At 50.8% G+C, this 57,671-nt stretch carries 54 protein-coding genes (1 of these 54 only partly in view); 34 read left to right on the forward strand and 20 right to left on the reverse strand.

The annotated features are described in order from the left end of the window. Positions 1–63 carry the 5' end (the start) of a chloride channel protein gene (locus ACFOE0_RS05535; protein WP_248935101.1) on the reverse strand. 1,647 nt of this gene lie to the left of the window's left edge, so only the first 63 of its 1,710 coding nucleotides appear in the window; the start codon lies at positions 61–63; its stop codon lies beyond the left edge, outside the window. 38 nt (positions 64–101) lie between these two features. Between ACFOE0_RS05535 and ACFOE0_RS05540 the strand changes: the two genes are divergently transcribed. Continuing rightward, on the forward strand, positions 102–905 hold the full coding sequence (locus ACFOE0_RS05540) for a DUF6776 family protein (protein WP_248935100.1): 804 nt from the start codon (positions 102–104) through the stop codon (positions 903–905). Then, positions 898–1,248: an iron-sulfur cluster insertion protein ErpA gene (gene erpA / locus ACFOE0_RS05545; protein WP_115135815.1), complete on the forward strand. Its 351-nt coding sequence runs from the start codon at positions 898–900 to the stop codon at positions 1,246–1,248. The genes ACFOE0_RS05540 and erpA overlap by 8 nt, the downstream gene beginning before the upstream one ends. 55 nt (positions 1,249–1,303) lie before the next feature. Here erpA and ACFOE0_RS05550 read toward each other — a convergent pair whose 3' ends face one another. From ACFOE0_RS05550 to ACFOE0_RS05565, 4 genes are all read right to left on the reverse strand, one after another. Beyond that, the gene (locus ACFOE0_RS05550; RefSeq protein WP_248935099.1) at positions 1,304–1,726 is read right to left on the reverse strand and encodes a hypothetical protein; all 423 of its coding nucleotides are present in this window, start codon (positions 1,724–1,726) and stop codon (positions 1,304–1,306) included. Between the two features lie 13 nt (positions 1,727–1,739). Continuing rightward, complete coding sequence (locus tag ACFOE0_RS05555; RefSeq protein WP_115135813.1) at positions 1,740–2,120, reverse strand: DUF2750 domain-containing protein; 381 nt, start codon at positions 2,118–2,120, stop codon at positions 1,740–1,742. Between the two features lie 77 nt (positions 2,121–2,197). Then, positions 2,198–3,514, reverse strand: a complete 1,317-nt coding sequence (locus tag ACFOE0_RS05560) for an alkaline phosphatase (RefSeq protein WP_248935098.1) — start codon at positions 3,512–3,514, stop codon at positions 2,198–2,200. Continuing rightward, on the reverse strand, positions 3,511–5,940 hold the full coding sequence (locus tag ACFOE0_RS05565; RefSeq protein ID WP_248935097.1) for an alpha/beta hydrolase family protein: 2,430 nt from the start codon (positions 5,938–5,940) through the stop codon (positions 3,511–3,513). Before ACFOE0_RS05565 ends, ACFOE0_RS05560 begins: the two co-directional genes overlap by 4 nt. 217 nt (positions 5,941–6,157) lie before the next feature. Here ACFOE0_RS05565 and ACFOE0_RS05570 point away from each other — a divergent pair, with 217 nt between their 5' ends. Beyond that, on the forward strand, positions 6,158–8,332 hold the full coding sequence (locus ACFOE0_RS05570) for a winged helix-turn-helix domain-containing protein (protein WP_248935096.1): 2,175 nt from the start codon (positions 6,158–6,160) through the stop codon (positions 8,330–8,332). Between the two features lie 43 nt (positions 8,333–8,375). On the opposite strand, the gene ACFOE0_RS05575 is transcribed toward ACFOE0_RS05570, so the two are convergent. Together ACFOE0_RS05575 and ACFOE0_RS05580 are read right to left on the reverse strand one after the other, a co-directional pair. After that, positions 8,376–9,482, reverse strand: coding sequence for an anhydro-N-acetylmuramic acid kinase (locus tag ACFOE0_RS05575; RefSeq protein ID WP_248935095.1), 1,107 nt, complete (start codon positions 9,480–9,482; stop codon positions 8,376–8,378). Continuing rightward, positions 9,479–10,876: a peptidoglycan DD-metalloendopeptidase family protein gene (locus ACFOE0_RS05580; protein ID WP_248935094.1), complete on the reverse strand. Its 1,398-nt coding sequence runs from the start codon at positions 10,874–10,876 to the stop codon at positions 9,479–9,481. The genes ACFOE0_RS05575 and ACFOE0_RS05580 overlap by 4 nt, the downstream gene beginning before the upstream one ends. A gap of 125 nt (positions 10,877–11,001) precedes the next feature. Between ACFOE0_RS05580 and tyrS the strand changes: the two genes are divergently transcribed. Next, positions 11,002–12,198 carry a tyrosine--tRNA ligase gene (tyrS, locus tag ACFOE0_RS05585; RefSeq protein ID WP_248935093.1) on the forward strand — a complete coding sequence of 399 codons (1,197 nt, stop codon included), beginning with the start codon at positions 11,002–11,004 and terminating at the stop codon, positions 12,196–12,198. Positions 12,199–12,234: 36 nt separating this feature from the next. Here tyrS and ACFOE0_RS05590 read toward each other — a convergent pair whose 3' ends face one another. The 7 genes from ACFOE0_RS05590 to gltB all read right to left on the reverse strand — a co-directional run bounded on the left by ACFOE0_RS05590 (position 12,235) and on the right by gltB (position 21,459). Beyond that, positions 12,235–12,645: a hypothetical protein gene (locus ACFOE0_RS05590; protein ID WP_248935092.1), complete on the reverse strand. Its 411-nt coding sequence runs from the start codon at positions 12,643–12,645 to the stop codon at positions 12,235–12,237. Positions 12,646–12,752: 107 nt separating this feature from the next. Then, on the reverse strand, positions 12,753–13,163 hold the full coding sequence (locus tag ACFOE0_RS05595; RefSeq protein ID WP_248935534.1) for a nuclear transport factor 2 family protein: 411 nt from the start codon (positions 13,161–13,163) through the stop codon (positions 12,753–12,755). A 153-nt stretch (positions 13,164–13,316) separates the two neighbouring features. Then, positions 13,317–13,721 carry a DUF2721 domain-containing protein gene (locus tag ACFOE0_RS05600; RefSeq protein ID WP_283106369.1) on the reverse strand — a complete coding sequence of 135 codons (405 nt, stop codon included), beginning with the start codon at positions 13,719–13,721 and terminating at the stop codon, positions 13,317–13,319. A 66-nt stretch (positions 13,722–13,787) separates the two neighbouring features. Then, complete coding sequence (locus ACFOE0_RS05605) at positions 13,788–14,744, reverse strand: cobalamin biosynthesis protein (RefSeq protein ID WP_248935091.1); 957 nt, start codon at positions 14,742–14,744, stop codon at positions 13,788–13,790. An 18-nt stretch (positions 14,745–14,762) separates the two neighbouring features. Further along, the gene (mtnN, locus tag ACFOE0_RS05610) at positions 14,763–15,455 is read right to left on the reverse strand and encodes a 5'-methylthioadenosine/S-adenosylhomocysteine nucleosidase (RefSeq protein ID WP_115135803.1); all 693 of its coding nucleotides are present in this window, start codon (positions 15,453–15,455) and stop codon (positions 14,763–14,765) included. A gap of 143 nt (positions 15,456–15,598) precedes the next feature. Beyond that, positions 15,599–17,005 (reverse strand): FAD-dependent oxidoreductase, encoded by a 1,407-nt coding sequence (locus ACFOE0_RS05615; RefSeq protein WP_248935090.1) that lies wholly within the window; start codon positions 17,003–17,005, stop codon positions 15,599–15,601. 5 nt (positions 17,006–17,010) lie between these two features. Further along, a complete protein-coding gene (gltB, locus tag ACFOE0_RS05620; RefSeq protein ID WP_248935089.1) occupies positions 17,011–21,459 on the reverse strand; it encodes a glutamate synthase large subunit in 4,449 nt (1,482 codons plus the stop codon). A gap of 438 nt (positions 21,460–21,897) precedes the next feature. Between gltB and ACFOE0_RS05625 the strand changes: the two genes are divergently transcribed. The 3 genes from ACFOE0_RS05625 to oxyR all read left to right on the forward strand — a co-directional run bounded on the left by ACFOE0_RS05625 (position 21,898) and on the right by oxyR (position 24,597). Further along, complete coding sequence (locus ACFOE0_RS05625) at positions 21,898–22,860, forward strand: TIGR01212 family radical SAM protein (RefSeq protein WP_248935088.1); 963 nt, start codon at positions 21,898–21,900, stop codon at positions 22,858–22,860. A 263-nt stretch (positions 22,861–23,123) separates the two neighbouring features. Continuing rightward, positions 23,124–23,489 carry an Hpt domain-containing protein gene (locus ACFOE0_RS05630; protein ID WP_115135799.1) on the forward strand — a complete coding sequence of 122 codons (366 nt, stop codon included), beginning with the start codon at positions 23,124–23,126 and terminating at the stop codon, positions 23,487–23,489. 187 nt (positions 23,490–23,676) lie between these two features. After that, positions 23,677–24,597, forward strand: a complete 921-nt coding sequence (gene oxyR / locus ACFOE0_RS05635) for a hydrogen peroxide-inducible genes transcriptional activator OxyR (protein ID WP_115135798.1) — start codon at positions 23,677–23,679, stop codon at positions 24,595–24,597. 42 nt (positions 24,598–24,639) lie between these two features. Here the strand turns inward: oxyR and ACFOE0_RS05640 are convergent, their stop codons facing one another. Further along, entirely contained in the window at positions 24,640–25,713 is a 1,074-nt protein-coding gene (locus tag ACFOE0_RS05640; protein ID WP_248935087.1) for an adenylate/guanylate cyclase domain-containing protein, read from the reverse strand. A 226-nt stretch (positions 25,714–25,939) separates the two neighbouring features. After that, on the reverse strand, positions 25,940–26,608 hold the full coding sequence (mutH, locus tag ACFOE0_RS05645; protein ID WP_283106367.1) for a DNA mismatch repair endonuclease MutH: 669 nt from the start codon (positions 26,606–26,608) through the stop codon (positions 25,940–25,942). A gap of 744 nt (positions 26,609–27,352) precedes the next feature. Here mutH and rppH point away from each other — a divergent pair. The 10 genes from rppH (at position 27,353) to ACFOE0_RS05695 (ending at position 36,071) form a co-directional block, all read left to right on the forward strand. Then, on the forward strand, positions 27,353–27,871 hold the full coding sequence (gene rppH, locus ACFOE0_RS05650; protein WP_248935086.1) for an RNA pyrophosphohydrolase: 519 nt from the start codon (positions 27,353–27,355) through the stop codon (positions 27,869–27,871). A 20-nt stretch (positions 27,872–27,891) separates the two neighbouring features. Continuing rightward, positions 27,892–30,132: a phosphoenolpyruvate--protein phosphotransferase gene (ptsP, locus tag ACFOE0_RS05655; RefSeq protein WP_248935085.1), complete on the forward strand. Its 2,241-nt coding sequence runs from the start codon at positions 27,892–27,894 to the stop codon at positions 30,130–30,132. Positions 30,133–30,196: 64 nt separating this feature from the next. Next, positions 30,197–30,997, forward strand: a complete 801-nt coding sequence (locus ACFOE0_RS05660; protein WP_248935084.1) for a sulfite exporter TauE/SafE family protein — start codon at positions 30,197–30,199, stop codon at positions 30,995–30,997. Positions 30,998–31,041: 44 nt separating this feature from the next. Beyond that, a complete protein-coding gene (lgt, locus tag ACFOE0_RS05665) occupies positions 31,042–31,848 on the forward strand; it encodes a prolipoprotein diacylglyceryl transferase (RefSeq protein ID WP_248935083.1) in 807 nt (268 codons plus the stop codon). Beyond that, complete coding sequence (gene thyA / locus ACFOE0_RS05670; protein ID WP_248935082.1) at positions 31,848–32,642, forward strand: thymidylate synthase; 795 nt, start codon at positions 31,848–31,850, stop codon at positions 32,640–32,642. The genes lgt and thyA overlap by 1 nt, the downstream gene beginning before the upstream one ends. 121 nt (positions 32,643–32,763) lie before the next feature. After that, the gene (gene nhaA, locus ACFOE0_RS05675) at positions 32,764–33,939 is read left to right on the forward strand and encodes a Na+/H+ antiporter NhaA (RefSeq protein WP_248935081.1); all 1,176 of its coding nucleotides are present in this window, start codon (positions 32,764–32,766) and stop codon (positions 33,937–33,939) included. Then, a complete protein-coding gene (locus ACFOE0_RS05680) occupies positions 33,936–34,319 on the forward strand; it encodes a hypothetical protein (RefSeq protein WP_115135790.1) in 384 nt (127 codons plus the stop codon). The genes nhaA and ACFOE0_RS05680 overlap by 4 nt, the downstream gene beginning before the upstream one ends. A gap of 84 nt (positions 34,320–34,403) precedes the next feature. Next, positions 34,404–35,318 (forward strand): transcriptional activator NhaR, encoded by a 915-nt coding sequence (gene nhaR, locus ACFOE0_RS05685; RefSeq protein ID WP_248935080.1) that lies wholly within the window; start codon positions 34,404–34,406, stop codon positions 35,316–35,318. Positions 35,319–35,422: 104 nt separating this feature from the next. Further along, on the forward strand, positions 35,423–35,662 hold the full coding sequence (locus ACFOE0_RS05690; RefSeq protein WP_248935531.1) for an FAD assembly factor SdhE: 240 nt from the start codon (positions 35,423–35,425) through the stop codon (positions 35,660–35,662). Next, positions 35,643–36,071, forward strand: a complete 429-nt coding sequence (locus ACFOE0_RS05695; RefSeq protein WP_248935079.1) for a protein YgfX — start codon at positions 35,643–35,645, stop codon at positions 36,069–36,071. The genes ACFOE0_RS05690 and ACFOE0_RS05695 overlap by 20 nt, the downstream gene beginning before the upstream one ends. Before the next feature lie 17 nt (positions 36,072–36,088). Here the strand turns inward: ACFOE0_RS05695 and nadB are convergent, their stop codons facing one another. After that, positions 36,089–37,699, reverse strand: coding sequence for an L-aspartate oxidase (gene nadB / locus ACFOE0_RS05700; protein ID WP_248935078.1), 1,611 nt, complete (start codon positions 37,697–37,699; stop codon positions 36,089–36,091). 171 nt (positions 37,700–37,870) lie between these two features. Between nadB and rpoE the strand changes: the two genes are divergently transcribed. The 11 genes from rpoE (at position 37,871) to acpS (ending at position 47,321) form a co-directional block, all read left to right on the forward strand. Further along, a complete protein-coding gene (gene rpoE / locus ACFOE0_RS05705; RefSeq protein ID WP_115135785.1) occupies positions 37,871–38,449 on the forward strand; it encodes an RNA polymerase sigma factor RpoE in 579 nt (192 codons plus the stop codon). Positions 38,450–38,470: 21 nt separating this feature from the next. Next, a complete protein-coding gene (locus ACFOE0_RS05710) occupies positions 38,471–39,073 on the forward strand; it encodes a sigma-E factor negative regulatory protein (RefSeq protein WP_248935077.1) in 603 nt (200 codons plus the stop codon). A gap of 13 nt (positions 39,074–39,086) precedes the next feature. Further along, positions 39,087–40,031 (forward strand): MucB/RseB C-terminal domain-containing protein, encoded by a 945-nt coding sequence (locus tag ACFOE0_RS05715; protein WP_248935076.1) that lies wholly within the window; start codon positions 39,087–39,089, stop codon positions 40,029–40,031. Continuing rightward, positions 40,028–40,495 carry a SoxR reducing system RseC family protein gene (locus tag ACFOE0_RS05720; protein WP_248935075.1) on the forward strand — a complete coding sequence of 156 codons (468 nt, stop codon included), beginning with the start codon at positions 40,028–40,030 and terminating at the stop codon, positions 40,493–40,495. The genes ACFOE0_RS05715 and ACFOE0_RS05720 overlap by 4 nt, the downstream gene beginning before the upstream one ends. A 264-nt stretch (positions 40,496–40,759) precedes the next feature. Then, positions 40,760–42,556 carry a translation elongation factor 4 gene (gene lepA, locus ACFOE0_RS05725; protein WP_248935074.1) on the forward strand — a complete coding sequence of 599 codons (1,797 nt, stop codon included), beginning with the start codon at positions 40,760–40,762 and terminating at the stop codon, positions 42,554–42,556. A gap of 207 nt (positions 42,557–42,763) precedes the next feature. Continuing rightward, entirely contained in the window at positions 42,764–43,675 is a 912-nt protein-coding gene (gene lepB, locus ACFOE0_RS05730; RefSeq protein WP_248935073.1) for a signal peptidase I, read from the forward strand. A 5-nt stretch (positions 43,676–43,680) separates the two neighbouring features. Then, entirely contained in the window at positions 43,681–44,361 is a 681-nt protein-coding gene (rnc, locus tag ACFOE0_RS05735) for a ribonuclease III (RefSeq protein WP_248935072.1), read from the forward strand. Beyond that, positions 44,358–45,374 carry a GTPase Era gene (gene era, locus ACFOE0_RS05740; RefSeq protein ID WP_248935071.1) on the forward strand — a complete coding sequence of 339 codons (1,017 nt, stop codon included), beginning with the start codon at positions 44,358–44,360 and terminating at the stop codon, positions 45,372–45,374. The genes rnc and era overlap by 4 nt, the downstream gene beginning before the upstream one ends. 21 nt (positions 45,375–45,395) lie before the next feature. Beyond that, a complete protein-coding gene (gene recO / locus ACFOE0_RS05745; protein WP_248935070.1) occupies positions 45,396–46,094 on the forward strand; it encodes a DNA repair protein RecO in 699 nt (232 codons plus the stop codon). Positions 46,095–46,170: 76 nt separating this feature from the next. After that, positions 46,171–46,908: a pyridoxine 5'-phosphate synthase gene (gene pdxJ, locus ACFOE0_RS05750; protein WP_248935069.1), complete on the forward strand. Its 738-nt coding sequence runs from the start codon at positions 46,171–46,173 to the stop codon at positions 46,906–46,908. 35 nt (positions 46,909–46,943) lie between these two features. After that, positions 46,944–47,321: a holo-ACP synthase gene (acpS, locus tag ACFOE0_RS05755; protein ID WP_248935068.1), complete on the forward strand. Its 378-nt coding sequence runs from the start codon at positions 46,944–46,946 to the stop codon at positions 47,319–47,321. Positions 47,322–47,411: 90 nt separating this feature from the next. Here the strand turns inward: acpS and ACFOE0_RS05760 are convergent, their stop codons facing one another. Beyond that, positions 47,412–50,447, reverse strand: a complete 3,036-nt coding sequence (locus ACFOE0_RS05760; protein ID WP_248935067.1) for a TonB-dependent receptor domain-containing protein — start codon at positions 50,445–50,447, stop codon at positions 47,412–47,414. A 406-nt stretch (positions 50,448–50,853) separates the two neighbouring features. Here ACFOE0_RS05760 and ACFOE0_RS05765 point away from each other — a divergent pair, with 406 nt between their 5' ends. Next, positions 50,854–51,375 carry an Mpo1 family 2-hydroxy fatty acid dioxygenase gene (locus ACFOE0_RS05765; RefSeq protein WP_248935066.1) on the forward strand — a complete coding sequence of 174 codons (522 nt, stop codon included), beginning with the start codon at positions 50,854–50,856 and terminating at the stop codon, positions 51,373–51,375. An 87-nt stretch (positions 51,376–51,462) separates the two neighbouring features. Here the strand turns inward: ACFOE0_RS05765 and ACFOE0_RS05770 are convergent, their stop codons facing one another. After that, positions 51,463–52,743, reverse strand: a complete 1,281-nt coding sequence (locus ACFOE0_RS05770) for an HlyC/CorC family transporter (RefSeq protein ID WP_248935065.1) — start codon at positions 52,741–52,743, stop codon at positions 51,463–51,465. Positions 52,744–52,872: 129 nt separating this feature from the next. Further along, positions 52,873–53,661: a cytochrome C assembly family protein gene (locus ACFOE0_RS05775; RefSeq protein ID WP_115135960.1), complete on the reverse strand. Its 789-nt coding sequence runs from the start codon at positions 53,659–53,661 to the stop codon at positions 52,873–52,875. A gap of 257 nt (positions 53,662–53,918) precedes the next feature. Between ACFOE0_RS05775 and ffh the strand changes: the two genes are divergently transcribed. The 5 genes from ffh (at position 53,919) to rplS (ending at position 57,478) form a co-directional block, all read left to right on the forward strand. Further along, positions 53,919–55,292: a signal recognition particle protein gene (ffh, locus tag ACFOE0_RS05780; RefSeq protein WP_248935064.1), complete on the forward strand. Its 1,374-nt coding sequence runs from the start codon at positions 53,919–53,921 to the stop codon at positions 55,290–55,292. A 236-nt stretch (positions 55,293–55,528) separates the two neighbouring features. After that, positions 55,529–55,780, forward strand: a complete 252-nt coding sequence (gene rpsP, locus ACFOE0_RS05785) for a 30S ribosomal protein S16 (RefSeq protein WP_248935063.1) — start codon at positions 55,529–55,531, stop codon at positions 55,778–55,780. Between the two features lie 19 nt (positions 55,781–55,799). After that, positions 55,800–56,333 carry a ribosome maturation factor RimM gene (gene rimM / locus ACFOE0_RS05790; RefSeq protein ID WP_248935062.1) on the forward strand — a complete coding sequence of 178 codons (534 nt, stop codon included), beginning with the start codon at positions 55,800–55,802 and terminating at the stop codon, positions 56,331–56,333. A gap of 15 nt (positions 56,334–56,348) precedes the next feature. After that, positions 56,349–57,089, forward strand: coding sequence for a tRNA (guanosine(37)-N1)-methyltransferase TrmD (gene trmD, locus ACFOE0_RS05795; protein ID WP_248935061.1), 741 nt, complete (start codon positions 56,349–56,351; stop codon positions 57,087–57,089). A gap of 38 nt (positions 57,090–57,127) precedes the next feature. Next, positions 57,128–57,478: a 50S ribosomal protein L19 gene (gene rplS / locus ACFOE0_RS05800; protein ID WP_248935060.1), complete on the forward strand. Its 351-nt coding sequence runs from the start codon at positions 57,128–57,130 to the stop codon at positions 57,476–57,478. Positions 57,479–57,671: the final 193 nt, after the last annotated feature.

Consider the following 57,671-nt stretch of genomic DNA (forward strand, 5'->3'; position numbering starts at 1 on the left):
CCGCAGGCCATAGCGCAGATACTGATGTGATTTTTCTTTGAGTTTTTCGAAGCTTATTTGCACTTTACAAGTGAGCCGTTTGCAGTTTTAAGGTTATTTTAATGTCAAATTATCATCGCTGGGCTGACCGCCTGCAAGGGGCGGAACGAAGATACCGGGCATCTTCCCTGTATCTCCTGCTACTGGTGCTGGTTGCTTTTGTCCTGGGAGGGCTGAGTCATTACTTCTGGAGTGCTGAGCATACGCGGCCCGTGGTCTCTCAGGATGGGGAGATTGCCCGTCTGGAAACCGAGTTGCAGGCCAGGGCAAGCGAGCTCGCCAGCCGTAATCTGGAGTTGGTGGTGGCCAAAGAGGCCAACGACAATATGCAAAAGATGTTCAACGATCAGTTGGTCCGGGAAAAGCAACTGCAGCGTGAACTGAACTTCTATCGCAGCGTAATGGCGCCTGAGAATAATGCAGAAGGTGTAGCCATCTACAGCGCAGAGCTACTGCCGGGAGTCGAGACCGGCAAACAGCGCCTTGAGCTGACTCTGATGCAGCTTGAAAAACGTAAGCAGCTGGTCAAAGGCCGGGTAGAAGTGAGTCTTATCGGCACTGAGGATGGCGTGGCCAGAACCATTCCACTCAAGACGCTGACCGGTAATACTCCAGCATTTAACTTCCGCTATTTTCAGATGTTGGAAAGCGAGTTTGCCTTGCCTGAAGGCTTTAATCTGGCACGGGTTAATGTGAAGGTGGTGGTTCCGGCAAGCCGCTGGACCAAAGGGGCTGAGTCTGAACAAACCTTCAGCGTACCTGAGTTAACCTCGGGTGAAAAAGAGCCGCGGGTAATACTTGAACAAAACAGTCAGGTAACGGATAATCCCGCACAGCAAACTGATGTAAGAGGTAGCAATGACTGAACAAGCTGATGCAGCTCTGCCTATCCGCTTTACCGATGCGGCGGCTGCGAAAGTGAAAAGCCTGCTGGAAGAAGAGCAGAATGATGCCCTGAAGTTAAGGGTTTATGTGACCGGCGGTGGCTGTTCAGGCTTCCAATATGGTTTCACCTTTGACGAGAAAGTAAACGAAGGTGACTTCACAGTGGAAAAACAGGGTGTGCAGCTGGTGGTTGATCCCATGAGCCTGCAGTATCTGGTTGGCGGTGAAGTTGATTACACTTCAGGTCTGGAAGGTTCGCGCTTCTTTGTTAAGAATCCGAATGCGACCACTACCTGTGGTTGTGGTGCCAGCTTCTCTGTTTAACAGCAAAGATTTGATAAAAAAGCCGTCCACTGGGACGGCTTTTTTGTTTTGAGTGTCAGCCCAGAATATTAAAACGCATCGGGCTGCTGAAAAAGCGGCTGACCCTGTCACTGAATGCGACCCAGAGTGTCAGCCCGCTGAACAGAGTACCGGCTGCGGCCAGGGCATAAACTGCAGAGTCCGGCAGCGCCATCACGGCATCGATAGCTGGGTTGATGCCGGTTGGATTGTCAGGTAACTGCAGCATGATAACAGGACCTGTGATAAACAGAGTCAATCCGGTCATCCCCAGCAGTCGGAGCATCATAAGACCGGCTTTTTGCTTGCCCAGGCAGCCCAATACCAGCAGCAGGAGCAGGATATTGAACATGGGCAGCCAGCCCTGTATTAATCCGAGGACAGCCAGCAGTGACAGGCATACCAGAGTCGCGAGCAGCCGTTTGGGCATGCCAGTGGCTTCAGATTGGGCGTAATCCATCACGCTTATCCTGTTAGTGACGCTTGGTTGAAGTCAGGCGGGATTCCAGCTCGTGAGGAGGGATTACCACACCCAGATCGCCCTCTACCGGGAAGGCTGCAACCAGCAATTCGTCATCTTCCATGCCAGGCACCCAACGCTCCAGAAAGTCTTTCACCGGTACAGACAGAGGCTCGCAACCTTTCCAGTCATCCACTGCCCATGCTTCGGCGGCTTCTTCACTTGGCCACATTGGAATGCAGTCTTCGTCGTCTGTGGTCAACATGACACAGCCATCAGCATCTTGCAGGGTCCAGATCTCTTCATGGGCTTTGATTTCATCAACCATAAAGTCGTAACGGGCTTCCGGAGTCATCATGGACAACTCATTCAGGGATTTGGTTCTCTTGCTCATTGGATCGATTCTCATACCGGCAGGGCCCAACCTTTGGGGCCCGAATTAAGGCGAGAGGATATCCTATCCGCTACCCTTTAGCTACCTGCCGGAATCGGTTGCAGCAGTGAGATCAGCTTTTTGCCAATTTGGGTATTATCCATAAATCCCCGGAACTGTTCGGCCTGAGGGCCGTGGGCAAAGATCTGCACATCGATGGCATCGTGGCCCGATGTCGTCCAGCCTGTATAGGTTGCCTCGTCTATCAGGTGTTTTACCAGTTGCGCCAACTGTTCAACATTGGTGTCATCGGGGTCTTTCAGAGCCTGTAAAAATATCGGACGCTGGACGGCTGTGAGGGTCAGGCCTGTGTGTGTCTGCACTATATTTTCCAAATCTTCCGGAGACTCTTTCAGTAACTGAGCTATTTGTTCCGGCATGACACTGACTTTTTTGAGTGCAGATCCCTTCCACTGGTAAACGCCATGCTTACCCAGTGTCAGGCCACCTGTGGAGTGATCAGCGGTAGCGACCATCAGGGTGTCTTCTCTGGTGTCCACATACTCTTTTACCAGTTTCATGGTATGGGCAAAGTCATCCATTTCAGCCATGGCACAGGCGATATCGTTGGCATGACCGCACCAGTCGATTTGGCTGGCTTCTATCATCAGCACATAGGGCTTGGCTTGCTGGTCCAGTGCCTTTAGGGCCGCGGCAGTCATGTTGGCCAACCTGTGGGGATGGTCACTGCCCAGTGCCGGAGCCAGTCCTTTGGGAGCAAACAGGCCCAATGCAGGTATGGTGAGCTGCTTCAGTCCCTGATATTGATTCAGATATTGATAGCCCTGCTGCTGAAAGACTTTGACCAGATTATTGTCTGGACGGATAAAGTAGCTGGTACCGCCTCCCAGCAGCAGATCTGCCACGGGTGAGCGGCCATCTTCTCCCAGGTAATCATCTGCGATGGCATCATAATTTCTGCGACTCTCGTTATGAGCCAGGAAGCTGGCCGGAGTGGCATGATTGATTTGTGAGGTGACGACTATCCCTGTGGTGTAACCTCTGGATTTGGCTTCGCTGAGCAGGCTGGGTAAATGCCTGTGGTCCCTGTCTATACCGATGGCGCCGTTATAGGTTTTACGGCCTGTGGCCAGTGCTGTAGCTGATGCTGCTGAATCCGTGACCCGGGTATCATCGTCCGGATAGGTGCCAGCCATGCCAGTGAGCAAGTCGTCAAAAATAGTGGGGCTGACATCGCCGGTTTCTTCCGCCATATAGTAGCGATATGCGGTGGTGTAGGCCGGGCCCATACCGTCACCTATCAGGAAGATAATATTTTGGGGTTGCCTGGCCGATGCGGTTGCAGCAATGCCACAGCAGGCCAGTAACAGGGCCTGAATCACTGATTTTTTCATAGTGGGGTTTCCTCTGCTGTGTCTGCCACGGACGTTGGTTTAAGGTAAGTGTCCAGCCAGTTAAGCTGTTCCCACAACAGGTGGTTAAGTGACTCTTTGGCTTTATAGCTGTGACTTTCCCAGGGCAAGATCACCAGCTTGGCTGTGCCACCAAGACCTGCGATGGCATTGAACAGGCGATCGGACTGCATGGGGTAAGTACCTGAGTTGGAATCCATCTCACCGTGGATAAGCAGGATCGGCTCGTCGATTTTGTCGGCATGGGTGAAGGGAGACATCTCTTTGTACAGACTGGTTGCCTGCCAGAAGTTTCGTTCTTCGTTCTGGAATCCAAAGGGGGTAAGGGTGCGGTTGTAGGCACCACTGCGGGCGATACCTGCGGCAAAAAGATCTGAGTGAGCCAGCAGGTTGGCCACCATAAAGGCGCCATATGAATGGCCGCCAATGGCTATCCGGTTTCTGTCGGCGACGCCCATAGCTACCAGCTTATCGATGGCGGCGCTGGCATTGGCAACCAGTTGCTCTCTGAAGGTGTCATTGGGTTTGCTGTTGCCTTCACCGATAACTGGCATGGCAACTCTGTCAAACACGGCGTAACCCTGAGAGACCAATGCAATTGGGCTGCGGGGGCTGATCTTCAGATATTGATTGGGGGAGTACGCCACCTGAGAGGCGACAGACTTATCTTTAAACTCTCGGGGATAGGCCCAGATGATCACCGGCAATGGCCCCTGGCTGGTTTGGTAACCCGCTGGCAGATACAGGGTGCCGGACAGCTCCAGACCGTCGTTGCGGGTAAAGTTGACCAATTGCTTTTGAACACCTTTGAAGGCGCTCAGTCTGTCCGGGCTTTGATACAGCAAGCGGGACTCACCTGTGTCCACATTCAGATGGTGAATGGAGGGGGCTGCAGATTTGGATTCACTGCTGATAATCAGCTCAAGTGGCTGCTCATTGAGAACATATTTAACCCTTTGGTATTTGTCACCCCGGGTTTCCCAGAGTAGCTGGCTGTCGCCATTGTTAATTTGGGTCCGTTTAAGGAAAGGTTGATAGCCTGAATCTGACGCGCCCAAACCGTAATGCAGCAGTTTTCCACCGTCAAATGCCAGGGTTCGCTTACCGAAACTGTTGAGGGCTTTATGCAGGGTGCCCGGGTGTTTGTAGCTGTCACGAAGGCCTCTTTCATGCCACTGAGTTAAGGCATTATCCTGCAGCAGGCTGAGACGCAGCTTTTGCTGTTTACGGCTGCGTTGTGTGATTAGCGCACTGGTCTCATTTATCCAGTCGACTCCAGTTATCCGCCAGGGAGTGGCAACTATTTTGGTTGGCTGTTCAGCAAATGGAGCGTCCTGTTGGTACAGCTCGTCTCTGAGCCTGGCTTTCTGCTTGCTGTCGCCATTATCTGCACTTTGCAGCCATACCAAAGACGCAGCTTTGGCTGGGTGCCAGCTGAAACTGCGCTTTCCTGGTGTGACAGAATCAGGTCCGGACGGGCGGATTTCACCACTGGATTGCAGTGCAACGACTTTCTCGCTCTGATCTGCCAGCTTGAGTACCACCACTTCTTTAGCGAAGTCATAGTATTTCACCCGGTAGGAGAATGGTGCTGCCAATCTGGTCAGCAGCAGGAAGCGGTTATCCGGAGACAGGCTGACAGTGCCGTAAACGCCCGGCTTACCTATCTTGGTCAGTTTGCCCCCAGGTGTTACCAAAGCGGGTTGGCTCAGGGTCAGAGCCTGGAAATAGTCGGCATCAGCCGGGGTTTTCAACAGATCCTGATAGGTACGGCGCGGGGTTTTTTGTTGGCCTGTACTCTTGATAAGTGGGACAGGACCGGCCTTAACATCGTGGCGGGTATCTGTATTGGTGTTGGTGGCCTGTCTGAACAGAATGGCGCTGCTGTCAGCCAGCCACTGATAACGACTGCTGATGGTGGCATTGAGGCGGGCATTTTTCAGCTTGGTCAGCTTTTGTGATTCCAGTTCATACAGGTAGAGATAGGCTCCTTGTTCACTCAGCCCGGCAAAAGAGAAAAAGCGATTGTCTGGAGAGAATCTTCCTGAGATGTAGGTGATCCCTTCGGGAAGCTGGATATCCAGTTGGATAACTTTATCGCTCTGGAATAATGGAATCATCACCAATGACTCATATTGGCGTGATATTCGACTTGGGGTAAGTCGTTCAGGGTCTATGCGCAGGCCGCCAAGACGCACTTCATTACGGGCCAATTCACTGATGGAAGGTGCCGGCGTCGGTCCCATCACTGCCATCCAGCGTTTGTCAGGAGACAGCATGGTGACTGGACCGCTGGTCTGTTCGACCACCTGCTGCAGGTTGTCCGGGGGAAGTTGATAACCGTCAGATGACCAGCTCAGTTGACTGAAGAGTAACAGAGTGGCCAGTAGCCAGGGAGTACCGCGCATAGAGAAATCCTTGTTAAATTTTTCTGACAGAGAACTGAAATCTGCTTGATATTCATCAGCTTGTTCCAGCCTGCCAGTTCCTTGTAATGGATCCTTCTACGGGCAGCAATCCCGCTACCCTCGTTTCTGTCTTGTTTCAACCTCTATTTATTCTCTATTCTTATGTAAATTAATTGTTTACCATAAATGGTGAAAGCCAGAACCTCAGATTGTGAAAATGGAAACAAATATAAAAACAACCAATTTCAATCTCGGTCATTGTCGCGTCGATTTGTCCGATAACAGTATTTGCTTCGAAGGGCAGGAGAAGTTGTCGCTGCAGCCCAAGTTTATCGAAGTGCTCGCGCAACTTGCGCTGGGGTATCCCGGCGTTGTTACCCGTGAACAACTCATTGAGTCGGTTTGGGATGGGAATGAGTATGTCGGCAGTAAGGCCTTGACCAATGCAATTTGGCACCTGAGACAGCAGCTGGAACCTTTGAGCCAGGACACAGTGATTGAAACTGTGCGTAAGGCTGGTTATCGGCTGTTGGTGGCACCGGTTTTTGATGAAGTGAGTGAGCAGGATGAGGAGCCTGTTGAAGTCAGCTACCGAAGATTTCGCTACCTTAGCTGGAGCATTGGCACGGCAGGAACTTTACTCCTGTGTCTGATGAGCTGGTGGCTGTTTACCGGGGCGGCAAAGCCCGGTGCTGCTGTGCTTAAGTACCTGACCCGGGACGATGGTTCTGAGCGTTTCCCGAAAGTGTCTCCCGATGGCAAATATCTGGTATATGGCGCATCAAGTCAGGGGGGAAACTACAGTCTCTTTATTAAAGATATGGAGCAGGAAGATGCCGTCGCAAGGCGCCTGACCTCCCGTGATTCCAATGAGTACAGAGCTGTGTGGCACCCTGAAGGTGAATCGCTCTATTTCCCCAGCAGAAGGGCTGAAGACGGTCGTTGTTTCCTGACCGAGATGACAGTGAATACAGGTCATCTGAGGTTTCTGACAGCCTGTAACACCCGCAGAGCCGCCCTGGATATCTCGCCTGATGGTAAAGAGCTGGCTTATATTCACCGAATGTCAGGTGAGCGCCAGGATGAGGTTTACCGATTCCGGCTTGACCAGAATGATGCCGTACCGGAGAAAATCAATTGTGTAGAAGGCTGCAGCGGCAGTGCCAGAGATCTGGCCTACAGTACAGATGGGCGTTATATCGCCGTGGCGAGGCGACTAAGCAATATTTCTGAAGATATCTTTTTGTACGAGCGCAGCACCGGGATAGAGAAAGCTCTGACTCAGGGGATGGAGGATATCAGAGGCCTGACCTGGCATCATGATGCCCGGCAATTGGTCTTTGGCGTGGAAAGCTCCGGCGTCAGGCGCGGTTTCCACCTGGATATGACCAGTCTGAAAGTGAGTGACCTTGATGTTCAGGGAGTGAGTTATCCGAGTTTTATTCCCGGTAGTGATGACTTGGTATATAGCTCCTACGCCCGCCAGTATGATGTGGCTTACATGGATCTGGATGAAAAGATTCCTCAGACTCCTTATCCTCTGTTTTACTCTGGTTACAGCCAAAGATTGCCCGACTACTCACCGGTAACCGGTCGCGTGGTCTATACCTCCAACGAAACCGGGTTCAATGAGATTTGGAGTTCCGACGGTAAAGGGCGTAACCGCATCCAACATACTGTGATGGAGAGGCGCGCACTGTTTCCACGCTGGTCGGCCGATGGCAAGAAGATCGCCTTTATTGCCCCCGACGAGATGAATGAGGGAAATCAAATCCACGTGTTGGATTTGGCATCGGGAGAGCTTGGAGTGATCTCTTCTCCCTATTCCAATCATACCCGTCTGTTCTGGGGGCCAGGTGATAAGGCCATCTACTCATCGGTCAATGATGCCATGGTGAAATTCACCTTTGATGGCAAGGCTCCTCTGGTTATGGAGGAGCTGGATTTTGTCCGGGGTCAGGTAGTGGGGGACAGGGAATTGATCTTCAGCCGTGATGATGTCAATGGCCTCTGGAAACTGGATATTCAGGCTTATGAAGCCGCTCTCAATGCAGGTAACGAACTTCCTCAACCTGTGGCGTTGTTGCGTGGAAGAAGTTCGGGAGTTGATTGGGGCAATGCGCCCAAAGGTGTGGTGCTGTCTGATAAGTTCAATTGGACGGCCACTGAAACCCATGTGTATTTCAAAGAAAGACTCAGCAGCCGGCAATATATGGTCAGTGCACTGGACCGGGAATCCAATACCAGTAAAGGCGTATTGCGGTTACCTTCCAGCTTTCTAAGCAGCTTTGGCACCATGAGCTATATCCCTGAGAGAGACAGACTGCTGATGACACTGACAGATTATCCCCAGCGTGATGTGATGCTGCTCAGACATCCTGTCATCAACTAGATACAAATAGCCCCGGGTTGAACCGGGGCTTTTTACTTATGAACTATGCTGCCGGGTATCTGGCGCCGAGTACGGCCTGACGACTGGCCCCGGTTACCGCTGGCAGGTTGGCCGGTAATCCCTGTTCAAATCGCATGGCAAGCCAGGCAAATGCTATGGCTTCAACCCACTTGGGATCCACTCCGATTTCGGCCGTGCAGGTGATTTTGTACTCTGGCAGCAGAGTAGACAGTCGACGCATCAACTCAGAGTTCAGGGCTCCACCACCACAGGCATAGAGTTCGCCGCCAGGAGCGAGTTTAAGCACATCATTGGCGATAGAGTGGCAGGTAAGATCCAGCAGAGTGGATTGAATATCTTCGTCTTTCAGATGGCTGTACTGGGCCAGCTGGTGTTCGAGCCAGGCCTGGTTAAACAGCTCCCTCCCTGTGCTCTTGGGAAAGTTTTGGGCAAAATAGGCATGGGACAGCATCTGCTGCAGTAATTCGGGATCAGTTTGTCCTGACGCCGCCCACTCACCATCTTTATCGAATGCCAGCTGTCTGTGTTGCTGTATCCAGTAATCAATCAGAGTATTACCCGGCCCGGTGTCGAACCCAAGTACCCGGGAACGGTCGCCCGGCAGATAGGTGATATTGGCGATACCACCTATGTTGAGTATCACACGTACTTTATCTTCACTGGCAAAGACTTCCTGATGAAAGGCTGGCACCAGCGGAGCCCCCTGGCCACCGAGGGCCACATCTTTGCGGCGAAAATCGGCTATCACATCAATGCCTGTCTCCACCGCAATGGTATTGGGGTCGCCAATCTGCAGGGTAAAGCCGGTATCCAGAGAGGGCATATGGCGTACTGTCTGTCCGTGACTGCCAATGGCAGAGACCTGCAGTGGTGATACACCTGATTTGGTCAGCAAGGCATTAACGGCTTTGGCAAACAGTTGGCCGACAGTTCGGTCGAGTCGGCCCTGCCTGTTAATTTCATCTGTGCCGGGCTGGCAAAGACGCTGTAACCCTTTAAACAGGTGCTCTGGCATCGGCTCTGAGTGACTGGCAATCAACTTAGGCTGAGGAGAGGTGAAATCGACCAGCACGGCATCGACACCATCCATACTGGTGCCGGACATTAATCCTATATACAGGCCTGTCATTGGGCGTTGCTCTCCCTGGCATATTGAACCTGTTTTTCCGATTCAATTTTTGCCATCAGAGTTTCACTGAGCTTAGCAAAGGCCGCGCGCTCTTTCTTGGCGATAGGGTCGGCTTTTGGCAGTTTCACTGTACGTGGGTTTCTGTGTACGCCGTTGACGATAAACTCATAGTGCAGGTGGGCACCGGTTACACGTCCTGTGGCACCCAAAGTACCAATGGTCTGCCCCTGCTTAACATTGTCGCCTTGCTTAACCTTTCGCTTGTTAAGGTGCAGATACTTGGTGGTGTAGGTGTCATTGTGCTTGATAAACACATAGTTACCATTGTACTTGTTGTACGAGGACTTTATCACCCGGCCTGCACCGGCGGCTTTAATCGGTGTGCCTACGGCAGCAACATAATCCACACCTCTGTGGGCTTTCACCTGGCCTGTTACCGGGTGCAGACGTCTTGGATTAAAGTTGGAGCTGACATACTTAAAATCAACCGGGGACTTGAGGAAGGCTTTACGCATACTTCGGCCCTCTTCGGAGTAGTACTGACCATCTGTGTAGCGCACTGCGGTGAAGCGCTCTCCCTGGTTGATAAACTCTGCGGCAAGAATGTTGCCGTTTCTCAGGAATTTACCATCGGCATATTCTTCATCAAACAGCAGGGCAAAGCTGTCGCCCTCACGAATATCCAGAGCGAAGTCCACATCCCAGCCAAAAATGGTCGCCAGTTCCATAATCTGAGCAGCAGAAAGTCCCGCCTTCACTCCGGCATTCCAGAAGTTAGAGGTAATTTCAGCGGTCACAAATTTCTCTTCATGGGTGACCTCTTTGGTAACAGTGTATTCGTGAAGCTTGTCATCATTGCGGCTGACGACCAGGGTATCAATTTTACTGAGTTGATATCTGAGGCCAGCAAACTTGCCGTCACTGTCTTTAATCAGGGTAATGCTGTCGCCCGGCATTAGTTTCTTTACGATTTTGCCGGTTTGCTTAAGTTGGGTAACGTCGTAAACGTCACGGGCGCTGAACCCGGCACGGTTAAAAATCGCTGCCAGGGTATCGCCATCACGAACAGTGAAGGAATCTTCTGTCAATTCAGGCTGCGCGGGCTCAACAGGTTCGGTATTGGCGTTTTCCTGAGTGGTATTGTCGTTGGACCTGACCTCGGCTGAGTTGCCTGACAGAGCAGGCTGAGGGCCATCCGGAGTGCGGAACGCCAAAGGTAGTTGGATATCGGTTTGGGGAGCCTGGGTGGAAACCGCAGTTTTTTCTGTATGACGGGAGGCCTCGGCATCCTCTGAAGGGATCAGAAAAGCTGCAAAGATGATCAACAGCAGCAATCCTATCAATGCTTGATGCAATCTGGGCAGTAAATTAAACAGTGTGATGACCTTTCCCATTGAACTCGGTACCAAAATTTCAAACGACAACTCATCCCTAAGTGTACACACTTTCATTTATTAGGGCTAACAAGTAACATAAGTCTCTTTCTATTTATTTTAGGCTCTTAGGGGTAACTGCCGAGATGGCTGATTTAGACCAGGTATTAGCAGAAATTAAACGAGGTACCGACGAGATTTTGCTCGAATCGGATCTGCTTGAAAAGTTGAAAGAGGGACGTCCTCTGAAGGTGAAATTGGGGGCTGACCCAACCGCACCGGATATTCACTTAGGTCATACAGTTATCCTCAACAAGTTGCGCGCGTTTCAGGAGTTGGGCCATGAGGTTATCTTCCTGATTGGTGACTTTACCGGCATGGTTGGTGACCCAAGCGGCAAAAACAGCACTCGTCCACCTTTGACCCGCGAGCAGGTTCTGGCTAACGCTGAAACTTACAAAGAGCAGGTTTACAAGATTCTGGACCCAGCCAAAACCCGTATCGAGTTCAACTCCAGCTGGCTGGAAGATCTGGGCGCTGCCGGTATGATCCGTCTGGCGTCTCAACAGACTGTAGCCCGTATGATGGAACGTGATGACTTTAAGAAGCGCTATGCTTCCGGGCAGTCCATTGCTATTCACGAATTTATGTACCCATTGCTGCAGGGCTATGACTCCGTTGCTCTGGAAGCCGATGTTGAGCTGGGCGGTACCGACCAGAAGTTCAACCTGCTGATGGGACGTGAGCTGCAGAAGGCCGCCGGTCAGAAGCCACAGGCTGTGATCATGATGCCACTGCTGGAAGGTCTGGACGGTGTTAAGAAGATGTCCAAGTCTGCCCATAACTACATTGGTGTGAGTGAAGCGCCTGATGAGATGTTCGGTAAGATAATGTCTATCTCTGATGTGCTGATGTGGCGTTACTACGAGCTGCTCTCTTTCCGCCCTCTGGATGAAGTGGCTCAGCTGAAGGCTGAGGTTGATGCCGGTGCCAACCCGCGTGACACCAAGATTCTGCTGGCTAAAGAGATCATTGCCCGCTTCCATGACGAAGCTGCTGCTGAGAAAGCCCATGAGAACTTTATTGCCCGCTTCCAGAAAGGCGCTATCCCTGATGATATCGAGGAAGTGACTCTGGCTGCCGGTGAAGGTATGGCCATTGCCAACTTGCTGAAAGAGGCGGGTTTGGTTGGTTCGACTTCAGATGCCATGCGTATGATTAAGCAGGGCGCGGTGAAGATGGATGGTGACAAAGTTGAAGACACCAAGCTGGTATTGAGCGCAGGAATTACTGCGGTATTCCAGGTGGGTAAGCGCAAGTTTGCCAAGGTCACGCTGAACTAATCAGCCAGGCCGAATATCTGCAGCGTTCAAACGCAATTAATGACAAGGGTCAGTACTGAAGTGCTGGCCCTTTTTACATTGCCAGCTCACCATTGCCTTGTTAAGACGCCAGTGCTTACCCGACTGCTCCAACATCAATATCATGAGTATCTGCTTGTGGTGGTGTTGGTCAATCCGGGTCAGGTAGCTGACAGAGACATTGCCATGGGGCACGGTTCGAACCAGTTTGAATTGACTGCCAGCGTAGTGCTGACTGATAGATTCAGCTTGTCTGACCCATTTCTTGTCCTGTTTGCTGGCTGCTTCGACCTGGCGGTTGAATCCCTGTACCGGCTTTTCGGCATAGGAGGTCACCATAGGGGGAAGATCCGAGGCCACGGCCTGGGAGCAAGTCACCAATAACACTGCAGTTAACAGAGAGACAAAACGGGTGGGCAAATACAGCATCCAGCCAATCCTCAGGGCATATCAAACGACACTGTAATCTTGGAGTGCAAATTCCGCTCAGAGTTTCAAACGGGATTGAAAACTGTGATCTGAAACGGTCAGGCGGTTTATTGAGGGGCCAATTGATCCGACATGGTCTGGTAATCAATCAGGTCAATATGCTCTCTGACTCTGCCTTTGTCCGTATCCAGTTTCAGGCTGGTCACTCCGGGCACTGCAACCTCGATGATTTTCCCGGGCTTGCCGAACTGATCACCAGGACCTTTCAGGTAGTAGCTTCCAATCATTACCACCAGAGAGCCTGAGTTGTACATATGCTCCAGATTAAAGCGGTACTCCATCACCCCTTTATGGGCGCGGCGAAGAAAACTCAGAATATGGACTTCACCTGTGTACTTTTTACCGGCAGTACGGTCATAGAAGACGGTTTCTCTGTCGTAGAACTCTTTCAGCTTGGTGTAGTTATGACTGGTCAGCGCCTGCATGTAGTTCATGGCCAACTGTTGTTCACGGGGCATATCTCCCGGCGCGGCCAGAGTCAGGCTGGAAAACAGAAACAGGGATAACCACAAATATCGCACAGTCGCGTCTCTACTCTTTCGACAGATGAAAAACAGGTGGGCAGACATTGCTGCCCGGAGGCTGAATAATGCCTTTTGAATCAGGCGGGATCAAGCGTCTTTATCGGGGTGTTGTCCCATTTGCTGCAGGTGAATATTGAGTGCATCTACCGAGATACGTATCTCCACCACAGACAGCACCAAAGAGTAGAGCAGCAGCGCCAGACTCAGGCCAAAAACGGCTGAACCGACTTTATTGAAACCCAGGTAGATAATCAGCATACAAAGAACACAGAGTGCAAAGCTGATAACCCCGGCTTCCTGCATACGGCGAATGATTTTGATGCGCTGGCTGAGATTATGTATCTGCGCCTGCTTTACCGGTTTGTCGTCACTGCTGAGATTGCGGATAAGGGCCGCCAGCGAGAAAAACCTGTTGGTATAGGCAAGCAGTAACAGGGAGATCGCCGGGAACATAAGGGCGGGTGTAGTCAGAGAGATAGATTGTACGAACAAAGTCGCATGCTCCAATGATTATTATTTTTGAGTCAGAGGTTATTGTTTTAACCCGGGCAGCGCCGGTTACTTGTATAAGCTCACTATCATCCACATCAGCGGCAGACAGGCAAGCAGGGCAATAAAATAGCCGCAGGCAATCCGGCTGATACTGACAGCCCTGAGGATATCGCTTGCGTCAGGCAGCGCGGTCGGCCCAACCTTGGGTCTGGTTACCTTAGCACCATTAAAAATCTGCGGGCCACCCAGTTGTCGCTGCAGTACCTGCGCCCCGGTAATCACGCCCGGGAATAGTGACCAGCGGGAGCTGAATAAGCCGCCGATGGCCAGAGTGCCGGCCTGCAGTGCCAATAACAGGCGCCAGATCAGCACAGGAATGAACAGCAGCAAGTGCATAAGGCGATGCACGGGAACAGCGAACAGGGTGAGTCTGGGGGACTGAAGCGGCCATTGCCAGGTGAGTTCCGCCAGCATTCTAACCAGTAACGCGAAGGCGGTACCTCCGGCGAAATAGGCAAGGGATACGCTGACAACATTAATGGCGGGAATACTGAATGCCAGTTCGGCAGCAGTCTTACTCAACCCTGTGGCCGACAGATTATCAGTGCTTTGAGGAACACGCTTTGCCAGCGCGGTTCTGGCACTGGCCTTGTCTTCGGTATCCAACCATTGCGCTACCTGTAGCAGCTCTTTGCCCAATCCACCCTGATTAATACACAGATAGAGAATAATCAGTTCAAAAAACCAAGGGTAAGCTGCCAGTACGGGAATAAAACTGAGGATGAACCAGAAAGGCAGTACCAGCAACAGGGTGGACAGAGTACCGGCCGTATATTGCTGTGCTTTACTGCGTTCAGGATGGCCAGCTTTGGCTGCCAATTGAGCTGCAAGCTGACCAAACCAACCCAGGGGATCTTTGGAACCGGACAATGGCAGCAGCGCAGCCAGCGCCAACGCTGACAGCAGCAGTCCAAATGTTTCCAGAACACCTATGTCTGTCGCTGACAGGTGAGTGACGTCCATGATCCCCGGGTTAACTCCTTACAGTTGTTGTAGCAATGCCATAACCATCAGGGCTGAGTGGTGACCGGCTTTAACTATGTAGCTGTCAAAATCCACCGGAGAGTCGTTGTTGGCATTATCAGACAGAGAACGGATTACCACGAATGGTACCTGGAACTGATGGCACACCTGAGCAATCGCTGCGGCTTCCATTTCACAGGCGGCCATGGTTGGGAAGTGCTTGAGCATCACTGCGGTACGCTCAGGATCACAGATAAAGCTGTCACCGGTACAGATAAGGCCTTCGATGGTTTTGACTTCACCCAAAGAATCAACGGCTTTCTTGGCTGCTTCAACCAGTTTGGCATCGGGCATAAAGGCGGCTGGCTGTTGCGCCATCTGCCCAATCTCATAACCAAAGGCAGTCACGTCAACATCGTGGTGACGTACTTCAGAGGAGATGACGATATCGCCGATCTCCAGTGAGTCTACAAAGCCACCGGCGCTGCCAGTGTTAATCACATAGTCAGGCTGGTATTTCTCAATCAGCAGCGTGGTTGCGATACTGGCAGCAACTTTACCAATACCTGAACGGGTCACAATCACCTCTTTGCCATTCAGCTGACCGGCAACAAACTCAATACCTGCGATGGTTTGTGACTCAGCAGCTTCCATGGAAGCGATCAGGTGGGCAACTTCCGGCTCCATAGCGCCGATAATACCGATTTTCATGTCAGACCTTTTGAATTAATAAAGGGATAAAATTGGCGCTAACTATAGCATATTCAATGGGCGAGTAGAGGGGACAAAGCTGTTGTCGGCGCACAAAAAAGCCCACTGTGATGTGGGCTTTCGGTTTGGAAGTGACCTCGGGATTAACTCAGATAATTGAGGATCCCCATAGCGGCGTCCCGGCCTTCGGCGATGGCAGTTACCACCAGATCTGAGCCACGAACCATATCACCACCGGCAAACACCTTGGGATTGGTGGTCTGGAATGGGTTATCATCCAGCTTACTGGCCTTTACTCTTCCCCACTGATCCAGCTCGATACCGAAGTCGTTCAACCAGGGGGCAGGACTTGGCTGAAAACCGAAAGCGATAATGACCGCGTCAGCGTCCAGTACTTGCTCACTGCCTTTGATTGGTTCCGGGCGACGTCGGCCAGACTCATCGGCCTCGCCCAGTTGAGTTTCCACGCACTCAAGACCGGTAACCAAGCCATCTTTGGTTTTGATGGCGACGGGCTGGCGGTTGAACAGAAACTCCACACCTTCCTCTTTGGCATTTTGCACCTCGCGACGGGAGCCCGGCATGTTCTCCTCATCACGGCGGTAAGCACAGGTTACCGAGGTTGCGCCCTGACGCACGGCGGTGCGAACACAATCCATGGCAGTATCACCACCACCCAGAACCACCACCTTTTTGCCTTTCAATGACTGGTATGGATGTTCGTCGGATTGAGTGCCCATTACTTTGTGAGTGTTACCAATGAGATAGGGAAGCGCCTGGTATACACCGTTACTTTCTTCTCCCGGCAGGTTACCCTTCATTGCGCTGTAGGTTCCCATCCCAAGAAATACTGCGTCGTACTCGTCGACCAGTTGTTGGAAGGCGATATCCTTGCCGACTGTCACACCAAGACGGAACTCAATGCCCATCCCTTCCATCACGGTACGGCGGGTAGCCATTACACTCTTATCCAGTTTGAAAGAGGGGATACCATAGGTCAGCAAGCCGCCAATCTGAGGGTACTTGTCATACACCACAGCCTTGATGCCATTACGGGCAAGAATATCTGCGCACCCGAGCCCGGCCGGACCCGCGCCAATAATGGCGACTTTCTCCGAACGTGGACTGACAGTGGACATATCCGGCCGCCAGCCCTGAGCTATGGCAGTGTCAGTAATGTACTTTTCGACATTACCAATGGTGACGGCACCAAACTCATCGTTCAGGGTGCAGGCTCCTTCACACAGACGATCCTGAGGGCAAACCCGGCCACAGATCTCCGGCAGAGTATTGGTCTCATGTACCAGATCCGCCGCTTCCATAATGCGTCCCTGTTTAGCCAGATTCAGCCAGTTGGGGATATAGTTGTGCAGCGGACATTTCCATTCGCAATAGGGGTTGCCGCAGTCCAGACAGCGGTCAGCCTGCTGCTGAACCTGTGGCTGATCGAACGCCTGATAGATTTCGATAAACTCGGTTGCACGGCGTTTTACCGGGTGCTTGGCAGGATCCTTACGTGCAACATCGATAAACTGAAAATCGTTACTCATTGCTGTTACCCCGCCTTCACTGACAATACCTGACCACTTTGCTCATGCTTGAGCAAATCCGCCAATTCCACATTCTTGGGTTTTACCAGCACAAAGCAGTCTACCCAGTTTTCAAAGTCGCTGAGCAGCAACTTGGCATGTTCACTGTTGGTGCGCTCAACGTGTTCCTGAATAAGGCCTTTGAGGTGCTCCTGATGAATGGGGTTACTCAGCTCATGGGTATCAACCAGTTCCTTGTTGACCCTTTTGTTGAAGTCGCCGAACTGGTCAAACACATAGGCAAAGCCACCGGTCATGCCCGCGCCAAAGTTCACCCCGGTCAGTCCCAGCACCACTACTATGCCGCCTGTCATATACTCACAGCCGTTATCACCCAGGCCTTCAACCACGGCAATAGCGCCTGAGTTGCGCACGGCAAATCGTTCACCGGCCTGGCCTGCGGCAAACAGCTTGCCGCCGGTCGCGCCGTAAAGACAGGTGTTGCCGATAATGGCTGAGCGGTCAGTCTTGAAGTTACTGCCGACAGCAGGGTAGAGGGTCAGGCTACCGCCGGACATCCCTTTACCTACATAGTCATTGGCGTCACCGATAAGCTTCATCTCCATGCCCGGACTGTTCCAGACACCGAAGCTCTGTCCTGCCGTGCCCTGAAACTCCAGTTGCAGGGACTGTGTACAGCCCTTAACACCATGAGCTTTGGCTATGTAACCGGACAGCGCTGCGCCAACTGAGCGGTCAGTATTATTAATAGCAAAACGACCCGTGAATCCTTCTCCCTGATCAACAGCATCTTTGCAGGTGTCAACCAGCTTCAGGTTTAGCTCGCCTTTATCATCAGGAATGTTTCTTTCCTGCCAGACAGCTGCGCTGCCGGGTTGTACCTGTGGCTTATACAGAATGGCTGAGAGATCCAGTCCCTGTTGTTTATCCGTTTGTCCTTCCAGTGCGGTAAGCCACTCACTGCGGCCAACCAGATCTTCAAACTTGCTGACACCCAGCTGACTCATCCATTCACGGACTTCGGTGGCGACGAACTCAAAGTAGGTCATGACCCGCTCGGGCAAACCATGGTAATGCTTGTCACGCAGGGTTTGGTTCTGGGTTGCCACGCCGGTGGCGCAGTTGTTCAGGTGGCAGATGCGCAGGTACTTACAGCCCAGTGCAATCATGGGCACTGTGCCAAAGCCAAAGCTTTCGGCTCCCAACAGAGCCGCTTTGATAACATCCTGTCCGGTTTTCAGACCGCCATCCACCTGCAGGCGAATTTTATGGCGCAGGCCATTTTGTACCAGAGCCTGGTGAACTTCGGCCAGTCCAAGCTCCCATGGGCTGCCAGCGTATTTCACCGAGGTAATAGGGCTGGCGCCGGTTCCACCGTCGTAACCGGATACGGTAATCATATCGGCGTAGGCTTTAGCCACACCTGTAGCAATGGTGCCAATGCCGGGCTCAGATACCAGTTTGACCGACACCATGGCTGTGGGATTAATCTGCTTGAGGTCGAAGATCAGCTGAGCCAAATCCTCAATGGAGTAGATATCGTGGTGCGGTGGCGGCGAGATAAGTGTTACACCCGGACGGGAGTGTCTCAGACCGGCGATTTCCACGCTGACCTTATCTCCCGGTAACTGTCCACCTTCACCTGGCTTGGCACCCTGGGCAACTTTAATCTGCAGCACTTCTGCATTAACCAGATAGTGCGCTGTCACCCCAAATCTGCCAGAGGCAATCTGTTTGATGGCTGAGTTTCGCTCGCTGTTGAAACGACGGGCATCTTCACCGCCTTCGCCAGAGTTGGAGCGCCCACCCAGACGGTTCATGGCAATTGCCAATGCTTCATGAGCTTCAGGGCTCAGTGCGCCAATACTCATGGCGGCGCTGTCAAATCGAGGGTACAGGTGTTTGGCGTCTTCAACCTTGTCCAGTTCGACTGAGGTTTCTGTTCCCTTGATGCCAATCAGGTCGCGCAGCGTTGCTACAGGTCTGTCGTCAACCAGTCCGGCAAATTTCTTATAGGCCTGATAATCCCGGTCACGGAGTGATTGCTGTAGCGTGTTGACCACATCCGGGTTAAAACAGTGGTACTCGCCGCCATCAACATACTTGAGCAGTCCACCCTGCAGCAGTGGCAGGTGTTTGCGGAAAGCTCTTTGATGCAGCTTTTGCTGGTCGTCGGCAATATGGCTGAAGCTAACCCCTTGGATACGGCTGATCACACCTTTGAAGCAAAGCTCAACCACATCATCGGCCAGACCTACGGCTTCGAACTGCTGGCTGCAGCGGTACGAGCCAACTGTGCTGATCCCCATTTTGGACATAATCTTCCGCAGGCCTTTTTCAATGCCCTGACGGAAGTTCAGCATCAGTGTGATCCTGTCCTCTTCGCCGAAACGATCTGCCATATCTGCGATGGATTCATACACCAGGTACGGATAGATAGCGGTAGCACCAAAGCCCAGAAGCACTGCAAAGTGGTGTGGATCACGGGCACTGGCAGTTTCAACTATGATGTTGGTGTCACAGCGCAGGCTTTTTTCCACCAGGCGCTGTTGCACCGAGCCCACCGCCATGGCCGCGGGGATCAACTGAGTTGACTGAGTGATTAAGCGGTCAGACAGCACCAACAGGGTTGTGCCTGTGCGCGCCAGACGCTCAGCTTCATCTGTTACCCGGCGAATGGCGTTTTCCAGCCCTTCGGCAGGGTCATAGTTCAGCTGCAGGGTATCGGCACGGTAATTGGCCTTGTCCAGCGTCATCAGTTGGCTGAAGTCGCTGAACAGCAAAATAGGGGATTCGAACATCACCCGGTAAGCATGGCCAGTGGTTTCGTTAAACAGGTTTTGCTCGCGACCCACGCAGGTGGTCAGCGACATCACATGTTTCTCTCTCAAGGGGTCAATCGCCGGGTTGGTAACCTGGGCGAACTTTTGGCGGAAGTAATCGTACAGACTGCGGTGTTGTTTTGAGAGCACCGCCATAGGGGTGTCATCACCCATTGAGCCTGTTGCTTCTTCCCCTCTCTGAGCCAGTACCCAGATCACCTGCTCCAATTCTTCACGGGTGTAGCCAAACAACTTGTGGTATTGCAGCAGAGCATCGGCCTTAAATTCTCTGGTGCCATGTTGATTGGCTGCCAACATATAGGCAGGCGTCAGCGTCTTGGAGTTCTTTGCCATCCACTGTTTGTATGGGTGACGGCGCTTGAGGTCGTCATCGATTTCAAAGGATTGATACAGACGACCGTCAAGGGTGTCCAGAACCAGCAGTTCACCTGGGCCAACCCGACCCTTTTCGATGACCTCATCGGCGCCGTAATCCCAGATGCCTACTTCAGAGGCGAGAGTGAGAATTCTGTCTTTGGTGATCACATAGCGGGAAGGGCGCAAACCATTTCTGTCAACGGCACAGGCGGCATGACGGCCATTGGTCATTACGATGCCTGCTGGACCGTCCCAGGGCTCCATATGCATGGAGTTAAAGTCGTAGAAGGCTTTAAGGTCTTCATCCATTTCCGGGTTGCTTTGCCACGCAGGTGGTATCAGCAAGCGCATGGCACGATACAGGTCCATCCCGCCGGACAGCAGCATCTCCAGCATATTGTCCAAAGAGGAGGAGTCGGAACCTGTTTCATTGACGAAAGGTGCAGCCTGTTGCAAGTCAGGTAACAAAGGCGAATTAAACTTATAGGCCCTGGCTCTTGCCCATTGGCGGTTACCGGTAATGGTATTGATTTCACCATTGTGAGCCAGATAGCGGAAAGGCTGAGCCAACGGCCATTTGGGTGAAGTGTTGGTTGAGAAGCGCTGGTGGAATAAACAGATGGAGCTTTGCAGCCGGATATCAGCCAGATCCTGATAGAACTCTGGCAGGGTCGCAGGCATCATCAGGCCCTTATAGACAATCACCTGACCGGAAAGCGACGCCACATAGAAATCTTTGTCATCTGTCAGTTGCTGCTCCAGTCTGCGACGCGCCATATAGAGACGACGCTCGAGATCTTTCTCTCGCCAGCCAATAGGGGAGTTAATCAATACCTGATAGATCTGTGGCAGGGTGTCACGACCAATGGGGCCCAGAGCATCCGGGTTAATCGGGACTTTACGCCATCCGGCGATACTCAGAGTTTCCCGCTCCAACTCCTTTGCCAGCATAAACTGTGCAGCCGCGGCTTTGTCTTCATCCTGGCTGAGAAACAGCATGCCTACGGCAAATTTCCGGCTCAGGTGCCAGTCATTTTCCGCTGCAACGGCCTCAAAAAACTTAACCGGCATCTGCATCAGCAGGCCGCATCCATCGCCCGTTTGCCCGTCAGCGGCAATACCACCCCTGTGCTTCATTCTGTCCAAGCCATGAATCGCGGTACGCACAATACGATGGCTGGGTTCTCCATCCATCTGGGCTATCAAGCCAAAGCCACAATTGTCCCGCTCAAAACTGGGATGATACAAACTCATAAACACAACCTCCCTTCAATGCTCAAGGTTTACTACGTCGGGAGAAATGACTTTTCTTATATTGATTTTTACCCGAACCATCCAAGCTATCTTCACTTTATGCAAAGGTCAATCAAGAAAAATGCATAAAAATATGGTTTTGAGTCATGCTTTAGTCGTTGGGAAATTGATGGTTACGTTGACGTAAACTGAAAAAGCGCTCGTATAACGGTATGAATAAAAAGAAAATTGAAACATGCTTTGTGATTTTGTTACGAAATGGACGACGCTGGGTAAGATTGTTCCGAATTTACGAATAATGATTTTTTTTGCAAATACAGTGAATGGAACTTCGTGAGTGCTTAGTCAGCACTGACTCCCGGGATTTTGATCTTTGCCAAGGACTATTACTCAAGGAGTGACTAAAATACCCGCCTTTTTCATTTCGGGAGCGTCGCCATGGGACTCGACAAATATGCCAATACCTTTGGTGCCGTTTGCAAAGCCAAATACGGTACCCGTGTAAAGAAACTCACTATTGATGCCAAATTTACCTGCCCCAACCGGGACGGTACTTTGGGGAAAGGTGGTTGTACCTTCTGTAACGTAGCCTCATTCAGTCATGAAATGGGCAGCCCTCTGAGTATCAGTGAGCAGCTGCAGGCGGGTAAAGCCAATATGGAAATCAAGCGTATACAGAAAGTGGGCAGTGCCAAAGGCACCGCTAGCGATAAATTTATTGCTTATTTTCAGGCGTATACAAGCACTTATGATGAGTATCAGGTACTGAAACAGAAATATGACGAGGCTCTTGCTGATGGTCATATTGTGGGGTTGCACGTCGGCACCAGGCCTGACTGCGTTCCCGATGAAGTGCTGACTTTGCTGGCAGAGTATCAGTCCAGAGGCGTTGAAGTGTGGCTGGAGCTGGGTTTGCAATCTGCCCATAATCACACGTTAAAGAAGATCAACCGGGGTCATGAGTTTGACGCCTACGCCAATACTGTAACGCGTGCCAGATCCCATGGACTCAAGGTTTGCACCCATCTCATCCTGGGCTTACCCGGTGAATCCCATGATGACTACATGCAAACCCTGAAGATGGTACTTGAGCTTGGAGTCGAAGGGTTGAAGATTCACCCCTTACACATAGTTGAAGGCAGTACCATGGCTAAAGCCTGGCGGGCGGGTAAATTATCGACACTAGAGCTGGAACAATACGTTTACAGCGTTGGCGAGATGATCAGAGCGATTCCATCTGATGTCATACTGCACAGAGTCAGCGCCTATGCCAAAAAGCCCATGTTGCTTGCACCTGAGTGGTGCTCATCCAGATGGGATGGACTGGTGGCCATTGTGGATAACCTGAAAGAGCATGGTGGGCAAGGGGTGAATACCCATAGTCCTTTCACCCTGCTATAGCCCTGTGACAACTTGCTACATCTATTAGTTTTTTTAAGATGAAGATGTCTTGTGTCACCCTGTTTTGTTGCGTTTTTGTTAACTGGGGCGGAAACTTCAGCAAAATCCACTTATTGTGTTGCACCACGCTTGGCAGCAGGTATCATGACTCAGATAAAATGACCTGCAACCCTGCATTTCATAGGGAATCGAAGCAGCGCAAGCGTCCAGTGGACAGCGGCATGCAGTGGGCGTAACGAATATACTCTACAGAGGGGGCATCAATGGCGACAGCTGATTTGGAAACTATTCTGGACCTGAACACACTGGAACAATATTGCAGTGCAATCGGAGCCGGAACCTTGCTTAAAAGTGTTGTATTGTTTGAGCAGCTGATGCCTGAATATGTAGGGAACCTGGTAACAGCAAGCCAGGATGCTGAGAAAGAAGTACTGTGCTCTGAAGCACATAAGTTCAAGGGAGCCGCTGGCTCTGTGGGTTTGAAGCGTATTCAGCAGTACGCTCAGTTACTGCAGCATGGTGAAGCGTCAGATTGGCCAGAAATGCACTCAGAATGGTTGAGTGTCATTGTTGAGAATGGCGAAAAAGATCTGGCGATGCTGAAGGCTTATCTGGAAGCTAAAGTGTAACGCTTTGGCTCAAGAGATAAACGGTACCTAAGGGTGCCGTTTTTTTATGCCTGTAAAAAGTGACGACAGTTTCTAATGGCGATTCCTTTGTCAGGTTTGATCTGAATTGGCTTTTTCAGTAATTGAAATGTGCTAGAGTGCTTAAAGTTAGAAAATCAGGTGCAAATGCAAAAAGGCAATCGATTAAATGAAACATTTACCCAGCCTGAAAAACCTGTTTTACCTGGTCAATCTGCACCAGGAACAGAACTTCAACCGAGCTGCCAAGGTTTGTCATGTCAGCCAGTCGACGCTGTCCAGTGGTATCCAGAATCTGGAAGAGCAGCTGGGGCATCAACTCATTGAGCGTGACCACAAATCTTTTATGTTCACCGCGATAGGTGAAGAGGTGGTGCTGCGGTCAAGAAAGCTGCTGACTGATGTCGATGATTTGGTTGAGCTGGTTCGTAATCAGGGCGAACCTATGACCGGTGAAATAAGATTGGGGTGTATTCCCACTATTGCGCCATTCCTGCTCAGTCGGGTTGTGCGTCACTGCCAGCAAACCTACCCTCAACTCAGTTTGTTGTTAAAAGAGGACACCACTGACAGATTACTCGAGTCTCTGGGGAAGGGGGAGTTGGACCTGTTGTTGCTGGCTTTGCCTGTTGATACCCGCGGATACCACAAGATGAAAGTAGGTGTTGATCCATTCAAAATGGTGGTTCATAAGGATCTACAGGCGGATTTCCATAACCCTGTCGATTATCAACTGCTGCCCGATGAGAGCATCTTTCTGCTGCAAAGTGAGCACTGTATTACCGGCCATGCAATTTCAGCTTGCCAGCTGTCTGACAGCGCCAAGGTAAACCCATTTGCAGCCACCAGTTTGCATACACTGGTGCAGATGGTTAACAGCAAACTGGGTACGACTTTTCTGCCGCAGATGGCAATTGACTCAGGTATTCTGAATGACACCGAGTTGGAGGTGATTAACCCGCCGGGAGAGGCCCCTTATCGGGACATCGGCCTGGTGTGGCGACAAACTACCAGCCGGATTTCCACCTTCAGGAATCTGGGACTTGAGATAGAGAAACTCCTGAGTCAAGCACAGCAAAAAGCGGCATGATAGCCGCTTTTCTTTTTCTGTTTATCATTGATTCTGGCGAGATCATCTGCCTCTTGGGCTAACACCGAATACCTGAGTGGTATGTTGCTTACCTTTGAGTTTTACCTGACCCAAATCGTGCAGGACATAGGCTGAATCACTGTTTTCCAATCTGTTTACCAGGTTACCAGACAGCAGCATATTTTGGCCCAGTGGGTTACATTGGTCCTGCAATCTGGCCAGAGTATTCAGCACATCAGAGAAGAAACTGATCTCCTGTTTATGCACCCCAACGACAGCTGCCACAACCTGACCACAGTGCGCCGCAGCTTTGAACTTGGGCACAAAGCCGTAATGCTCTTCAAAGTACTGCCGCTGCCAATTGAGTTGTTGGCTGAACTCAAAATAGATGTTCATGCAGCGGTCCTGCACCACGCCCTCTTCAAGGGGCCAGTGAATCAGCGCTGCGTCACCCATATAACGATAGATTTCAGCTTCATTGCGGTTGACGGTATCTGCCAGCAGGCTGAAGCTATCCTGGATCAAACGGCTGAAACGGTAGTCGCCCAATGTTTCGGCATGGGCCGTGGAAGAAACCATATCCAGATACAGGAACAGGCGTTGTTCATATCTTGGCTTGTGGTATTTGCCCATGCCGATATTAATCAGGACTCTGGGGCCAACCAGCAAACTCATTTGCTCAATAAATGCCAGACTCACCCGCACGACGACCAGGTAAACGATCAAAGCCTGGAATGAAGGGGTATAAAGTACATGGACTGTCAGCATTTGGCGTAGCGTCGCCATGTGGTTTTCAATGGCCCACATATTCAGGAACTGGGTCATATACGCCAGTGTAGTGGCACCCAGCAACAGGAACAGGCCCTTGAAGATAACGGAGAACAGATAGGGGAGGCGGTTGATGGCGCTGAAATCTGCTATCAGGTTGGATAGCCAGTGCAGACTGCCGAATATCACACCCATATAGATAGCAAGCGTCGCCAGATCTGCAGAGCCAACAGCCCATTGAGGCAGATCCGGAGTTTGCGCGTAACGGAAAAATACAAAGGCAGCCATAGCGGCTGTCCATGCAAGAATTGCAAACGCCAGTTTTATGGCCTGTCGACTTGCTCTCACTGACTGATTATTACTCTGTGAATGATGCTGCTCCAAAGAGCCGCTAGTGTATTCATATCAAGGCATCTTTTCCAGTCACATTCGTGATCCAGATCAAGTGGCCGAAAGAAGGTCTGACTTGTGTTAATGTTTCAGCAGGTCGGGTATTCGGTTTATTGAGAAAATCGGTTTAATTTCTTCGGGTTATCAGATTAACACTAAATCAGGCCGATTTTTCAGCACGTCGTCAGCCAAAGGCGCGGGCCAATATCGACGCGGTAAAACCTGTCTTGAGATAGAAGCCTCTGGGGTTAGTCATAATAGTTTTCCCCTCTTTACCTATGGCTTCGGTCACGACTTTACTGTTGGCGGCTTTGGGGCGAAGTTGCAGTACATCGCCATGGCGGGCACTGACGCTTTCTACCTTCCCCAGCGCGATTAACTCCATAATCTCTTCCCAGTCCTGTTTCAGCAATTGCTCTTCGTCGTTATTGGGCTCCCAGAGTATGCCTGTACCTATACGTCGCTGGGCGACCGGGATCTGCCTGTCACCCTCAATGGGTACCCAGAGTACCCGCTGCAACTTATGTTTCACCAAGCTGTCTTGCCAACACAGTCCCTGGATATTAATCAGTGGCGCAACACATACATAGGTAGTTTCCAGCGGCGAACCGCTGAGACTCAAGGGAATGGTTTTCAGCTCCACGCCCAGATGAATAAAGTCCTGCATCGGCTTGGAGCCCGCAGTCGCACCAAGATGAGTTTCAATCAGTTGTCCTGTCCAGCCTTTATCTCTGCGCAGATTTTCAGGCACTGGAATACCATGATGGGATGCCAATTGCCCCAGTGTCAGGCCTGCCATATCATCTACACGCTGCATCAATTCATCTAAGTCTTTAGGGGCCGGGGTGGTCAAACTGAGGTCCTGTCATGAGCCGGGGAATAGCTGATTAGTGTACCAGTGTTGGATAAGTTTTAAGTGCCGGTTTTCAATTGAATTGTACTGGGCGTTTTGTGACCAGCCTGACTTTGACACATATTAACTTCTATCTTTATTGGTAAGCTGCTGATTTGAAACGATATAAATAGAGTTTCGGGATAATGTCGTTTTGTTTGTTCAACTTACTCTCTGCTTTCCCCTGTTTTCCTCACAAACTTATCCACAGATTTTTTGGATAACTCTTGATTCCGAATGCTTAACAGCAGTTTTCTGACAAAGTCAATCCACTAAATGACCGTTATAAATGATAAAACTCAGAGGTGGATGAATTCGAGTGTGAATAAACTGCGCACATTTACTCATATAGTGCTAAGGATTATCTTGCTGGTTAAAAAATGTGCAATCGTATTTTTAAGGCTCTATGCACTCTATGTGTGTGCGTTTAAGTGTTTGAAAAATAAGGTGTTATTGTTGTTTGTTTAATCTAGTGATGAAAATCCCATTTTACGGTTTTACTGGCTTTTAGCGGTGTTTAACCGAGTTTCGAACATAGATATCCACAGATTTTGTGGATAATCCCCAGAGCAAATTTCATGCTGCTGTTGATAATTTGAGATTTACCTTAAACTTTATCCAAAACATCACTAAAAATAGACGTTTGCCGAGGATGCGTCTTTGTGAAACAATCGACTCATTGAAAGTTTTTTGTTTGGAGTCCATGTGATTGACAGCGACGGTTTTCGCGCGAATGTGGGCATCATAATCTGTAATAAATTTGGACAAGTAATGTGGGCCAGACGGTTTGGTCAACATTCATGGCAATTTCCACAGGGCGGTGTGGATGAAGGGGAAACGGCTGAGCAGGCCATGTACCGGGAATTATATGAAGAGGTCGGGTTAAGACCTGAGCATGTACAAATTCTGACTTCAACCCGCTCCTGGCTCAGATACAGGCTGCCTAAGCGCCTCGTCCGGCAGGACAGCAAACCTGTGTGCATTGGCCAGAAACAGAAGTGGTTTTTATTGCAGCTGAAAAGCCATGAGAATGCCATCGACCTGAATTCTTCCGGTCATCCCGAGTTTGATGACTGGCGCTGGGTAAGTTATTGGTACCCGGTCAGACAGGTGGTGTCTTTTAAGCGTGATGTATATAGAAGAGTAATGAAGGAGTTCGCCCCCACTGCACTGCCTTTTCAAACGCGGGAGTCAGGGAGGCGTCGGTCCAGGACCAGAAACTGAAGCCAAGAGGATAAAATGCAGTGCTGACGACACTAAGGGATATCACCCAGTCAGTGGCAATGTCATCAAGCCTGGAGGAGGCTTTGACCTCTTTGGTGCAGCGTACCAAACAGGCGATGATGACTCAGTGCTGCTCAGTTTATCTGCTCGAGGAGCAGCAACTGATCTTAAGTGCAACCGATGGATTGGCGGTTGAAGCCATCGGCAAAGTCATCATGCCTCTCTCAGAAGGCTTGGTGGGTCTGGTAGCTCAGCGCGAAGAGCTGGTTAACCTGGCCAAAGCCCATCTTCATCCCAGATTCAAAATTTTCCCAGAGGCGGCTGAAGAACACTTTCAGGCATTCCTTGCCGCTCCCATTATTTATCAAAAACAGGTGCTGGGCGTTATTGTCGTTCAGCAGAATCAAGCCAGACAATTCAGCGAAGGTGAAGAAGCGTTTTTGATGACGCTGGCCGCTCAGTTGGCAATGGCTATTCACTCTCTGAAACAGAAAGTCTCCCATCAATCTCTCGGTTCTCAGCCTGTGATTTATCAGGGTACCGCTGCCAGCCGTGGTATCGCCATTGCTCATGCTCTGGTGCTGGGGGCTGATCTCCCTCTTAAGCAGGCTGAGCTGAAGGCGAAAGATATAGACGCTGAACTGGAGCGTCTAAATAACGCTCTGGGGCGTAGCAGGGATTCTCTCAACGCATTGCTGCAGCGATTTGAGCGTGAGGATGATGAAGTCAGCAACATCATGGAAGCCTTACTGCTGCTGTTGGATGAACAGAGCCTGGGGGGCGAGTATCTGGCTGAGGTGAGAGCGGGCTGGATGGCGGAGTCCGCCGTCAGTCGGGTTTCTCTCAAATATATTGCTCAGTTTAGCGCGATGGATGATAACTATCTGAAGGAGCGCTCCCGGGATATCAAAGAGCTGGGCCAGAGGGTGCTCAGACAGCTGATCGAGCCGGGTAAGGTGACACTTCATCCGGGTGAGCCTGTTATTTTGGTGGCCAGGGAGGCTGATACCGGCCTGCTGGCTGAATTTCCAAGACAAAAGTTGGCGGGGGTCGTAACAGAGCTTGGCGGAGTCAACTCCCATGCCGCGATTGTTGCCAGAGCCCTGGGGGTGCCAGCCCTGACCGGGGTAGAGCAGCTGCTTAATCGTCAGCTCGATAGTCGCCTGATGGTGATCAATGCCAACCGTGGGCAGTTGCTGGTTGAACCGGGCCCTTCTGTCATAGAAGAGTATCGCAGCCTGATTGCGTCGGAAAAAGCGCAACAAAGGGAGTATGCCAGCGAGCTTCATTTGCCGGCTGTGACTCTGGATGAGAAACGAATTCATCTCTACATTAACGCCGGATTGCTCAGTGGTGTGGAAAACCAGCTTGCTGAGGCGGCAGATGGAATTGGCCTGTATCGCAGCGAAATTCCTTTTATGCTGGAGCAAAGGTTTCCCAGTGAATCCGCGCAGGTGAAGGTATATCGTCAGGTACTCAAAGCTGCGTCGGGACGCCCTGTGGTGATGCGTACCCTGGATGTCGGTGGCGATAAACCTTTGCCTTATTTTCCCATTAAGGAGGAAAATCCCTCCCTTGGTTGGCGTGGCGTCAGGTTCTCGCTGGATCACCCTGAACTTTTTCTTATTCAGTTAAGAGCCATGATGACTGCTTCTGTGGTTGAACACGCCCAGCTGTCTATCCTGTTGCCCATGGTGTCCAGTATTGATGAGATTGATATGGCACTGGCTTACTTTGAACAGGCCTTTGAAGAGCTGCAACAGGAGTATGGCAGTCAGGCGCTGCGCCCTAAAATCGGCATTATGCTGGAAGTACCGGTACTGCTTTTCCAGTTGGAGGAGGTCGCCCAGCGAGTGGATTTTGTGTCTGTGGGCAGTAATGACCTGACACAATACCTGTTGGCAGTGGATCGCAATAATCCCAGAGTTTCAGGTTTGTTCGATGCATATCATCCGGGTATTTTACGGGCATTGCGACGCGCCAGAATTGACTGTGACAAATATGGTTTGGATGTGAGTGTTTGTGGAGAGCTGGCGGGCGAACCCATGGGCGCTTTGCTGCTGGTTGCCATGGGGTATGACAGACTAAGCATGAACCAGGGGAACCTGGCGATGATTAATTACCTGTTACGTCGTGTATCCTGTGCCGAGCTGCAGAACTTACTGCTCCAGTCTTTGTCACAAAGTGAAGGTCAGGACGTACGCGAGGTGGTCAGGGAGTTTCTGATGTCGCTGGGTCTTGGCAATACAGTCAGTCATTAATTAAAAACAGGCCGTATAAGCGTGCCGTCCGTCGGGTGTTGCCGACGATTTTGGGGGAACAGAGTTGGATACTGTCATTTGGATTTTTTCCCTGTGCGTGTTGCTTGGGGGACTGGTGGGGTTTGCCGCCGGTTTGCTGGGTATCGGCGGTGGATTGATGATAGTGCCGGCACTGATGTACCTCTTGCCTTCTGCGGGCATAGATAGCTCTCAACTCCCCCATGTTGCCATCGCGACTTCATTGGCAGCCATTATTCTGACCTCTTTTTCTTCTGCCCGTGCCCATCAAAAACGCCAAAATATCAGTTGGCCGATTTTTTATCGCCTGGTGCCCGGAATTCTGCTGGGTGCCCTGTTGTCAGGTTTTGTTTCTGAGCTGATCCCGGCAGATCAACTCAAGCAGGCGTTTGCCATATTTGTCATCCTGATGGCGGTGCAGATGGCATTTCCCTTAAAGCCCAGCCAGGGGGAAGGGCTACCCGGCAATTGGTTGGTTTTTCCTATCACCATACTGATTGCCGTGATTGCAGGTCTGATGGGCATAGGCGGTGGTGTGCTGCTGGTGCCACTGCTCAGTTACTGGGGTATGCAGATGCGCTTTGCTGTGGGTATTTCCTCTATGATGGGCCTGGTTATTGCTACTGGTGGAACGCTGGGTTACATAGTCGCGGGCTGGAATACCCCTGAGCTGCCTTCCGGAACTCTGGGGTATATCTATCTGCCGGCGCTGGCAGGAATTGTCACCTCATCCGTATTGGTGGCACCTCTGGGAGTTGCTGCCGCGTCCAGCTGGCCAACACCCGTATTGAAAAAGATTTTTGCAGGCTTATTGATGGTGATCGGCATTAAGTTAATTCTGGGCTGATCTTGGTATATTGTTGCTCCTTTGTGGGGCTGAATGGATAAATTATGGCGTTAACTTTCCCTCAAATTGACCCGATTATGGTGTCTTTTGGGCCATTTGAGATTTTTGGGCACACTTTTGAGCCGGCGTTGCGTTGGTATGGCTTTATGTATCTGGTTGGCTTTGTTGCCGCCATGTGGTTGCTTAACCGCTATGCAGACAGGTCCAAGGGGGTATGGACTAGAGATCAGGTTTCCGACCTGCTTTTTTACGCTTTCCTTGGCGTCATACTTGGCGGGCGTATCGGCTATGTTATCTTCTATCACTTCGATCTGTTTCTGGCGAATCCCTTCTATTTGTTCCAGATTACCCAGGGAGGTATGTCCTTCCACGGTGGTTTGATCGGGGTAATACTAGCCATGCTTTATATTGCCCGTAAGCAGGGTAGAAGCTTTTTCCAGGTGGCTGATATGGTGGCCCCGGTTGTGCCAATAGGCCTGGGTGCTGGTCGTATCGGTAACTTTATCAATGGTGAGCTTTGGGGCCGTGTAACCGATGTTCCCTGGGGCATGGTGTTCCCGGGTGGAGGGCCATTGCCGCGTCATCCTTCCCAGCTGTACCAGTTTGCTCTGGAAGGTGTGGCCTTGTTCCTGCTGCTCTATTTCTTCAGCCGTAAGCCTCGTCAGACAGGGGCGATTTCAGGCATGTTCCTTTTGGGTTATGGTATTTTCCGTTGTGTAGTGGAAACCGTGCGACAGCCTGACTCCCAGCTGGGATTCTATTTTGGATTTATGACCATGGGACAGATCCTGTCTATCCCTATGATTGTGTTTGGTTTGTATTTGATTTTCCGTAAACAGGACGCGAAGTAATGCAACAGTATCTTGATTTAATGCAGCATATTCTGGACAAAGGCACAGACAAGTCTGACCGAACCGGTACCGGAACCCGTTCCGTTTTCGGTTATCAGATGCGTTTTGACCTGAATGAAGGGTTTCCTTTGGTCACCACCAAGAAGTGTCATTTGCGTTCCATTATTCATGAGCTGTTGTGGTTTCTGAACGGCGATACCAATGTGAAATACCTGCATGACAACAAGGTATCAATCTGGGATGAGTGGGCAGATGAAAATGGCGACCTGGGCCCAGTGTATGGTGCCCAATGGCGCAGCTGGCCAACCCAATCCGGAGACAGCATTGATCAGATCAGCCAGATTATCGAACAGATCAAGACTCAACCGGATTCCCGCCGTTTGATAGTGTCAGCATGGAACGTGGCTGAGTTGGATAAGATGGCCCTGGCACCCTGTCATGCCTTCTTCCAGTTCTATGTGGCTGATGGCAAATTATCCTGTCAGTTGTATCAGCGCAGCTGCGATGTGTTCCTGGGGCTGCCATTTAACATCGCCAGTTACGCGCTGTTGACCATGATGGTTGCTCAGCAATGCGACCTTGAGTTGGGTGAATTTGTTTGGACTGGTGGTGATACTCACTTATATTCCAATCATATGGAGCAAACTGAGCTACAGTTGAGTCGGGAACCAAGAGCGCTGCCGAAAATGACTATTCTGCGTAAGCCTGAATCTCTGTTTGATTACAGGTTTGAAGATTTCGAACTGACTGATTATGACCCGCATCCACATATTAAGGCGCCGGTCGCAATTTGATTTTTTTTCACGCAATAGGGATATACCTCGGAAATTCCGATGTTTTAGGTAGAAACTTGCGATTTTTTATAACAAATAAATTTAGCTAGACTCACAACATTGTGAAATTTCGGAGTGTCTTATGGAAAGGGCAATTAGGAACTTTTTGAGCCAGGAATCAGCAGGGGGTATTCTTCTGTTGATTGCCGTGGCATTTGCCATGTTAATGGCCAACTCACCACTGTCTTGGTTGTACGAAGGCTTTTTGGATACCCATATGCAGGTGCGCTTTGGCGCGCTGGATATAGATAAGCCTTTACTGCTGTGGATTAATGATGGCTTGATGGCGCTGTTTTTCCTCCTGATTGGTCTGGAAGTGAAGCGTGAATTGCTGGAAGGTGCACTGTCGAGTGTATCCAAGGCATCTTTGCCAACCTTCGCTGCTATTGGCGGTATGGCAGCCCCTGCTGCGTTTTATCTGCTGTTTAACTTTGATGACCCAATTACCCGTGCGGGTTGGGCTATCCCTGCTGCTACTGATATCGCTTTTGCCCTCGGTATCATGGCGCTGCTCGGTAGCCGTGTACCTGTGGCGCTGAAGGTGTTCCTGCTGGCACTGGCAATTATCGATGACCTGGGCGTTATCGTGATTATTGCGCTGTTCTACAGTGCGGACCTGTCGGTGTTGAGTCTGGTGATTGCGGCCATTGCGATGACAGGGTTGTTTGCCCTTAACCGCAAGGGAATTACTTCGCTGGCGCCTTACGGTGTCGTGGGGGCCATTCTCTGGGTTGCCGTGCTTAAGTCCGGTGTACATGCCACGCTGGCCGGTGTGATTATCGCCTTTGCGATTCCGCTTCGTGCCAAAGATGGCAGCTCGCCATCTGAGAGCCTGGAGCACAGCCTGCACCCGTGGAGCACCTTTATGATCCTGCCGATCTTTGCGTTTGCCAACGCAGGTGTACCACTGGGTAACATGAGTCTGGATACTCTGTTCTCACCTGTTCCTATGGGGATTGCTGCAGGCCTGCTGCTGGGTAAGCCTATCGGTGTGATGCTGTTCAGTTATGTAGCGGTAAAACTTAAGCTGGCTGAGCTGCCAGAGGGCATTACCTGGCGCCATATTTTCCCGGTTGCCGTGATGTGTGGTATCGGTTTCACCATGTCCATGTTTATTGCTTCACTGGCATTTACCCATGGTACCAATGGTTATGGTGACCTGGCTCGACTCGGTATTTTGCTGGGGTCTATGCTGGCAGCAGTGATTGGTTACCTGTGGTTGTCGAAAGTTCTGCCTGAACAAGGAGAAAAAGCATGAAAATAAAAATATTAGCTGCGACTTGTTTGTTTGGTTTATCCACCCTGGCGCAGGCTGAGCCACTGCGTGTCTGTAACCAGGATGTCAACTCAGTAAAATGTCAGGCTTATCTTGAAGGGATTGTTGACGGTGCGCTGATTTTCAAGCCCAACGCCATGGGTGAGCGTATCCAGACCGATGGCTATCAGTCCCGAGCACTGAAGTACCGCGGTGGTAAGCGTTATCAGGAGGCCAACCGCAGATTCTGTGCCGACCGTCTTCCTGATCGCGATGAGCTGGTCTCAGCGGTAACAGAAGCTGTGACCTCAGGTGAGATTGACAGTATTGAAGCTCTGAACGATGCAGTCCGTAACCTGCTGGATTGTCAGCGCCTAAACTGATGCCAATCACTCTGTATTAAGTTATTATCCAAGCCGCTCATTCGAGCGGCTTTCTTTTTGGTCTCTGAAACAGGGAAAGGTTGCATGTCTCACCTCAACTACAACCACTTGTATTATTTCTGGATGGTTAAGCGCAAAGGCTCTGTGGCCAAGGCGGCTGACGCCTTATGTCTGGCGCCTCAGACTGTTACCGGGCAAATTCGGGCGCTTGAGGGCAGGCTGGATGGTGAGCTGTTTCGCCGCGCAGGAAGAAATCTGGAGGCTACTGAGCTGGGTGAGCTGGTATTTCGCTACGCCGACAAGATGTTCAACCTAAGCTATGAAATGCTGGATCTGCTCAACTATCAGGATGATGAGTCTGTGCTGTTTGAAGTGGGCATTGCCGACGCACTGTCCAAAGCCCTCTCAAGCCGAATCCTGCTGTCAGTGGTGCCGCCCGATGGCAGTATGCGACTGGCCTGTTATGAGGCAACCCACGACGATTTGATGGAGAGGTTAAGGGATCACAAACTGGATATGATCCTGTCTGACTGTGCCGGTGAATCACTCAAGTATCCAGAGATCCTCTCCAAAAAGCTGGGAGAGTGTGGCATCGGATTTTTCTCCGCCAATGCGGTTCCCGGCGACTTCCCTGCCTGTCTGGAAACTATGCCGTTGCTGATCCCCTCCAAACGCACCTCTCTTGGGCAGCAGCTCTACCGCTGGTTTGATGATAATGGCCTTAAGGTCAATATTCTCGGGGAGTTTGATGATTCCGCGATGATGAAGGCTTTTGGCTTTTTCGAGCAGGGGATTTTTGTGGCTCCGGCCATCTATAAGCAGGATATTTTTGCACAGGACATCCAACTTATCGGTGAAACCAATGAGGTCCGGCAGGAGTACCATGTGATGTTTGCCGAGCGAATGATTCAGCATCCGGCATTGAAACGCTTATTGGAGAATGATTTCAGTGAGCTGTTTGCGGGAGAAGATGCCCGCGTGAAGTCGCTGCAAAATTAATTATTGAACCGGGTAAACTGGTTTTTTGCCAGCTCGATTTTAGATCTGTGCATTGCTAAACTTGCAGCACAATAATGATAAGGAGTTTTCAAGTGTCTGATTTAATGAGTACTGCCAGAATTAAATGGGCTTGTCGCCGCGGCATGCTGGAGTTGGACGTACTGTTTCAACCTTTTGTTGAAGAGCGCTATGAAGGCCTGTCTGATGAAGACAAGCAGGTCTTTGCCAGACTCTTGTCTTGTGAAGATCCCGAATTATTCGCCTGGTTTATGGGACATGAGCAGTGCGCTGACCCTGAACTGGCGCAAATGGTAATTACTGTCCGTGGCCGTCCGGCGCCATAACTTCCATCTAAGTTCCTCTATTCAGCAGCGACTGAGTTTTCTGGTCGTTGCTGCACTGTGCCTGAGTAGCTTTCTACTTTGGCCCAAAGCCTATCCTGATATTTTCTTCTGGTTCAAAGCGCTGACCTTTGTGTTGGTGGTGGCTGCGCTGGGCAGGGCGTTCTTGCGTCTGGTGCGCTGGCAGCTTGATCTCAGCCTGGATGAAGAGGGGGAATACTGGTTATTGAATGGTAGCGAATGCGAGCCGGTTCGCAGCTATGTGATGCCTCTGGTGTGCCTTGTTTATGTTAAAGTTGACCGGCAAGAGCGATTGGTAATCGTATTCAAAGACATGCTGAGTGAGGCGGATTATCGGGCACTTTGTCGGGTGCTGCTACGGCATCAAAAAGGGAGCCATGAGGCTCCCTGAAAAACCCTAAGCCACTATTACTGTGGCTGAAGTATGGTCGGTTGAGGATTGTCGCTTTGCTCCGGATGGTCCAGATTGCAGTGCAGTCCGCGACTTTCTTTGCGGGACATGGCGCAGCGAATAATCAGCTCGGCGACCTGAACCAGGTTACGCAGCTCTAAAAGGTTATTACTGACGCGGAAATTTGAGTAGTACTCATCGATCTCCTGTTGCAGTAACTGCACCCGTCGCAGCGCCCGCTCCAAACGTTTGTCGGTACGTACTATGCCTACATAGTCCCACATAAACAGACGCAGTTCATGCCAGTTGTGAGCAATCACTACCTCTTCATCTGAATCACAAACCTGGCTTTCATCCCAGGCAGGCAGAGGACCAGGCATAGGGATCTTACCCAACAGGCTTTCAATGTCCTCGGCGGCAGCCCGGGCAAACACCAGACACTCCAGCAGCGAGTTACTGGCCAGACGGTTGGCTCCGTGGAGGCCGGTATATGCGACTTCACCAATGGCATAGAGTCCGTTGAGGTCAGTCTGGCCATGCAGATCTGTCATTACACCACCACAGGTATAGTGTGCGGCCGGCACCACAGGGATGGGCTCTTTGGTAATGTCTATGCCAAGAGAAATACAACGCTGGTATATCGTCGGGAAGTGTTTAATCACAAACTCTTCCGGCTTGTGGCTGATGTCCAGATAGACACAGTCTGCACCCAGACGCTTCATCTCAAAGTCGATGGCGCGGGCGACAATATCTCTCGGTGCCAGTTCGGCACGTTCATCAAATTCCGGCATAAAACGGCTGCCGTCTGGGCGACGTAAATACGCCCCTTCACCGCGCAGTGCTTCGGTCAGCAGGAAGTTACGGGCATCGGCGTGGTACAGACAGGTGGGGTGGAATTGATTGAACTCCATATTGGCCACCCGACAACCGGCACGCCAGGCCATGGCGATACCATCACCACTGGCTATATCCGGGTTGGACGTGTACTGGTATACCTTGGAGCTGCCACCTGTAGCCAGGGCCACAAAGCGGGCTCGCACTGTTTCCACATGCTCCTGGTCACGGTTCCATACGTAAGCACCCACTACCCGGTTACCACTGCGCCCCAGTTTTCTGGTGGTAATCAGGTCAATCGCATTGTAGCGCTCAAGCACTTTAATATTGGGGTGGGCCAGCGCTCTTTCCTGCAATGTCATTTGCACGGCTTTGCCGGTGGCATCTGCAGAGTGAAAAATACGTCTGTGACTGTGTCCACCTTCGCGGGTGAGGTGATAAGGCGCTTCATCTGCGTTGGCGAAGCCTTCCTCTTTGTCAAAGGCAACACCTGCGTCAATCAGCCACTGCATCGCGCCTTTGGCATTGGCTGCTGTATAGGTAACGACTGTTTCGTCACACAAACCGGCACCTGCCACCAGGGTATCGGCTACGTGGGACTCAATGGTGTCTTCTTCATCGTTGAAGACAGAGGCTATGCCGCCCTGGGCGTAGTAGGTAGAGCCCTCTGACAGAGGACCTTTGGATAGCAAAATGACCTTGGCTTTCTCGGCCAGATGCAGTGCCAGTGTCAGGCCTGCGGCACCACTGCCAATTACCAGCAGGTCAGATTGGTGTTCAACTGCTTGTTTCATCGGGTATCATGATGGCTTTGAAGGTTTGCCTATGGTAAACCATGTTTTGAGTCTAAGACGCGAAATTTTTTAAAACATTACAGAACTTTTTCAAAAGGCATCAGTCTACATAAGTGAATGAGATTCGAGCGACTGGAAAATCAGTAAGTTAATTGGGAGAAGTCGGCTCGGATGAGTGGACAAAACAGTGATCTGCAACTCGTAGAGAGAGTGCAGCGCGGCGATAAAAATGCGTTCAATCTGCTGGTGCAGAAGTATCAGGGGAAAGTCATTAACCTGATTGCCAGATATATCCGGAATCAAGCCGATGTGGCCGACGTGGCACAGGAAGCGTTTATCAAGGCTTACCGGGCACTTCCCAACTTCAGGGGCGAAAGTGCGTTTTATACCTGGCTGTACCGGATTGCGGTTAATACCGCCAAGAACCATCTGGCGGCGCAGGGGAGAAGAACCCCGGCCAACGATGTGGATGCAGAAGAAGCCGAATATTATGAAGGTGCCGACGCATTACGTGAGGTGGACTCTCCGGAGCGCTTGATGTTGTCGGACGAAATCAGGGCGGTGGTGTTTGAAACGCTGGAAACACTGCCGGAAGAATTAAGAATGGCAATCACCCTGCGTGAGCTGGACGGAATGAGCTATGAGGATATTGCCAAAGTAATGGACTCCCCGGTGGGAACTGTACGTTCGCGTATATTCCGCGCCCGGGAGGCGATAGACAAAAAGCTCCAGCCGTTGCTGGAAAATTGATAATGAGCAAACAGGTGCACAATGGATAAATTAGGTCAGGAGTGGGTATCTGCTGCAGTAGATGGCGAAGTCGAAGGACAGGCTATGGCAGATCTGGCAGCCGACAAAGGTTCTCACGATAAGTGGCGTAACTATCACATGATGGGTGATGCCATGCGTGGGGAGTTACCTGATACAATCAATCTGGATTTATCAGCGCGTATTGCTCAGGCCATTGATGATGAGCCCGCTATTGTCGCGCCAAACATTCAGGTGACTGCTAAAGCCGAGGTTGATAAGCCCAGGGGGAATGTGGTCCCTCTGTTCAAGCAATTTGGCCAGTATGCTATTGCTGCCAGTGTTGCGCTGGTTGCTGTTATCGGTGTTCAGAACTACCAACAGCAAGGTCCTGATCAGGAACCAATGTCTGTGCTGTCGACCCGTCCTCTTGTGGGTACAGCATCTCCGGTTAGCCTGCAAACTGGCCCGGTCCAGCAGGTTCAGTCCGGTAACAGTAATGAGCAGGTTTATGAGCAGCGTCGTCGTCTCAATACCTATATTCAGGACCACATGCTGCAGCAAAGATTGAATTCAGGCGTGGCGCTCGATAACAGCGCTGATATTATGCCGGAACACCAACACTGATTAAGGAAGCCGCTTGCGTACTTTTCTGCTGGCTCTGTTGATTGCCGCCTTCCCGGCGGCAGCTCAGCAACAGGAGCTTTCTGCCAAAGCCTGGCTCGAGCATATGAGCGAAGGGCTGAAGCAACAACAATTCAAAGTTTCTCTTATTCACCTCCAAGCTGACCATATTCGACCACTTGTCTATCTCCACGGCAAAGTCGACGAGAAGGAAGTCGCCTTTTTGGAGCACCTGAATGGTCCGCCAAAGAACGCGGTGCGCGTTGGCAATACCGTGACTTTTCTGGAGCATGACCAGCCCGCATACAGCGTATTGGCGTCAAGAATACAGGGCGTTTGGCCAGCAGCTTTCTCTGATGAGATAAGTAAGTTGGAGCGCGGCTATGAGTTTGTCCTCGGGGGCCGCAGTCGCATTGCCGGCAGACCCGGACAGATGATCCGAATTATTCCCAAGGATAACACCCGCTACTCCCATCAGGTTTGGGTGGATATGGAGAGTTTCCTGCCGCTGCGATATGACCTGATCACCGGCGAAAAGCAGCTGGTAGAGCAGATTATGGCTGTGGAGTTGATTGTGCTGCAGGCTCCACCGGCCCTGTTGCAGGAAGCTGCTGAACAGGAGTGGCCTGCGGTGATTAACACTGCTGAACGTGCCGATGGCCAAAACTGGAAGTTCAGCTGGTTACCTGAGGGCTTCGAGGTAATGGTGCGCGATCACCACCGCCTTATCGGCAGCCAGGAAGCGGTTGAGTATGTGGCGCTGACAGATGGCCTGGTTAATGTATCTGTGTATGTTGCCCGGGCATCTGAAACCCCTCTGCCTGAGGAACTGATTACCCGCAGTGGCCTGTCTTTGGTGACTGAAAACCGTGGCAATGCTGAAATTGTGGTCATGGGCAAGTTGCCACCTGAGACACTTAAGCGTATCGCCGACAGCCTTAGACTGGATTCCCAGCCATGATGGAGCAAAAGGCCAGAGTCATTGGCCAGGACAGTCCGGATTGGGTATTGGTTGAAGTCGAGATGCAGTCTGCCTGCAATCATTGTGATAACAGCGACAATTGCGGCACAGGCTCAGTGGCCAAAGCGTTTTCGGCCAAACTGCAACAGTTTGCTGTGCCCGCTGACAGGCGTTATGAGGTGGGGGACCTGCTGAAGCTGGGGTTACCCGAATCAGTGGTACTCAAGTCTGCGGCGCTGGTCTATTTACTGCCTCTGTTTGGTCTGCTGAGCGGCGGCTTACTCGGGCAGGTGATAGGGGGGCAATTGGGCCTTGATGCCAACGCTCTGGCCATGGCCGGAGGCCTTACCGGTGGCTTTGTCTGTTGGTGGCTGGGTAAGCGTCAGGCCAGATCTCTGGAAGCTCAGGCGCAACCCATTATTCTCTCCTACCTGGGTAAACAGGTTACAGGCCAGGGCGCCTGAACTCATCTGCTATCAAGGAGCGATACCGGCTGCATTGAATGTGATTGGTATTGCTACCCTAATCAGGTACAATTTCGCACCTTTATACAGAATCCATTTTTCAGCTCAGCCTTTGCAGCGGTACGGAGTAATTTGAATAGCGGTTTTGAAAATTAAACTAATTGATTTTCAAACTGATTTTATTCCGGGTGAAGAAGCTGTCCTTCAAGCGCAGTGACACTGAGAGCAAGGCCCGAGACTTTCAATTTGAGTGAAAAGAAGTCCATGATTAACAAGAATATTCGAAATTTTTCGATTATTGCTCATATCGACCATGGTAAGTCGACCCTGTCGGATCGTCTTATCCAGGTGTGCGGTGGCCTGACCGACCGTGAAATGGCGCAGCAGGTGCTCGATTCTATGGATCTGGAGCGTGAGCGCGGCATTACCATCAAAGCCCAGAGTGTGACTCTGGATTACCAGGCCAAAGATGGTGAAACCTACCAGTTGAACTTTATTGATACTCCTGGCCACGTGGACTTCTCTTATGAAGTATCCCGCTCGCTGGCGGCCTGTGAGGGTGCGCTGTTGGTAGTGGATGCCGGTCAGGGTGTAGAAGCTCAGACGCTGGCAAACTGCTATACCGCACTGGACATGGACCTGGAAGTGGTTCCTGTACTTAACAAGATTGACCTGCCTCAGGCTGAGCCTGAGCGTGTTGCGGCGGAAATCGAAGATATCGTGGGCATCGAAGCTCAGGATGCTGTTCGCTGTTCTGCCAAGACAGGTATCGGTGTTGAAGATGTATTGGAAACCATCGTTGCTCAGATCCCGGCTCCTGAAGGTGATACTGAAGCCCCTCTGCAGGCGTTGATTATCGACTCCTGGTTCGACTCTTATCTGGGCGTTGTGTCTCTGGTGCGTATCAAGCACGGTAGCCTGAAGAAGGGTGACAAGTTCAAGGTGATGAGCACAGGCCAGACCTACAACGCTGACCGTGTCGGTATCTTCACTCCGAAGAAGAAAGACAAGGACGAGCTGAAAACAGGTGAAGTAGGCTATGTGATTGCCGGTATCAAAGAGATTCACGGCGCACCGGTAGGTGACACCCTGACTCATGCCAAACATGGTGCTGATAAGCCACTGCCTGGTTTTAAAAAGGCCAAGCCTCAGGTATATGCCGGTGTATTCACCATCTCTACCGACGACTATGAAAATTTCCGTGACGCACTGAACAAGCTGAGCCTGAACGATGCGTCTTTGCAGTTTGAACCTGAAACTTCTTCTGCACTGGGCTTTGGTTTCCGTATCGGTTACCTGGGTCTGCTGCACATGGAGATCATTCAGGAGCGTCTGGAGCGTGAATACAATCTGGACCTGATCACCACAGCACCAACCGTGGAATACGAAGTGCTGCTGACCAATGGTGAAACGGTTTACGTCGATAACCCTTCAGATCTGCCTGCGCTGAACTATGTTGAAGAGATGCGCGAGCCTATCGTTGAAGCCAATATTCTGGTGCCTAAAGAGTATCTGGGTAACGTTATTACACTGTGTGTTGAGAAGCGTGGCGTACAGAAGAACATGGTTTACCACGGTAACCAAGTTGCGCTGACCTATGATATCCCGGCAGCAGAAGTGGTAATGGATTTCTTTGACCGTCTGAAATCAACCAGTCGCGGTTATGCGTCTTTGGAATACAACTTCATTCGCTTTGAGCCTGCAGATATGGTGCGCCTGGACGTACTGATCAATGGTGACCGCGTTGACGCGCTGGCGATGATTATTCACCGCTCCAATATCCGTCATAAGGGTATTGCTCTGGTGGATAAGATGAAAGAACTGATCCCACGGCAGATGTTTGATATCGCCATTCAGGCAGCTGTCGGAAGTCAGATTGTGGCTCGCTCCACAGTGAAAGCTCTTCGTAAGGACGTAACCGCCAAATGTTATGGTGGTGACGTATCCCGTAAGAAGAAACTGCTGCAGAAGCAGAAAGAAGGTAAGAAGCGCATGAAGCAGCTGGGTAACGTGGAGGTGCCTCAGGAGGCCTTCCTGGCGGTACTTAAGCTGAACGATTGATGCTTAAAAGAATAGCGCCGCGATAAGCGGCGCTTTGGTTAGTTGGCCTGAATAACCGGGTCAACTGATACCAATAGCATTGGATTGTTGTTTTGGTTTTGCCTAATCAGACAAATTCCTGAATGATAACTGTCTAATGCAATTGGTATATTGCCGATAGTGGGTCAAGGGTGACCCGTATTTTCAAGGCAGGAGTAAACTCTAAGTATGGCGGCCTATTTTTCAATTATTCTGGTCGTGGCCACTTTGGCTACCGGGCTTATCTGGCTCTATGACGTGCTGTTTCTGGCTCCCAAGCGCCGTGAGAAACTGGCACTGGCAGAAGCGGGTGGCACAGTAACAGAAGAAGCCAGAGAAAATATGCTGAGAGAGTCCACTGTGGTGGAAACCGCTCACTCGGTATTCCCTGTTATCGCGTTTGTGATGGTTTTGCGCTCTTTTATTTATGAGCCGTTTCAGATCCCATCGGGCTCTATGATGCCAACTCTGTTGGTAGGCGATTTCATTCTGGTTGAAAAGTTCAGCTATGGTTTGCGTGATCCCGTGTGGAGGAGCAAACTGGTGGAAACCGGTGAGCCCGAGCGCGGCGATGTCGCGGTATTTAAGTATCCTGAAGACCCCAAGGTTGATTACATCAAGCGAGTTGTGGGTTTGCCCGGTGATAAGGTGATATATCGCAACAAGCAACTGTGGATTCAGCCCAAGTGCGAGGCGGGCAGTGATTGCTCTGGCCCAAAACTGGTGGAGCGTGCTGAAGTTAACCGCGGTGAGTTTGTTCAGGACGGTATCCCGTTGCTGAGATATAAAGAGCAACTGGGAGATGTGACCCATGACATACTGATCAACCCTGCGCGCAGTGAAATGAAGCAGTTCTTCTACCGTCAGGGTGATCTCCCGGCAGGAGAATGGATTGTGCCGGAAGGCCAGTATTTTGTGCTGGGTGATAACCGTGATAACAGCCGCGACAGTCGCTTCTGGGGCTTTGTTCCCGAGGCGAATCTGGTGGGTAAAGCTGTGGCTATCTGGATCAGCTTTGAGTTTGATCGTCAGCCTTCAGATCTACTGCCAACCTGGATCCCATCAGGTGTAAGATTTAACCGTATTGGTGCAATTCATTAAGCATTATGGAACCGATTAAAAATTTGCCACGTCTGTGTCGTATTCTGGGTTATCAATTCAACAATATGGAGTTGTTGACCCAGGCGCTGACCCACAGAAGCGCGGCCAACAAACACAATGAACGCCTGGAGTTTCTCGGCGATTCAATTCTATCTATTGTGATCTCAGATGCCCTGTATCACCAGTTTCCAAAGGCTACTGAAGGTGATTTGAGCCGTATGCGTGCCACTCTGGTTCGCGGTGATACTCTGGCGAAAATTGCCCAGGAATTTAAACTGGGCGAGTACCTGCATCTGGGCCCGGGTGAACTTAAAAGTGGCGGTCATCGCCGTGAGTCCATTCTGGCCGATGCGGTGGAAGCGATTATTGGTGCTGCTTATCTGGACTCAGATCTTGAAACCAGCCGTGCACTGCTGCTGGCCTGGTATGATGTACGCCTGAAAGAGATTCAACCTGGGGTCAATCAGAAAGACGCCAAAACCCAACTGCAGGAACATCTGCAGGGATTTAAAAAGCCACTGCCTGACTATCAGGTAGTGAAGGTTGAGGGCGAAGCCCATGACCAGACATTTACCGTAGAGTGCCGGGTAAGCGATATGAATCAAGCTGTTATCGGTGTGGGCAGTTCCCGCCGTAAAGCCGAACAAATGGCGGCTGCCCAGGTGCTGGAGTTATTGAAGAAATGAGTGATAAAGACTTGCCAAAGCAACCGGACACGGAACTGCCGGAAGTGGAAGCCAATGAGCCTTCACTGGATGAACTGCTGGCAAGGATGAACCAGGGCAATGCGCCCCAGTACGAGGTCACCTACTGCGGTATGGTGGCCATTGTTGGTCGCCCAAATGTAGGTAAATCGACTCTGCTGAACCGCTTGTTGGGTCAGAAGCTGAGTATTACCTCCCGCAAGCCACAAACCACACGTCACCGCATTATGGGGATCCACACTGAAGGCCCTCGCCAGATAGTGTTTGTGGATACTCCGGGTCTGCATATCGAAGAGAAGCGTGCCATTAACCGTTTGATGAACCGTGCCGCTGCCAGCTCTCTGGCAGATGTGTCCATGGTGATCTTTGTGGTTGATGGTATGACCTGGACTGCTGACGACGACATGGTGCTGAATAAGTTGCGCCGTGGAGCGGACGAGCGTCTGACTGTACTGGCCATCAACAAAGTAGATCACCTGAAGGATAAGGAGGCGCTGTTCCCTTATCTGGAAGAGGTGTCAAAGAAGTTTCCGTTTGATGAGATCCTGCCGATTTCAGCCAAACAGGGAACCAATGTTCAGCGGATTATGGAATTGGCGACCGAAACTTTGCCTGAGTGCCCATTCTATTTTCCTGAAGATTATGTCACCGATCGCTCTCAGCGTTTTATGGCGTCTGAGATCGTCCGTGAAAAACTGATGCGTTTTCTCGGCGATGAGCTGCCTTACGATGCGACTGTGGAGATCGAGCAGTTCAAGATGATGGAAAATGGTGTTTATCAGATAAACGCCCTGATTCTGGTTGAACGTACCGGTCAGAAGCGCATGGTGATTGGTAACAAAGGCGAACGCATTCGTACGATCGCCACCGAAGCCCGTAAAGACATGGAGCGCCTGTTTGATAACAAGGTGTTCCTGGAGGTCTGGGTTAAGGTTAAGTCCGGCTGGGCCGATGACGAGCGCGCCCTGCGCAGTCTCGGTTATGGCGAAGACTGATTAGCCATCGGGACACAGCATATGGAAAGAGGCTATGTCCTGCATTCCCGCCCCTATCGTGAGACCAGCGTTATTGCTAATCTGCTGGTCGATGGTTTAGGGCGTGTCGATGCCGTTGTCCGTGTGGGCAGCGGCAAACGCAATCTCAAAAGCATTATCCAACCCTTTCAACCTCTGATTTTTTCCCTGACCGGTCGCAGTGAGCTCAAGACCATGACCCAGGTCGAGCCCATGTCACCTGCTATCCCGCTGACGGGGAAAAGCCTTTATGCAGGTATCTACCTTAACGAGTTAATGATTAGGACCTTGCAGCATGGCGGAGAGAGTCTGTTCATCTGTTATCACAAGGCGTTGATGGCGTTGGCGCGGGAGTTTGGTGAGGCGCAGCTGCGTTACGTTGAGATGTCGCTGCTGAAAGAGCTGGGCGCCATGCCATCCCTTGAGCATGACGGTCACGGCAAAGAGATTGAACCCACCTTGAATTATCAATATCTGGTGGAGCAGGGATTCTGGCCTGTCGCTGATGGTGCGGGAAAGATTCGGATTTGGTCCGGCGCGGGTCTGCAGAGATTTGCTCAGGGCTGCCTGATTGAGGAAGATCTGCCAGCCGCCAAGGGCCTGATGCGGATACTGCTGCAGCCCCTGCTTGGCGAGAAGCCCTTGCTCAGCCGGGCACTGTTTGCTGCCAATCTCTCTTCGGTGAACTCCAACCAGTCGTAACAGTTACTCTTTTCCTTCTGTATGAGTACAATAACCGCCAATTAAATCAGCGTTCCAGTTGGAAAGGAGAACCGGAATGAGCGGTATTTTGCTCGGAGTTAACATAGATCATATCGCCACCTTGCGTCAGGCGAGGGGCACCAACTATCCGGACCCTGTGCACGCGGCAGCAGTCGCAGAGCATGCCGGTGCCGATGGCATTACGATTCACCTTCGCGAAGACAGACGACATATCCAGGACCGAGATGTTTACCTGCTGGCAAAGACACTGAAAACCAGAATGAACTTTGAGTGCGCTGTGACCGACGAGATGTTGGATATCGCCTGTGAGCTCAAGCCAACTTACGTATGTCTGGTGCCTGAAAAACGTCAGGAGTTGACCACAGAGGGGGGACTGGATGTCGCCGGTCAGAAGGACAAGATTAAAGCTGCTGTTGCAAGACTCGCAGCAGAAGGCATCAAAGTATCCCTGTTTATTGATGCTGATAAAACTCAGATTGATGCCACTGTGGAAGTCGGCGCGCCCTATATCGAAATTCATACGGGCTGCTACGCCGATGCCACTGATGATGCAACCCAGGCAAAAGAGCTGGAGCGCATTAAAACCATGGCAGCCTATGCCCATGGTCAGGGACTGGTAGTTAATGCCGGACACGGACTTCACTATCACAATGTTAAAGCGGTTGCCGCGATTCCAGAACTATATGAGTTGAATATCGGCCATGCCATTGTTGCCCGTGCAGCGATTGACGGATTGGAAAAAGCGGTAAGGGATATGAAAACCCTGATGTTGGAAGGACGTCGCGGCGAGTAGTCGGAGCGTCGGAGACAGGGAAGGCGGGAGAACAGATGGCTATTATTGGATTGGGGACAGATATCGTTGAGATCGCCCGTATTGAACAGCAGCTTGAGAAGGGGGACAGGTTAGCCCGTAGAGTACTGACCGAAGAGGAGCTGCTGACCTTTAATGAGAGTCGTCAGCCTGCCCGTTTCCTTGCCAAGCGTTTTGCCGCCAAGGAGGCCGCTGCCAAGGCGCTGGGCACGGGCATTGGCCGGGGTATCTCATTTCAGCATATTCATATCAGTAATAATGAGCTGGGTGCTCCCAAGCTGGCTTTCACTGATGGTGCGGCCGAGCGTCTTGAGTTGATGGGAGGCTATCTGGGTCACATCAGCATTGCCGATGAGCAGCACTATGCCATGGCCACTGTAATATTGGAGTCCTGATCTGTTTAAATGGTTCACCGCTTCAAGGAAGCCAATAAAAAAGCCAGCGATAACTCGCTGGCTTTTGCTTTCAGGGAGATGTTATATCATTTAGAACTGCAGACGAGCACCCAGGAACATATAGCGTCCACGTCCACCACCGTAGGCGCTGTCGAAGTTACCGCGACCACCAATAATGAATGGTCCTTTCTCATCGAACAGGTTATTCACACCGCCGTACAGGCGCAGGTCTGTGCTGTCATCGATTTCCCAGTCATAGGAAACTGACAGGTTGTGGGTGGTGACTGAAGGCAGCTCGTTGCCCCACAGTGGCTCAGGATTTTCGACACAGGTGTCTGCACCAGCGGCACAATTTTTGTCATTTGCTTCCATGTATTCGACCCAGTCGTCGTGAGCATCTTGACTACGGCGGACTGAACTTTTAAAGCGAGTGCTCCAACGAACACGCCAATCATCCTTGTACCAGGTCAAAGAAGCGGACGCTTTATCCTCAAAGATATCTGACGATAAAAGACCTACGTACTCTTTAGTGAATTGGCCTTCTGGTCCTGTCTTGGTGACCTCATAATCCAGCACATGGGTCCAGTCCAGCTTAAGCTTAATATCTCCCCAGTCATTCAGGTCATATTTGTAAGCCATTGCCACATCGTAACCTGAGGTTCGAATTTCATCGGCATTGATTACTTTCTGCTGAATTTCAATAATCTGGCCACTGCCATCGCGGGTTATCGCCTGACAAAACTCGTTGTCTTCACCATAAGGTAAGGAGGAGTCATAGCAAAATTCGATGATCTCTTCATTACCGTAAGAGGTCATGGCATCTTCGATGCTGATATCATAGTAATCCACTGCGATCTGCAGTCCATCCAGAAACTCAGGGGCGATAGAAATACCCAAGGTGAATGTCTCTGCCGACTCTTCAATCAACTCTTCATTGCCAACGTTGGGTGAGTAGCCTGTGTTGTCATCTTCAAACTCCCCCTCTTCTGCAATAGTTTTGGCAATTCCAGCTTCTGCACGACAGTTAGAAGCATAGGACTCGGTCGAGTCAGCGGTAACTCCGTCACAGATATCGTCAAAGCTGTCGAAATCGCCCCTTGGTGGAGAAATCAATTCGGTGATGGAAGGTGCGCGCTGTGCTGTCGCCCAGTTGGCGCGAACCATATAACCATCCGTAGGTTCATACACCAAGCCTGCCTTGTAGCTGCTCAATACTCCTGTATTCGACCAGCTGTAGTCTGCCAATCGCAGAGACAGATCCAGAGACAGGCTCTTGGCTGCAGTCACATCACGAAGCAGTGGAACTGAAGCCTCACCAAAGACTTCATAAACATCAACACTACCCTCAAAGTCGGGGACATGGTTAAAGCTGATGCCACCATTAGGGGCATTAGTTCCTACCTTTTGAGTATCTCTGCGGTACTCGAAACCAAATGCCGAAGCCACCTGACCGGCTGGCAGCTCAAACAGGTCACCAGTAACATAACCCAATACATTGGTCATGGTGATTTCTGTATCTATGGTAGGAGTCGCGCGAATATAGTCGGCAGCCTCTGCACTTATCGAGCCTGCACCGAACAGATTGACCGGCACACAGCCGTCGGCTCTTGCATCTGCGTCCTTACACTGAATGGTGCCGTTATCAAGCTGTTCTGCGTTAAGAGCGTTTTGAAGCCTGACCAGATCAATCTCATTGCTTCGAACCTGCTCTTGCTTAAAGTTGCCATAACCAACGGACAGATCCCACTCCCAATCTTCAAATACGTAGCCACGTATTCCAGCCCAGGTTCTGTATGTAGTACGGGTATTTTCATTGATGATGTTACCCACTTCGGCAAAGTTTCTATCCCACTTCACCCCTTTGGAGCTTGCTTGATCCCTTATAGCTTCAGGCATAAAGGGGTTATCTTTGGGAATTCTACCTACGCGAAACTCTTCGAATTCACCAAGTTCGGGATTCCACAACGGTCCCCTCTCGTTCTCGTCTGCACTCTCTGGAGACTTGGGATTTCTGGACTTGTTACGGCTGTATTGCAGCTGGAAATAAGCTTCGGTACCTGTATCGAATTCATATTCAGTTTTCACTGCTGCAGAGATCGCCTCATCAGGCACTCTCAGCCAGGTAAACTGGTTGAAGTTAATGCCATGCTTTTCTTCGTGCCAGTCGTCTCTTAGTGTCTGGCCGTCATACCAAAAGCCTGAGTCAGGTTTGGCACTGTGCTTTTCATCGAACACGCCGCCATAAATAGAGTCACTTTTAGCAGTCCAGTCTGCAGGCGTGATATCGCGCATGCACTGATAAGCCGTTTTTAGATCCGGGTCGTATTGAGCCGTGTACATGGTGTTACACATGCGATTTTTATCGTATCTCCAGGAGTCTTCCTGTTGCGCGCGTTCTCGATCCCAAAAATCAACGCCCTTATCTTTGTCGTAAGAGGTTGCGAAGAAGAAGTAACCGGCCCCATCCGCATAGGTGGTACCATAGTCGGCATCGATACCCAGCTCTTCACCACCGCCATCTTCTGTGCGACCACCACGAACATTAAAGCTGAATCCTTCCTGATCCTGTTGGGTGATAATGTTTACTACACCAGCTACCGCATCTGAACCATAGGTTGCTGATGCACCACCGGTAATGATTTCTACCTTGTCGACAAAGCTCGAAGGGATAGTGCTCAGGCTGACATAGTTGCCTGAGTAGCTGTTGGATACTACCCGGCGACCGTCAATCAAGGTCAGGGTACGACTGGTACCCAGTTCACGGAGGTCAATGGTAGAAAGACCAGTGTTTTGTACACTGGACTGAGAGTTGGCGTTACTGGTGCCTTCTGAAATCTGCGGGATCTCATCAACAAGAATAGCGGCCAGTGAGCCGGTGCCAGCGTCTTCAATAGCATCTTTACCGAGTGTTGCCAGTGGCGTCGCTACCGAGAAGCTGTCGCGTTTAATGCGGGAGCCGGTAACCGTAATCTTTTCGACTTTCTCTTCAGCCGCTGCCTGAGAAGAATTTTGTTGTGCATTGCTGACACCCTGAACTTCAATTGCATCGTCAGCGGCAAAAGCGATGGCCGGGGTGAGTCCCAGTATTACGGCCTGGACCGCACTGGTGATTTTTTTCTTATTCATCATTTTTCCCTATTCCGTCTGTTGCGGTTTGTTATGGTTGGCGGGGCAACTCGAAGTGTGGGTCGCTGCCTGACGTTCCGGCGCTTTTACTTGGCCAAAACAATCCCGCAACATCGGTTTTACGGACTTGGGCGATGAGCAACAATCAAGGTGGCGTCTTTTCTTTCACGTTTATATATCTATAAAACATCTATTTGTTTTAAAACAATTGCTTACGTTTGATTTTGGTCGGATTGAGAGCTGGTTGTTTTACTGCGGAAGGTGGCTGAAATGCATTCTGAACAGGGCAGGGGTTGAATGCTAAGTATAAGATTAAACGGCCGTTTACTATCTTGTTACAAGCTGATAAAAATAAAAGGTGTTAAAAATACAGTCCGGGTCACAGGGCGGTGACGGGAGAAATAAAATGAAAAATATAGTAGAGCAATTATCGGCGTACAAAAGCGTTCATCTGAATCCCAGTAATATCAAAACCCACTTTGTGGGTATCCCTATGATTATCTGGTCTCTTTTCCTGCTATTGGGAATGGTGAGGTTTGATACTCCCGGAGGTCAGGTCAGTGTGGCTATGATATTTACCCTGGTGGTACTGATTTACTATATGTGGCTGCATGTAAAGCTCGCTATGGGCATGGTGGTATTTATTTTACCTGTGCTCTACACCACTGAAGCGATTGTTGGCGTTCCATATGCATTGTGGATAGCGCTGGCAGTGTTTGTGGTTGGCTGGATATTTCAGTTGATTGGACATCAGTATGAAAAAGCCAAGCCTGCTTTTGTTGACGATATGAATCAGCTGTTGATTGGGCCGATTTTCCTGATGGCCGAGGTTTACTTTTATCTTGGCTGGGAGAAGGGGTTGGAGCAGGAAATTACCCCTATCGCCAAACAGAAGAGGATGGAACTGGAAGCTGCAAAAGCCAGTTAATTCTATTTCAGCGGGATAATCGATGTAAAAAAGGCCATCAAGAGATGGCCTTTTTTGAGTGCTGACATTCTGGGCTCGGTTGATTGTTCAGGCCGATTGCTCAGGCTGTTTGAAGAAGGCTGGCATAACCCTGACCGTCTTAATCATATTGTCTGCCACATCCACTACCTCGACGGGATATCCCGCCAGCCTTAAACTGGTCTTGGCGCAGGGGATCTCCTCCAGATACTCAATGATCAGCCCATTGAGAGTCTTGGGGCCATCGATGGGGAATTGCCAGTTCATCTCTTTATTCATATCCCGGATATTGATACTGGCCTCTACCAGATAGCTGCCGTCCTGCTGGGGAATAATCTCCTCGCTGGGGGCGGGCATCATAGAGGTGGTAAAGTCTCCTACTATCTCTTCCAAGATGTCTTCCAGCGTCACCAGACCCTGCAAATCTCCATACTCGTCTACCACCAAACCGATTCGCTCACGGTTTCGTTTGAAGTTCGCCAGCTGCACATTCAGGGCAGTACCTTCGGGCACGAAGTAAAGCTCCTTTACTGCCCTCAGCAGAGAGGATTTGCTGAACTGATTTTTTGACTGCAGGCGCAACGCATCCCGCAGATGAATAAAGCCGACGACATCGTCGATGGTATCCCGATAAACCAGTACACGTGTGTGAGGGCTCTGAATGACCTGACGGTTAATCACCTTAAAATCATCATTAACATTGATGGCGTAGATCTCTGCCCGGGGCACCATAATGTCTTCGACTGTCACCTTCTCCAAATCCAGAACCGACAGCAGCATCTCCTGGTGATTGGCCGGGATCAGGGCACCGGCTTCATGTACTACTGTGCGCAATTCTTCCTGGCTCAGGGCATCACTTGAACTGACATTGCGAACGCCCAGTAACTTGAGGAAGCCGGAGGTAATCCAATTGGTCACAGTGACCAGAGGTCCAAGAACTTTAAGCAATAGCTTAAGCAGGACGCTTGAAGGGAAGGCAATACGTTCCGGATGTAATGCGGCAACAGTTTTAGGGGTAACCTCTGCGCAAACCAATACTACCAAGGTCAGTACACCTGTAGCGATGGCCACTCCGATATCGCCGAAGAACCGTAAACCAAGAATGGTGGCGATAGAGGAGGCAAGAATATTAACCAGATTGTTGCCGATAAGAATAAGGCCGATAAGGCGGTCTGGTCTTTCCAGTAGCTGGCGGGCACGCATGGCGCCCCGGTTACCTTCATTGGCAAGGTGACGCAGACGGTAGCGGTTGAGACTCATCATGGCGGTCTCAGAACCGGAGAAGTAAGCAGAAATAATAAGTAGAATAACTAAGCTGATTAGTAGGATACCTGTGGGTATATCTTCCACCAGGGGAGCTCCATGCTGTTTCTTGAACCTAACTAAATACTGGCTGTGACTGCGGGTGTCAAGTCGACGAAGGGTGACAATAAAAAAGCCGGCGCAAATGGCCGGCTATTAAATCGATTAATTGAGCAATCAATTAATAATCAGTTCTTTGACGATCCGGGCGCCGAAATAGGCCAGAGACAGCAAGGTTGCGCCGGTCAGCGTATAGATAACGGCACTGCGGATTTTGCAGCCTACCCGATAATGTTGCAGCAACATCACTACATAAACGCCCCAGGCCGCGATCGACAATATCGCTTTATGGCCTTTACCTTCAGCGAACATGTCATCCAGGAAGATAAAACCGGTAGCCAGCGACAGACTAAGCAGGGCCACACCAATAATCACCAGATGATATAGCTGCTTCTCTACTGTCAGCAGAGGTGGAATGGCCGGGCTGAGTATCAGTTTCTTTTGCTTCAGCTTATTTTGGATCAGAGCCAGCTGGATGGCGTAAAGGGCAGCAATCATCAAGGCACTGTAGGCCATCAGAGACAGCACAACATGGACCAATACTTCGGGATGCAGCTCAAAATGCAGCATAAATGAAGGCGGTACCAGCCAAAGCAGGGCGACGGACAGCACCGAACAGGCATAAACCACAGGTACTACTACCATCACCTTGAGGCGGAACATCAGCACGGTAAAGCTCAGGGCGATAATCCAGTTCACCAAAGAGATAACATTGGTCAGGCTCAAGTTTTGTCCATCCGGTGTGTTGATAGCCTGATATAAAGCGGCACCGTGAAACAGCACTGCAATCGCTGCAATCGCGGCGACCAGGGTGCGATTGGGCCCTTCAGCATGGAACAAGCGACTGGTCACCAGCACCAAAGCGATGCAGTAAAAAAACATGGCGGAAGCAGAATAGAGAACCATGGGGTTATAACCTATCGTCTGTGTTTTGGCCTTACAGCCCGAAATATAGCGTTTTAATGCAGCAAGAATAACATGAGCTGCAGACTTTTGGGCAGTGATACAAGTGGCAAATTTAAGCAGATTCTGACGCTTAGCCAACATTTTTTAAGATAGCAGGAGTTAGGCTGGCACAAAATTAGCCTGTAGTAGCTAATTGCTCAGGCATCGCTATAATACAGGCCAATATTGAAGATGCTTACAAGGTATTGCACAGGAAGATGTTTGAGAACCTGACTGACAGACTGTCGCGAACGCTGAAGAATATTAGTGGTCGTGGTCGCTTAACCGAAGACAACATTAAGGAAACCCTGCGCGAAGTCCGTATGGCACTGCTGGAGGCTGACGTAGCCCTGCCTGTGGTACGGGAATTCGTTAATGCCGTGAAGGAGCGTGCGGTTGGCCAGGAAGTCACCAAGAGCCTGAGTCCGGGCCAGGTCTTCATCAAGATTGTTCAGAGCGAGTTGGAAAAAGCCATGGGCGAGTCCAACGAAGCCCTGGATTTGGCTGCGCAACCTCCCGCCGTGATTATGATGGCGGGTCTGCAGGGTGCCGGTAAAACCACCTCTGTGGCCAAGCTTGCCAAGTTCCTGAGAGAACGCCAGAAGAAATCCGTGCTTGTGGTCAGTGCCGACGTGTATCGCCCGGCTGCGATCAAACAGTTGGAAACCCTGGCCGGTGAAGTCAATGTTGAGTTCTTCCCATCCGATGTAAGCCAAAAGCCTATCGATATCGCCAATGCAGCCATGGCTCATGCCAAGCTGAAGTTTATCGATGTGGTGATTCTGGATACTGCAGGTCGTCTGCATGTCGATGAAGGCATGATGGATGAAATTAAAGCCCTGCACGCCGCCGTTAATCCGGTAGAAACCCTGTTTGTGGTTGATGCCATGACAGGTCAGGACGCTGCCAATACGGCCAAGGCATTCAATGAAGCCCTGCCATTGACTGGTGTGGTACTGACCAAGGTGGATGGTGACGCCCGTGGTGGTGCCGCCCTGTCTATCCGTCATATCACAGGTAAGCCAATTAAATTCCTGGGTGTGGGCGAGAAGACTGATGCGCTGGAGCCTTTCCATCCGGATCGTGTTGCGTCCCGTATTCTGGGCATGGGTGACGTACTATCGCTGATTGAGCAGGTTGAACGTGGTGTCGATAAAGACAAGGCGATGAAGCTGGCTTCCAAGGTGAAGTCTGGCGGCGGCTTTGATCTGGAAGATTTCCGCGACCAACTGCAGCAGATGAAAAACATGGGGGGCATGATGGGCATGCTGGAGAAGCTGCCAGGTGTTGGTCAACTGCCTCCTGACGCTCTGGCTCAGGTACAGAACGGTAAGATGACCGGACAGATGGAAGCCATCATTAACTCCATGACCCCGGCAGAACGTCGCAACCCTGATATTATTAAGGGCTCGCGTAAGCGTCGTATCGCAGCGGGTTCCGGCACGCAAATTCAGGACGTAAACCGCCTGCTCAAGCAGTTCACCCAGATGCAGAAGATGATGAAAAAGATGTCTTCCAAGGGCGGTATGCAAAAGATGATGCGTGGCATGAAAGGCATGATGCCTCCGGGTATGAAGTTCCCCGGCCGCTGATAACTTATTTATCGCTCTGTCGCGGAACGGCAGAGCGGGCGTTTCTTTGGAACGTCAACCTGACATTCCCTGCTGAATATGTGGCCCTGACCCCGGCGTAAATTTCGAGCTGGGCGGTTGCATTAGCTGAAAAGTCAGGTAAAATCTTCCGGCTTTCTTTGCTGGGACTCTTCGCGAACACGGGGTTCCAGTTTTTATTTTTGCTTCAATGCAAATCATTAGAGGATTACTAACGCATGGTTACCATTCGTTTAGCTCGTGGTGGCGCTAAAAAGCGTCCTTTTTACAACATCGTAGTTGCTGACAGCCGCAACGCCCGTGACGGTCGTTTCATCGAGCGCATCGGTTTCTTCAACCCTCTGGCTCGTGGTCAGGAAGAGACTCTGCGTCTGGACCTGGACCGTGTTGATCACTGGGTTGGTACTGGTGCTGCAACTACTGATCGCGTAGCAAAGCTGATCAAAGACGCTCGTAAAGCTGCTGCTTAATAGCGTAAAGGTATAGTTGATGAGCAGTAACCAACAGCCGATAGTACTGGGCAAAATTGGCGCATGCTACGGTGTAAAAGGTTGGATGAAGATCACCGCTTATACCGAATCGATGGAAGGTATTTTTGACTATTCTCCCTGGTTGCTGTTTGAACAGGGAAAATGGCGTGAGGTTAAGGTTTCCCAGTGGCGCATTCATGGTGGCAAAGCTGTAGTGGCTGAGCTCGAAGGCATCACTACCCGGGAGCAGGCACAGGCACTGACAAATTGTGAGATTGCCATCCTGCCCGAGCAGATGGAAAACCTGCCGGAAGACGAGTTCTACTGGCGCGACCTTATCGGCTGTGAGGTGGTCAACACCAAAGGCTACAACATGGGCAAAGTTGACCAGATCCTGGAAACAGGTTCCAACGATGTTCTGGTTGTTAAAGCCAACGCCAAAGATGCCTTTGGCAAAGGGGAGCGAATGATTCCCTTTGTTACCGAGCAGTTCATCATCAAGGTGGACAGCGAGGCCAAACAGATTTTAGTGGATTGGGATCCGGACTTTTAAGTCGAGGTACAACACATGTGGTTAGGGGTCGTAACCCTTTTTCCTGAAATGTTTCGTGCCATCACCGACTACGGAGTGACGGGTCGGGCCGTTAAAAACGGTCTGCTGGAGTTGCACACGTGGAATCCCCGTGATTTCACACATGACAGACATAACACGGTTGATGACCGACCTTACGGCGGTGGACCTGGAATGTTGATGATGGTGCAGCCTTTGCGTGATGCCATTCATGCAGCGAAAGCTGCAGCAGGTGAAGGCGCAAAAGTGATTTATCTGTCTCCTCAGGGGCGCAAGCTGACACAGCGTGGCGCATCAGAGCTGGCAGTATCACAGAAGTTGATTTTGGTGTGTGGTCGTTACGAAGGTATCGATGAGCGCATCATTCAGACTGAAGTGGACGAGGAGTGGTCAATCGGCGATTACGTGCTTTCGGGCGGTGAATTACCGGCAATGACGCTTATCGATGCGGTATCCAGACTGGTTCCCGGCGTGCTGGGAAAACAGGCCAGTGCAGAGCAGGACTCCTTCTCTGACGGTTTACTGGATTGTCCCCACTATACGCGACCTGAGTCTTTGGAAGGGTTTGACGTACCGGCAGTACTGCTGAGCGGCAACCACGAAGAAATTAGACGCTGGCGTTTGAAGCAAAGTCTCGGTAGAACTTTCCTCAGACGACCGGAATTATTTGAAAATCTAGCTCTGACTGACGAACAAAAGAGACTGTTGGCTCAGTTCGTTGATGAAACGGACAATTGATCCAGTCGTAGCTCAGTTATTACTAGGATGGAGTGTTTATGAACAACATCATCAAGATGCTCAACGAAGAGCAAATGAAAAAAGACGTACCAGAGTTCGGCGCTGGTGATACCGTAGTTGTACAGGTACGTGTTAAAGAAGGTGAAAAAGAGCGTCTGCAGGCGTTCGAAGGTGTAGTAATTGCCAAGCGTAACCGTGGCCTGCACTCTGGTTTCACCGTACGTAAGATCTCTAACGGCGAAGGCGTTGAGCGTACTTTCCAAACTCACAGCCCAGCAATCGCCGGCATTGAAGTGAAGCGTCGTGGTCGCGTTCGTCGCGCCAAACTGTACTATCTGCGTGAGCGTTCAGGTAAGTCTGCACGTATCCGTGAGAAGCTGGCTAAGTAATTACTTAGTTCGCTGTACAAAAAAGACGTTAAGTGTTCGCACGAAGACCCGCCCTTGTGGCGGGTTTTTGTTTCTATCATTTTATTTTCAATCCAGCCCTGTGTTGTTCAGTATCTCCCTCCCAATACCTTCTATATAAAAAATTCTAACGATCAGTGAAATAACGCTTGAGAGTCCGTATCATCTCAGGCAA

The sequence above is a fragment of the Shewanella submarina genome, from assembly GCF_042646185.1.
GTDB classification, from domain to species: Bacteria; Pseudomonadota; Gammaproteobacteria; order Enterobacterales; family Shewanellaceae; genus Shewanella; species Shewanella corallii.

Excerpts from the sequence above, each read along its gene's own strand:
- pdxJ (WP_248935069.1), top strand. The coding sequence starts at position 46,171 with ATGAGCGGTATTTTGCTCGGAGTTAACATAGATCATATCGCCACCTTG.
- oxyR (WP_115135798.1), top strand. The coding sequence starts at position 23,677 with ATGAAACATTTACCCAGCCTGAAAAACCTGTTTTACCTGGTCAATCTG.
- ACFOE0_RS05720 (WP_248935075.1), top strand. The coding sequence starts at position 40,028 with ATGATGGAGCAAAAGGCCAGAGTCATTGGCCAGGACAGTCCGGATTGG.
- ACFOE0_RS05625 (WP_248935088.1), top strand. The coding sequence starts at position 21,898 with ATGGGACTCGACAAATATGCCAATACCTTTGGTGCCGTTTGCAAAGCC.
- ACFOE0_RS05605 (WP_248935091.1), bottom strand. The coding sequence starts at position 14,744 with ATGGACGTCACTCACCTGTCAGCGACAGACATAGGTGTTCTGGAAACA.
- ffh (WP_248935064.1), top strand. The coding sequence starts at position 53,919 with ATGTTTGAGAACCTGACTGACAGACTGTCGCGAACGCTGAAGAATATT.
- tyrS (WP_248935093.1), top strand. The coding sequence starts at position 11,002 with ATGGCTGATTTAGACCAGGTATTAGCAGAAATTAAACGAGGTACCGAC.
- gltB (WP_248935089.1), bottom strand. The coding sequence starts at position 21,459 with ATGAGTTTGTATCATCCCAGTTTTGAGCGGGACAATTGTGGCTTTGGC.
- ACFOE0_RS05595 (WP_248935534.1), bottom strand. The coding sequence starts at position 13,163 with ATGCCCCGTGAACAACAGTTGGCCATGAACTACATGCAGGCGCTGACC.
- ACFOE0_RS05710 (WP_248935077.1), top strand. The coding sequence starts at position 38,471 with ATGGATAAATTAGGTCAGGAGTGGGTATCTGCTGCAGTAGATGGCGAA.
- ACFOE0_RS05615 (WP_248935090.1), bottom strand. The coding sequence starts at position 17,005 with ATGAGTAACGATTTTCAGTTTATCGATGTTGCACGTAAGGATCCTGCC.
- rimM (WP_248935062.1), top strand. The coding sequence starts at position 55,800 with ATGAGCAGTAACCAACAGCCGATAGTACTGGGCAAAATTGGCGCATGC.
- rnc (WP_248935072.1), top strand. The coding sequence starts at position 43,681 with ATGGAACCGATTAAAAATTTGCCACGTCTGTGTCGTATTCTGGGTTAT.
- ACFOE0_RS05565 (WP_248935097.1), bottom strand. The coding sequence starts at position 5,940 with ATGCGCGGTACTCCCTGGCTACTGGCCACTCTGTTACTCTTCAGTCAA.
- ACFOE0_RS05575 (WP_248935095.1), bottom strand. The coding sequence starts at position 9,482 with ATGACAGGCCTGTATATAGGATTAATGTCCGGCACCAGTATGGATGGT.
- nhaR (WP_248935080.1), top strand. The coding sequence starts at position 34,404 with ATGTCTCACCTCAACTACAACCACTTGTATTATTTCTGGATGGTTAAG.
- lepB (WP_248935073.1), top strand. The coding sequence starts at position 42,764 with ATGGCGGCCTATTTTTCAATTATTCTGGTCGTGGCCACTTTGGCTACC.
- ACFOE0_RS05680 (WP_115135790.1), top strand. The coding sequence starts at position 33,936 with ATGAAAATAAAAATATTAGCTGCGACTTGTTTGTTTGGTTTATCCACC.
- ACFOE0_RS05570 (WP_248935096.1), top strand. The coding sequence starts at position 6,158 with ATGGAAACAAATATAAAAACAACCAATTTCAATCTCGGTCATTGTCGC.
- mtnN (WP_115135803.1), bottom strand. The coding sequence starts at position 15,455 with ATGAAAATCGGTATTATCGGCGCTATGGAGCCGGAAGTTGCCCACCTG.
- rplS (WP_248935060.1), top strand. The coding sequence starts at position 57,128 with ATGAACAACATCATCAAGATGCTCAACGAAGAGCAAATGAAAAAAGAC.
- ACFOE0_RS05590 (WP_248935092.1), bottom strand. The coding sequence starts at position 12,645 with ATGCTGTATTTGCCCACCCGTTTTGTCTCTCTGTTAACTGCAGTGTTA.
- rpsP (WP_248935063.1), top strand. The coding sequence starts at position 55,529 with ATGGTTACCATTCGTTTAGCTCGTGGTGGCGCTAAAAAGCGTCCTTTT.
- thyA (WP_248935082.1), top strand. The coding sequence starts at position 31,848 with ATGCAACAGTATCTTGATTTAATGCAGCATATTCTGGACAAAGGCACA.
- rpoE (WP_115135785.1), top strand. The coding sequence starts at position 37,871 with ATGAGTGGACAAAACAGTGATCTGCAACTCGTAGAGAGAGTGCAGCGC.
- nadB (WP_248935078.1), bottom strand. The coding sequence starts at position 37,699 with ATGAAACAAGCAGTTGAACACCAATCTGACCTGCTGGTAATTGGCAGT.
- erpA (WP_115135815.1), top strand. The coding sequence starts at position 898 with ATGACTGAACAAGCTGATGCAGCTCTGCCTATCCGCTTTACCGATGCG.
- ACFOE0_RS05555 (WP_115135813.1), bottom strand. The coding sequence starts at position 2,120 with ATGAGCAAGAGAACCAAATCCCTGAATGAGTTGTCCATGATGACTCCG.
- lepA (WP_248935074.1), top strand. The coding sequence starts at position 40,760 with ATGATTAACAAGAATATTCGAAATTTTTCGATTATTGCTCATATCGAC.
- lgt (WP_248935083.1), top strand. The coding sequence starts at position 31,042 with ATGGCGTTAACTTTCCCTCAAATTGACCCGATTATGGTGTCTTTTGGG.
- ACFOE0_RS05760 (WP_248935067.1), bottom strand. The coding sequence starts at position 50,447 with ATGAATAAGAAAAAAATCACCAGTGCGGTCCAGGCCGTAATACTGGGA.
- ACFOE0_RS05775 (WP_115135960.1), bottom strand. The coding sequence starts at position 53,661 with ATGGTTCTCTATTCTGCTTCCGCCATGTTTTTTTACTGCATCGCTTTG.
- trmD (WP_248935061.1), top strand. The coding sequence starts at position 56,349 with ATGTGGTTAGGGGTCGTAACCCTTTTTCCTGAAATGTTTCGTGCCATC.
- nhaA (WP_248935081.1), top strand. The coding sequence starts at position 32,764 with ATGGAAAGGGCAATTAGGAACTTTTTGAGCCAGGAATCAGCAGGGGGT.
- ACFOE0_RS05580 (WP_248935094.1), bottom strand. The coding sequence starts at position 10,876 with ATGGGAAAGGTCATCACACTGTTTAATTTACTGCCCAGATTGCATCAA.
- ACFOE0_RS05765 (WP_248935066.1), top strand. The coding sequence starts at position 50,854 with ATGAAAAATATAGTAGAGCAATTATCGGCGTACAAAAGCGTTCATCTG.
- ACFOE0_RS05550 (WP_248935099.1), bottom strand. The coding sequence starts at position 1,726 with ATGGATTACGCCCAATCTGAAGCCACTGGCATGCCCAAACGGCTGCTC.
- ACFOE0_RS05560 (WP_248935098.1), bottom strand. The coding sequence starts at position 3,514 with ATGAAAAAATCAGTGATTCAGGCCCTGTTACTGGCCTGCTGTGGCATT.
- acpS (WP_248935068.1), top strand. The coding sequence starts at position 46,944 with ATGGCTATTATTGGATTGGGGACAGATATCGTTGAGATCGCCCGTATT.
- ACFOE0_RS05690 (WP_248935531.1), top strand. The coding sequence starts at position 35,423 with ATGAGTACTGCCAGAATTAAATGGGCTTGTCGCCGCGGCATGCTGGAG.
- ACFOE0_RS05630 (WP_115135799.1), top strand. The coding sequence starts at position 23,124 with ATGGCGACAGCTGATTTGGAAACTATTCTGGACCTGAACACACTGGAA.
- recO (WP_248935070.1), top strand. The coding sequence starts at position 45,396 with ATGGAAAGAGGCTATGTCCTGCATTCCCGCCCCTATCGTGAGACCAGC.
- era (WP_248935071.1), top strand. The coding sequence starts at position 44,358 with ATGAGTGATAAAGACTTGCCAAAGCAACCGGACACGGAACTGCCGGAA.
- ACFOE0_RS05540 (WP_248935100.1), top strand. The coding sequence starts at position 102 with ATGTCAAATTATCATCGCTGGGCTGACCGCCTGCAAGGGGCGGAACGA.